Source organism: Arthrobacter sp. yr096 (assembly GCF_900108925.1).
Taxonomy (GTDB): domain Bacteria; phylum Actinomycetota; class Actinomycetes; order Actinomycetales; family Micrococcaceae; genus Arthrobacter.
This window is the reverse complement of sequence record NZ_FNYI01000012.1, coordinates 1468-59138: the sequence shown is the minus strand read 5'-3', so window position 1 is coordinate 59138 and position 57671 is coordinate 1468. Positions and strand designations below refer to the sequence as shown.

54 protein-coding genes, 1 tRNA gene and 1 pseudogene (1 of these 56 running past the window's edge) are annotated in these 57671 nt (G+C 62.7%); 18 read left to right on the top strand and 38 right to left on the bottom strand.

All coding sequences use genetic code 11. From position 1 onward, the window contains the following. The 7 genes from BMY91_RS21340 to BMY91_RS23565 form a co-directional block, all read right to left on the bottom strand. Window positions 1–1228 carry the 5' portion of a peptidoglycan D,D-transpeptidase FtsI family protein gene (locus tag BMY91_RS21340; RefSeq protein WP_090825637.1) on the bottom strand. It extends 569 nt beyond the left edge of the window, so 1228 of the gene's 1797 nt are visible here — the first part of the coding sequence; it begins with the start codon at window positions 1226–1228; the stop codon falls past the left edge of the window. Window positions 1229–1270: 42 nt separating this feature from the next. Next, on the bottom strand, window positions 1271–1939 hold the full coding sequence (locus BMY91_RS21335) for a cell division protein FtsL (RefSeq protein WP_090825634.1): 669 nt from the start codon (window positions 1937–1939) through the stop codon (window positions 1271–1273). Next, a complete protein-coding gene (gene rsmH / locus BMY91_RS21330) occupies window positions 1936–2955 on the bottom strand; it encodes a 16S rRNA (cytosine(1402)-N(4))-methyltransferase RsmH (RefSeq protein WP_175538808.1) in 1020 nt (339 codons plus the stop codon). Before rsmH ends, BMY91_RS21335 begins: the two co-directional genes overlap by 4 nt. Window positions 2956–3101: 146 nt before the next feature. Beyond that, window positions 3102–3533: a division/cell wall cluster transcriptional repressor MraZ gene (mraZ, locus tag BMY91_RS21325; RefSeq protein ID WP_018779285.1), complete on the bottom strand. Its 432-nt coding sequence runs from the start codon at window positions 3531–3533 to the stop codon at window positions 3102–3104. 467 nt (window positions 3534–4000) lie between these two features. Next, on the bottom strand, window positions 4001–4369 hold the full coding sequence (locus BMY91_RS21320) for a DUF3040 domain-containing protein (protein ID WP_090825628.1): 369 nt from the start codon (window positions 4367–4369) through the stop codon (window positions 4001–4003). Window positions 4370–4607: 238 nt separating this feature from the next. Beyond that, a complete protein-coding gene (gene dinB, locus BMY91_RS21315) occupies window positions 4608–5870 on the bottom strand; it encodes a DNA polymerase IV (protein WP_090825625.1) in 1263 nt (420 codons plus the stop codon). Between the two features lie 91 nt (window positions 5871–5961). Continuing rightward, entirely contained in the window at window positions 5962–6219 is a 258-nt protein-coding gene (locus tag BMY91_RS23565; RefSeq protein ID WP_256212859.1) for a hypothetical protein, read from the bottom strand. Between BMY91_RS23565 and BMY91_RS23560 the strand changes: the two genes are divergently transcribed. Then, entirely contained in the window at window positions 6218–6508 is a 291-nt protein-coding gene (locus BMY91_RS23560; protein ID WP_256212858.1) for a hypothetical protein, read from the top strand. The genes BMY91_RS23565 and BMY91_RS23560 overlap by 2 nt on opposite strands. Next, the gene (locus BMY91_RS21305; protein WP_090825619.1) at window positions 6505–7599 is read left to right on the top strand and encodes a polyprenyl synthetase family protein; all 1095 of its coding nucleotides are present in this window, start codon (window positions 6505–6507) and stop codon (window positions 7597–7599) included. Before BMY91_RS23560 ends, BMY91_RS21305 begins: the two co-directional genes overlap by 4 nt. 129 nt (window positions 7600–7728) lie before the next feature. On the opposite strand, the gene BMY91_RS21300 is transcribed toward BMY91_RS21305, so the two are convergent. Further along, the gene (locus BMY91_RS21300; RefSeq protein WP_090825614.1) at window positions 7729–8082 is read right to left on the bottom strand and encodes an Rv2175c family DNA-binding protein; all 354 of its coding nucleotides are present in this window, start codon (window positions 8080–8082) and stop codon (window positions 7729–7731) included. Between the two features lie 257 nt (window positions 8083–8339). Between BMY91_RS21300 and BMY91_RS21295 the strand changes: the two genes are divergently transcribed. Both BMY91_RS21295 and pknB read left to right on the top strand, forming a co-directional pair. Then, complete coding sequence (locus tag BMY91_RS21295; RefSeq protein ID WP_090825611.1) at window positions 8340–9680, top strand: LysM peptidoglycan-binding domain-containing protein; 1341 nt, start codon at window positions 8340–8342, stop codon at window positions 9678–9680. A gap of 75 nt (window positions 9681–9755) precedes the next feature. Beyond that, entirely contained in the window at window positions 9756–11828 is a 2073-nt protein-coding gene (pknB, locus tag BMY91_RS21290) for a Stk1 family PASTA domain-containing Ser/Thr kinase (RefSeq protein WP_090825608.1), read from the top strand. 77 nt (window positions 11829–11905) lie between these two features. Here pknB and BMY91_RS21285 read toward each other — a convergent pair whose 3' ends face one another. Both BMY91_RS21285 and BMY91_RS21280 read right to left on the bottom strand, forming a co-directional pair. Beyond that, window positions 11906–13309 carry a class II 3-deoxy-7-phosphoheptulonate synthase gene (locus BMY91_RS21285; protein ID WP_090825605.1) on the bottom strand — a complete coding sequence of 468 codons (1404 nt, stop codon included), beginning with the start codon at window positions 13307–13309 and terminating at the stop codon, window positions 11906–11908. Between the two features lie 66 nt (window positions 13310–13375). Further along, window positions 13376–14167 carry a lysophospholipid acyltransferase family protein gene (locus BMY91_RS21280; protein WP_090825738.1) on the bottom strand — a complete coding sequence of 264 codons (792 nt, stop codon included), beginning with the start codon at window positions 14165–14167 and terminating at the stop codon, window positions 13376–13378. A 109-nt stretch (window positions 14168–14276) separates the two neighbouring features. Here BMY91_RS21280 and BMY91_RS21275 point away from each other — a divergent pair, with 109 nt between their 5' ends. Genes BMY91_RS21275 through BMY91_RS21265 form a run of 3 tightly spaced genes read left to right on the top strand, consistent with a single transcriptional unit; the run spans window position 14277 to window position 16394 of the window. After that, window positions 14277–15065 (top strand): alpha/beta hydrolase, encoded by a 789-nt coding sequence (locus BMY91_RS21275; RefSeq protein WP_090825735.1) that lies wholly within the window; start codon window positions 14277–14279, stop codon window positions 15063–15065. Further along, a complete protein-coding gene (locus BMY91_RS21270; protein WP_090825602.1) occupies window positions 15062–15865 on the top strand; it encodes an alpha/beta hydrolase in 804 nt (267 codons plus the stop codon). The genes BMY91_RS21275 and BMY91_RS21270 overlap by 4 nt, the downstream gene beginning before the upstream one ends. After that, on the top strand, window positions 15852–16394 hold the full coding sequence (locus tag BMY91_RS21265; RefSeq protein WP_090825599.1) for a hypothetical protein: 543 nt from the start codon (window positions 15852–15854) through the stop codon (window positions 16392–16394). Before BMY91_RS21270 ends, BMY91_RS21265 begins: the two co-directional genes overlap by 14 nt. Window positions 16395–16451: 57 nt before the next feature. Here BMY91_RS21265 and BMY91_RS21260 read toward each other — a convergent pair whose 3' ends face one another. Further along, entirely contained in the window at window positions 16452–17510 is a 1059-nt protein-coding gene (locus tag BMY91_RS21260) for an ROK family protein (protein ID WP_090825596.1), read from the bottom strand. Window positions 17511–17697: 187 nt separating this feature from the next. Between BMY91_RS21260 and BMY91_RS21255 the strand changes: the two genes are divergently transcribed. Further along, the gene (locus tag BMY91_RS21255) at window positions 17698–19509 is read left to right on the top strand and encodes an AMP-dependent synthetase/ligase (protein WP_090825593.1); all 1812 of its coding nucleotides are present in this window, start codon (window positions 17698–17700) and stop codon (window positions 19507–19509) included. Window positions 19510–19608: 99 nt separating this feature from the next. Here BMY91_RS21255 and BMY91_RS21250 read toward each other — a convergent pair whose 3' ends face one another. Continuing rightward, on the bottom strand, window positions 19609–23004 hold the full coding sequence (locus BMY91_RS21250) for a pyruvate carboxylase (RefSeq protein WP_090825590.1): 3396 nt from the start codon (window positions 23002–23004) through the stop codon (window positions 19609–19611). A 303-nt stretch (window positions 23005–23307) separates the two neighbouring features. Here BMY91_RS21250 and BMY91_RS21240 point away from each other — a divergent pair, with 303 nt between their 5' ends. Beyond that, window positions 23308–24117 carry a ParA family protein gene (locus tag BMY91_RS21240; protein ID WP_090825584.1) on the top strand — a complete coding sequence of 270 codons (810 nt, stop codon included), beginning with the start codon at window positions 23308–23310 and terminating at the stop codon, window positions 24115–24117. An 81-nt stretch (window positions 24118–24198) separates the two neighbouring features. On the opposite strand, the gene BMY91_RS21235 is transcribed toward BMY91_RS21240, so the two are convergent. The 5 genes from BMY91_RS21235 to gcvH form a co-directional block, all read right to left on the bottom strand. After that, complete coding sequence (locus BMY91_RS21235) at window positions 24199–24792, bottom strand: MerR family transcriptional regulator (RefSeq protein WP_090825581.1); 594 nt, start codon at window positions 24790–24792, stop codon at window positions 24199–24201. Between the two features lie 234 nt (window positions 24793–25026). Next, a complete protein-coding gene (locus tag BMY91_RS21230; protein ID WP_090825576.1) occupies window positions 25027–25530 on the bottom strand; it encodes a bifunctional nuclease family protein in 504 nt (167 codons plus the stop codon). Then, window positions 25530–26246: a transcriptional regulator FtsR gene (locus tag BMY91_RS21225; RefSeq protein ID WP_090825732.1), complete on the bottom strand. Its 717-nt coding sequence runs from the start codon at window positions 26244–26246 to the stop codon at window positions 25530–25532. Before BMY91_RS21225 ends, BMY91_RS21230 begins: the two co-directional genes overlap by 1 nt. Before the next feature lie 20 nt (window positions 26247–26266). Continuing rightward, a complete protein-coding gene (locus tag BMY91_RS21220; RefSeq protein ID WP_090825573.1) occupies window positions 26267–26743 on the bottom strand; it encodes an FHA domain-containing protein in 477 nt (158 codons plus the stop codon). Window positions 26744–26881: 138 nt separating this feature from the next. Further along, window positions 26882–27268 carry a glycine cleavage system protein GcvH gene (gene gcvH, locus BMY91_RS21215; protein ID WP_090825570.1) on the bottom strand — a complete coding sequence of 129 codons (387 nt, stop codon included), beginning with the start codon at window positions 27266–27268 and terminating at the stop codon, window positions 26882–26884. A 116-nt stretch (window positions 27269–27384) separates the two neighbouring features. Between gcvH and BMY91_RS21210 the strand changes: the two genes are divergently transcribed. Further along, window positions 27385–27966 (top strand): hypothetical protein, encoded by a 582-nt coding sequence (locus BMY91_RS21210; RefSeq protein ID WP_090825567.1) that lies wholly within the window; start codon window positions 27385–27387, stop codon window positions 27964–27966. A gap of 92 nt (window positions 27967–28058) precedes the next feature. Here the strand turns inward: BMY91_RS21210 and BMY91_RS21205 are convergent, their stop codons facing one another. After that, entirely contained in the window at window positions 28059–29267 is a 1209-nt protein-coding gene (locus BMY91_RS21205; protein ID WP_090825564.1) for an MFS transporter, read from the bottom strand. A gap of 173 nt (window positions 29268–29440) precedes the next feature. Between BMY91_RS21205 and BMY91_RS21200 the strand changes: the two genes are divergently transcribed. Then, the gene (locus BMY91_RS21200) at window positions 29441–29887 is read left to right on the top strand and encodes a MarR family winged helix-turn-helix transcriptional regulator (protein ID WP_090825561.1); all 447 of its coding nucleotides are present in this window, start codon (window positions 29441–29443) and stop codon (window positions 29885–29887) included. A 125-nt stretch (window positions 29888–30012) separates the two neighbouring features. Here BMY91_RS21200 and BMY91_RS21195 read toward each other — a convergent pair. The 10 genes from BMY91_RS21195 to BMY91_RS21150 form a co-directional block, all read right to left on the bottom strand. Next, window positions 30013–30089 (bottom strand) — tRNA-Pro (locus BMY91_RS21195). A 141-nt stretch (window positions 30090–30230) separates the two neighbouring features. Continuing rightward, on the bottom strand, window positions 30231–31781 hold the full coding sequence (gene der / locus BMY91_RS21190; protein WP_014921348.1) for a ribosome biogenesis GTPase Der: 1551 nt from the start codon (window positions 31779–31781) through the stop codon (window positions 30231–30233). 10 nt (window positions 31782–31791) lie between these two features. Beyond that, window positions 31792–32526 (bottom strand): lysophospholipid acyltransferase family protein, encoded by a 735-nt coding sequence (locus tag BMY91_RS21185; protein ID WP_175538809.1) that lies wholly within the window; start codon window positions 32524–32526, stop codon window positions 31792–31794. Next, on the bottom strand, window positions 32516–33229 hold the full coding sequence (gene cmk / locus BMY91_RS21180; protein WP_090825557.1) for a (d)CMP kinase: 714 nt from the start codon (window positions 33227–33229) through the stop codon (window positions 32516–32518). Before cmk ends, BMY91_RS21185 begins: the two co-directional genes overlap by 11 nt. Then, entirely contained in the window at window positions 33229–34335 is a 1107-nt protein-coding gene (locus tag BMY91_RS21175; RefSeq protein WP_090825554.1) for a prephenate dehydrogenase, read from the bottom strand. Before BMY91_RS21175 ends, cmk begins: the two co-directional genes overlap by 1 nt. Before the next feature lie 3 nt (window positions 34336–34338). Next, complete coding sequence (locus tag BMY91_RS21170; RefSeq protein WP_090825551.1) at window positions 34339–35550, bottom strand: pseudouridine synthase; 1212 nt, start codon at window positions 35548–35550, stop codon at window positions 34339–34341. Between the two features lie 152 nt (window positions 35551–35702). After that, the gene (locus tag BMY91_RS21165) at window positions 35703–36359 is read right to left on the bottom strand and encodes an SMC-Scp complex subunit ScpB (RefSeq protein WP_090825549.1); all 657 of its coding nucleotides are present in this window, start codon (window positions 36357–36359) and stop codon (window positions 35703–35705) included. Next, window positions 36352–37287 (bottom strand): segregation and condensation protein A, encoded by a 936-nt coding sequence (locus BMY91_RS21160; protein WP_090825546.1) that lies wholly within the window; start codon window positions 37285–37287, stop codon window positions 36352–36354. The genes BMY91_RS21165 and BMY91_RS21160 overlap by 8 nt, the downstream gene beginning before the upstream one ends. Window positions 37288–37293: 6 nt before the next feature. Next, entirely contained in the window at window positions 37294–38193 is a 900-nt protein-coding gene (locus BMY91_RS21155; RefSeq protein WP_090825543.1) for a ParA family protein, read from the bottom strand. A 254-nt stretch (window positions 38194–38447) separates the two neighbouring features. Beyond that, window positions 38448–39794: a cation:dicarboxylate symporter family transporter gene (locus BMY91_RS21150; protein ID WP_090825540.1), complete on the bottom strand. Its 1347-nt coding sequence runs from the start codon at window positions 39792–39794 to the stop codon at window positions 38448–38450. Window positions 39795–39931: 137 nt separating this feature from the next. Between BMY91_RS21150 and BMY91_RS21145 the strand changes: the two genes are divergently transcribed. The 6 genes from BMY91_RS21145 (at window position 39932) to BMY91_RS21120 (ending at window position 46672) form a co-directional block, all read left to right on the top strand. Beyond that, on the top strand, window positions 39932–41578 hold the full coding sequence (locus BMY91_RS21145; protein ID WP_090825726.1) for a sensor histidine kinase: 1647 nt from the start codon (window positions 39932–39934) through the stop codon (window positions 41576–41578). Further along, on the top strand, window positions 41575–42288 hold the full coding sequence (locus BMY91_RS21140) for a response regulator (protein WP_090825537.1): 714 nt from the start codon (window positions 41575–41577) through the stop codon (window positions 42286–42288). Before BMY91_RS21145 ends, BMY91_RS21140 begins: the two co-directional genes overlap by 4 nt. Window positions 42289–42363: 75 nt before the next feature. Continuing rightward, window positions 42364–43005: a GntR family transcriptional regulator gene (locus tag BMY91_RS21135; RefSeq protein ID WP_090825534.1), complete on the top strand. Its 642-nt coding sequence runs from the start codon at window positions 42364–42366 to the stop codon at window positions 43003–43005. A gap of 23 nt (window positions 43006–43028) precedes the next feature. Continuing rightward, window positions 43029–44549, top strand: a complete 1521-nt coding sequence (locus BMY91_RS21130; protein ID WP_090825533.1) for an MmgE/PrpD family protein — start codon at window positions 43029–43031, stop codon at window positions 44547–44549. After that, window positions 44550–45455 carry a methylisocitrate lyase gene (gene prpB / locus BMY91_RS21125; protein ID WP_090825530.1) on the top strand — a complete coding sequence of 302 codons (906 nt, stop codon included), beginning with the start codon at window positions 44550–44552 and terminating at the stop codon, window positions 45453–45455. A 77-nt stretch (window positions 45456–45532) separates the two neighbouring features. After that, the gene (locus BMY91_RS21120; RefSeq protein WP_090825528.1) at window positions 45533–46672 is read left to right on the top strand and encodes a bifunctional 2-methylcitrate synthase/citrate synthase; all 1140 of its coding nucleotides are present in this window, start codon (window positions 45533–45535) and stop codon (window positions 46670–46672) included. A 73-nt stretch (window positions 46673–46745) separates the two neighbouring features. On the opposite strand, the gene BMY91_RS21115 is transcribed toward BMY91_RS21120, so the two are convergent. Beyond that, on the bottom strand, window positions 46746–47243 hold the full coding sequence (locus BMY91_RS21115) for an 8-oxo-dGTP diphosphatase (protein ID WP_090825525.1): 498 nt from the start codon (window positions 47241–47243) through the stop codon (window positions 46746–46748). Between the two features lie 57 nt (window positions 47244–47300). Between BMY91_RS21115 and BMY91_RS21110 the strand changes: the two genes are divergently transcribed. Then, the gene (locus BMY91_RS21110; RefSeq protein WP_090825724.1) at window positions 47301–48059 is read left to right on the top strand and encodes a hypothetical protein; all 759 of its coding nucleotides are present in this window, start codon (window positions 47301–47303) and stop codon (window positions 48057–48059) included. A gap of 27 nt (window positions 48060–48086) precedes the next feature. On the opposite strand, the gene xerD is transcribed toward BMY91_RS21110, so the two are convergent. The 9 genes and pseudogenes from xerD to BMY91_RS21065 form a co-directional block, all read right to left on the bottom strand. Next, entirely contained in the window at window positions 48087–49046 is a 960-nt protein-coding gene (xerD, locus tag BMY91_RS21105) for a site-specific tyrosine recombinase XerD (protein WP_090825522.1), read from the bottom strand. 2 nt (window positions 49047–49048) lie between these two features. After that, on the bottom strand, window positions 49049–49711 hold the full coding sequence (locus tag BMY91_RS21100; protein WP_090825519.1) for an NUDIX domain-containing protein: 663 nt from the start codon (window positions 49709–49711) through the stop codon (window positions 49049–49051). A 27-nt stretch (window positions 49712–49738) separates the two neighbouring features. Then, window positions 49739–51484: a CTP synthase gene (locus tag BMY91_RS21095; RefSeq protein WP_090825517.1), complete on the bottom strand. Its 1746-nt coding sequence runs from the start codon at window positions 51482–51484 to the stop codon at window positions 49739–49741. 146 nt (window positions 51485–51630) lie between these two features. Further along, complete coding sequence (recN, locus tag BMY91_RS21090; protein ID WP_090825515.1) at window positions 51631–53370, bottom strand: DNA repair protein RecN; 1740 nt, start codon at window positions 53368–53370, stop codon at window positions 51631–51633. 3 nt (window positions 53371–53373) lie between these two features. Further along, window positions 53374–54423 carry an NAD kinase gene (locus BMY91_RS21085; RefSeq protein WP_090825513.1) on the bottom strand — a complete coding sequence of 350 codons (1050 nt, stop codon included), beginning with the start codon at window positions 54421–54423 and terminating at the stop codon, window positions 53374–53376. 13 nt (window positions 54424–54436) lie between these two features. Further along, window positions 54437–55249, bottom strand: coding sequence for a TlyA family RNA methyltransferase (locus BMY91_RS21080; protein WP_090825511.1), 813 nt, complete (start codon window positions 55247–55249; stop codon window positions 54437–54439). Between the two features lie 3 nt (window positions 55250–55252). After that, window positions 55253–55525, bottom strand: a complete 273-nt coding sequence (locus BMY91_RS21075; protein ID WP_090825509.1) for a hypothetical protein — start codon at window positions 55523–55525, stop codon at window positions 55253–55255. Between the two features lie 9 nt (window positions 55526–55534). Then, a complete protein-coding gene (locus BMY91_RS21070) occupies window positions 55535–56521 on the bottom strand; it encodes an HAD-IIA family hydrolase (RefSeq protein ID WP_090825506.1) in 987 nt (328 codons plus the stop codon). After that, window positions 56514–57671 (bottom strand): annotated as a pseudogene (locus BMY91_RS21065) (hypothetical protein); the annotation flags it as partial. The gene BMY91_RS21070 and the pseudogene BMY91_RS21065, both read right to left, overlap by 8 nt.

Here is a 57671-nt window from a genome sequence, read left to right as displayed (position 1 = left end):
TGGCTTCTGCGGGCAAGCCGATGTCGGTCTGCTCACCAATACCGAATTTCTTCAGCCAGTCGTACCGTTGCTCCTTGCTCAGCCGGCTGCCGACCATGACGGTGCCAGTGTTCATGGACCAGCCCAGGATTCCTGCCAGGGTTCGTTCCTCCGTGCCGTGCTCGAAAGCGTCGGTGAAGGTTTGTCCGTCAATCGTGTAGGACGACGGAATGGTGAAATGATCCAGGGGGAAGGATTTACCTTCTTCGATCGCAGCTGCGGCAGTAATCATCTTCTGCACGGAGCCGGGCTCGTAGGCAGCCGTCACTGAACGCACGCCGCGGTCCTTGGCGTCCACTTTGCCAGGGTCGTTGGGGTCCGGGGCGTTGGTGTCCGCCAAGGCGATCAGGTTGCCGGTTTTGGCATCCATCACAATGATGGAGCCCCACTCGGCATTCATCTTGTTCACTTGGCTTTGAATGGCTTGCTGCGCGAAGTATTGAATGTCGGTGTTAAGGGTCAACTTCACGTCACTGCCATCGACGGCGGGCGTGAGTTCGTCAGTGGCAACGGGGATCCGCAGGCCATCAGCGCCGATCTCAAAGACACGCTTTCCTTCAGCGCCACGGAGAATCTCGTCTTGGGTTTGTTCGATGCCGGCCTGTCCGGTGGTGCCGTCCTTGAGGAAGCCCACCACTCCACCGGCTACGCTGCCGTTGGGATACACGCGCTTGCTGACACCTTCAGGAACTATCCCCGGAATGTTCAGTTTGGAGATCCGGTCTTCCAGTTCCGGCTTCACATCTTTGGCCACCACAAAGTACTTCTTGTCGCCCGTAAGTGCCTCGCGGATCTTGGCCTCATCGGACCCCAGCAGGGCTGCAAGTTCGGAGATCCCCTGCTCCCTCGTGATCTCCTCGACCTCTTCGGTTTTTTCGTTGTACCGCTTAAACGTCGGAGTATTCGAGTTCAGAACTTGGTCAACCACCAGGTTGTAGCGGATCACACTGCTGGCCAGTACGGTGCCGTTTGCATCCACGATCTGTCCACGTTCTGCGGGCAAAACCTGGGGCGTCAGTCGTTTAGCCAAGGCAGCCTCGGCCATCCCGCCCATATCCAGGCCCTGGACCATGAAGAGTTTTCCGCCCACCACCAAGAGCAGCGTCAGCATGATGCCGAGGCCAACCCGCAACCGCTTTCTTGCCGCCGGCGTCTTCGTTTTTTTCGATGTGCCGGGGTTCTGAGCCACGTTGATTCCTTGCTGCTGGCCTTGCTTCAGTGGACTGATGGACTACTGCCCGGGTGCCTTCTGCTGGGGAGCCGGGACTGATCCCCCATTGAGTTCAACCGGCGGTGTCGCTGCCGGGGATGCTGCGGGTGCAGCCGGAGTTGCGGCGGCGGGTGCTGCCGGCGCCACCGGGGTGACGGGCTTAAGGTTTTCCAGCGGATCCTTGGTAGTCACGGATGGAACCACATCAAGCATGCCTGCCACAGCCGGCGGGGCGATCTGGGCCCCGGGATTATCTCCCTTGACTGCAGGTGTTGCCTTGCCGGTGACCGCCAGGGTATTGAGGTCGATCTGGCCTTTAACCGTGGACGGTACCATTCCCAATTCTGCAGCCTTCGCTGCCAGATTCTGCGGAGCCTCGTAGTTCTGCTTCTTCTGTGTCAGGTCCTGGTTTTCCTTGTTCAAGGTGGCAGCTTCGGCCTTGAGCTGCACCAACTGGTATTGGGCAGTGGAGACCGAGATGTTCAAGACGAGGACCGTCAGGAGGGCAGCAGCCATTGCCACAAAGCACAGCACCACAAAGGGCGTCCGCCGCTTCCCAGGTGTGCTGCGCACGAGGGAAAGGGGGGTACGTGCCTTACGGCCGGCGTCGGGTTTTCCTGCTGGCGCAGGGAGCGCCCGGGCGGTATTGCCCACCACGGAGGGCAGTGTCTTCGCTGCGGCGTTGCTCATGCGTCTCTCCTTGGTTTGATGCGCTCCACAGCCCTCAATCGGGCGGACGCCGCGCGGGGGTTTTCGGCGATTTCTGCTGCCGTAGGCACTTCGGTGCCCTTGGTTATGGTCTTTAGTTCGGGCTTATGTTCTTCAAGTTCCACAGGGAAGCCGAGTGGGGCCGAGGATTTGGATCCGGATTGGAAAACCGACTTGACGATTTTGTCCTCAAGGGAGTGATACGACATGACCACGATCCGCCCGCCCATCGCGGTGGCTGCCACCGCCGCGGGAACCGCACGCTCCAGGACGTCAAGTTCCTCGTTGACTTCAATACGCAATGCCTGGAAGGTCCGCTTGGCGGGGTGGCCGCCACTCTTGGCTGCCGCCGCCGGAACCACACTGCGGATCTGTTCGACGAGTTCCCCGGTAGTAGCGAAGGGCTTTTCCGCCCGTGCGTTGACGATCCGGTTGGCAATCCGCCCCGCGAACTTCTCCTCGCCCCATTTGCGGATAATCCTGACCAATTCGTCTTCGCTGTACCGGTTAACGACGTCGGCCGCAGTCTGCCCGCGGCTGGTGTCCATGCGCATGTCCAGCGGAGCGTCGTAAGAGTAGGCAAAGCCTCGCTCCCGCTCATCCAGCTGCAGGGAGGACACTCCCAGATCCATGAGGATGCCGTGGACTTCCGGGATGCCAAGGTCCGCCAGGACGTCCTCGATCTCGTCGTATACGGCGTGAACCAGGTCCGTTCGGGCGGAGAAAGGCTCCAACCGTGCACCAGCCAAGGCAAGTGCTTCCTCATCGCGGTCAATGCCCACCAAGTGAAGGTCGGGGAAGCGCTGCAGCATGGCCTCGGAGTGGCCGCCCATGCCCAGCGTCGCATCGATAGCCACGGGTGTTGCACCGTTCTTACGGGCGGCCTCGAAACCAGGAGCCAGGAGATTGATGCAGCGATCTTTGAGGACGGGTACGTGGCGCTCTGATGTGGGCTTTGCCGCGTCCTGCTCTTCCACGCTGCCTCCTCTTTCTTCCATCGCTGGCATGCTGTTTCTTGAATCGGATCCCCATCCGCGCCTATCGTTCCGCCGGCCTGGCTCAGGGGAAGGTGAGCCAGGAAGACTGTTCGATGGGCGGCTGGAGATCCCATTCAAGAAGCGGTACCGCTGTTCCCTCCGACCGGTTAGATGAACCCGGGCAGATTGTCGTCATCCGTTTCCGAGAAGGCGGCTTCCTTCTCGTTGAGGTACTCATTCCAAGCATCGGCATCCCAGATCTCTGCGCGGGTACCGGCACCGATTACTGCCAGTTCCCGACCAAGGCCTGCATATGCCCGGAGCGCCGGCGGAATCGTCACGCGCCCCTGCTTGTCAGGTACTTCGTCAGAGGCTCCGGACAGAAAAACGCGAATGTAATCGCGAGCCTGCTTGGAAGACAGTGGTGCCTCCCGCATCGATTCGTGAATACGCTCGAATTCCTTCTGGCTGAAGACGTAGATGCAGCGTTCCTGGCCCCTGGTGAGGACCAGTCCCTCGGCAAGCTCCTCACGAAACTTCGCGGGAAGTATGATCCGGCCCTTTTCATCGAGACGCGGCGAGTGAGTACCCAGAAACACTGGCCCCACCGCCCCTCAGTCAAGGTGCCCGTTCATGCCCCAACACTGCCACTACCCTCTTATGCGCTCCACTTTACTCCACAACGCCCCACAGTCAACGCAGGAAGGGGTGTTTCTCCACCACTTTGAGATTCAGGAGGCCTGAAATGGCGCGGGATTCCGCGCTGCGGCGGAAAGTGGAGGACGTGCACCGGCAGCTATGGGCAGGACGGGATTCGGTAGGTGAGATTGACTTCACAGGGCCGAATCCACCATTTTTAGCCCCTTGGCCGGAGGAAAGTGCCCCCTGGTGGTGGAAAGTGGAGTCAGGGGCGCGCAGTGGAGGATGTGGCCCCTGTTGACGGTCAGGCTCTTTAAACGCGAAAAGACCCGCAGTGCGGGTCTTTCGTTGATCCCCTCGGGAACATCAGGGGCATGCTTCAAACACGTTGGTCACCGGCCGCCACATGCGGGACCGGAGCGGCTGCTCAAGAGTCGTCGCGACGCCGTTCGTCCCATCGCTCTTCCAAGCTGCTCATGAAAGAACTCTTGGGCTTGGCCTTGCCTGGCTTTCCTTTGTTGGCCTTACCGAAGGCCGCACCACGCAAGGTGGCGAAGTAGACACCAGCACCCATGACAACGAAGCCGAGGACACCCACCGGTATCGCCTGCAATGAAACCCCGACAAGCAAGAGGAGGATGCCGGCAATGGCGCCTAGTACGCCAATGATTACATGCCGGGTAGACCAACTGCGGATGGGATCCGAACCCATGGTGTTGGCAAACTTCGGATCGTCCTCGTGAAGTTGCTTTTCGAGTTGCTCAAGCAGCTTCTGTTCATGCTCCGAGAGGGGCATCGCGACCTCCTTTAGTCAGCCAGCGTCTGGACACAACGCGTCTTGTGCGTCTGTTACCCAAAACGATCGGACCAAGAAAATCGTTCCCAAAATTCCCTCTTGGTTCAGCGGGCATCTTAGGGCCGACTGTTCAGGAAACAGTTTGTCCAGACGATCTAAATCTCTGTAATAAATAGGATAGTTTGTCCGACGCCGTTCTGAAAGACGCGTGGAGCCCGGCGGCGCAAGCAGACAAGTTCTAATGACCGGTTGGAGGCTTCCCCGGTTCCAAAAGACGGGCCGGCAGCAGGGTTTTGGAACCGAAGCGTTCCGATACCCGGTCCAATGCCTGCTCGGCAGCGCGCCAGTTGTCATCACGGCGGTCCAGACTCAGCTGAAGTGATGTCTGGCCAGCTGGTTCCAGTTGCTCTGCCCGTACTCCCACCAATCGGACGCTCATGGATCGTGAGCCCAACGATTCCAGAAGCTGCACGGCAACCTGGTAGATCATCTGCGCGCTGTCCACCGGAGAGTGCACGGTGCGGCTGCGCGTCACGGTGGAGAAGTCCGAATAGCGCAGCTTAAGTGCCACGGTCCTGGCGAGCATCCCCGAACTCCGCAGACGGGCTGCCGTCCGGTGCGACAACCTCAACAATTCCCGGTGGAGCAAGGCGTCGTCGCCGGTGTCGACGGAGAACGTCTCTTCGGCCCCAATGCTCTTCTCAAGCCGGGTGGGGGTGACAGGGCGAGGATCAACACCCATGGATAAACGGTGGACATGTTCGCCGCTGGCCCCCAGGACCTTCTTCAGCGATGCCAGTGGCGTGGCGGCAACATCAGCCACGGTGCGGATTCCCAGGCGCGCCAGGACCTCCGCGGTCTTTCCACCGACACCCCAGAGCGCATTCACCGGGAGGCTGTGGAGATAGGGAATAGAGTCCTCGGCATCGATCTGAAGGATGCCGTCAGGCTTGCATCGCGTGGAGGCGATTTTCGCCACAAACTTGGTACTTGCGATTCCCACGGACGCAGTGATGCCAAGTTCGGTCTGGACTCTCTGGCGAATGAGGTGGCCGATATCCAAAGGCGACCCGAGCCTTCGAATGGCCCCTCCCACGTCCAGGAAGGCTTCGTCAACGCTGAGCGGCTCCACCAAGTCAGTGATTGATGCGAAGATCTCCATGAGCTGCGCGGAAACTTCGTAATACACAGTGTGCCGGGGATTGATGATTACTGCGGCAGGGCACCGCCTCATGGCGATTGACATCGGCATGGCGGACTTCACGCCCGTGGCGCGGGCCTCGTAGGAAGCCGAAAGCACCACTGAGCGCTCCGCAGGAAATCCGACTATGACTGGCTTGCCGTGGAGTTCGGGGCGGCTGCGTAGTTCCACCGAGACGAAGAAGGCGTCCATGTCCACATGAAGGATGCTGGTTCGCCGCATTTCCCGCAGTGCATCTCCAGCGCTGCGGGCGGCCTCATGGCCGGCACCTGGGGCGCCGCCGAATGCTTCCTGCCTCACAACGGCAATACTATGCCCGGCCACTGACTAAACTGGAGGCACAGTCAGGCTCAGCCCCAGGAAGGAACACTGTGAAGCTCTTTGGAACTCCTCAATCGCGAGGGTTTGCCCTGCTCGCAGTAGGTGTCGCCGTGGCGGCCTCGGCATGCACACCGTCATCCGATGGTTCGGCCGCTCCATCCCCTACGGGAACGTCCACGCCGTCGTCCGCGTCGTCGCCTGCAGGCTCCGCGTCGTCGCCCGTCCCGGAAACCACAGGTTTCACCGAGTCAGCCACCCCTGCGCCCGGGACAACGGCGACCGTGAACGCACTGGTTCCCGGCTTCCCTGAGCAGCTCATTCCGGTCATGCCCAAAACATCGGTTCGCTCCAGCAGCTTCGATAAGAGCGCTTCGCTGGCCACAGTGGCCTTGGTGGGGACCATCAAAGCCCCGCCGCAGGGTGTCGTGGACTATTACAAGGCTTCATTGGAGGCCCAGGGCTTCAAACTTGTTCCCGGGCCGGAGGCCGTGGGCAACGTCACCTCCCTTGACTTCATCCGCGGCGACGGCGAAACGGTTAACGTATCGGTGCGGCAGAAGGAAGGCGTCTCCACCTTCACCATCGGCGCCAACGTGGCGTCCGGGTCCGTCAAGTGACGGCCGTCTCCCACATCACGTCAGAACAGACGCAGTTCATCAATGGCGTCTCCGGAAGATTGAAGGGCTTCCTGTCGGATCAGCAGGAGGTCATGGCAACCGTCTCCGCCGACGTCGCACCGCTCATCGGGTCCATTTCGCATCTGGTCACGGGCGGCAAACGCCTCCGCGCGCTGATGTGCTACTGGGGTTGGAGGGGTGCCGGCGGCCGTGCGGAGGACCCCAACATTGTTACCGCGGGATGTGCCCTGGAACTCTTTCAGGCGGCAGCTCTCATCCATGACGACATCATTGACCGTTCGGATACGCGCCGTGGTGGTCCCAGTGTTCACAAGCGCTTCGGCCAACTTCACGAGATCAATGGCTGGGCCCTCGACAGTGGGCGCTTTGGCGACGCCGCTGCCATCCTGACAGGCGACCTGTGCCTATCCTTCAGCGAGGAAGCGTTCACCGAGATCGGCCCCCGGGCTGCGGCGGGAACTGCCGCGCGCCGGATCTTCAATGTGATGCGTGCAGAAGTAATGGCCGGGCAATACCTTGACATCCTGGAAGAGGTAGCGGGCCCGGTCCGCGATCGGGCAGGTTCTGTGGACCGCGCGCAATCGATCATCCGGTACAAATCCGCCAAGTATTCCACTGAACATCCCCTGGCCTTGGGCGGTGCACTGGCTGGAGCGCCCGCTGAGCTCTTGAAAAGCTACTCGGAATTCTCCTTGCCACTTGGCGAGGCCTTCCAGATGCGGGACGACGTCCTGGGAGTCTTCGGCGATCCTGAAACCACCGGCAAGCCCGCCGGCGATGATCTGCGTGAGGGAAAGCGCACCGTTCTGGTTGGCTTTGCCCTTAATCAAGCGCCTGCAGCGGAAGCGGACTACCTTGACCGCGTGCTCGGAAGCCCGGGTCTCGGTGAAACAGACGTAGCCGAGATTCGACGCATCATGGTTGATTGCGGCGCTTTGGACGCAACGGAGACCCTCATCGCAGAGCTCAGTAACCGCGCCTTCGGAGCTTTGGAGCGCCTGCCGCTTGACGAGGTCCCGTTGCGGGCCCTTGGCCAATTGGCGGAGGCAGCTGTCAGCCGCGCCGCTTAGCAGGAGTCAGTAGCGTCGGCGCAAGCCAACGGCAGCAGGACATGACGCAGACGACGACGGTGGGAACCGTCGTCGTCTGCTTTTATTTGTCTTTACTGCCGGGAAGGCGACAGCGCAGGGAAGGCGACGCTACCAAGCCAAAGACTGGGCGCGGCGCCTGATCTCTGTCTTGCGCCCCTCGCGCAGTGCGTCGATGGGGCGGCCCCGCAGTGATTCGTCCGGGGTGAACAGCCAAACGATCAGCTCTTCGTCGTTATAGCCGGCATCGCTGAGAACCGCAATGGTTCCCTTCAAGCTGTCCACAACATGCCCATCCTGGATAAACAAGGCCGGGATCGAACGGATATTCCGTTCTCCACGCCTGGTGGCCACCAGTGCACGTTCGTCCAAAAGTCCATGGACTTTGGTGATGGATACTTCCAACAGTTCGGCAACATCCGGCAGCGGGAGCCAGTCGGAAACAAGGCTTTCTACATTACTCACGGATCAAGGTTGCCACGCCGCCCCGCCCGGCGCCTAGCCGGAGTCCGACGCCGGCATCCAGGGATCGCCGTTATGTCGCCATTTCATTCCGAATAAATAGCTGCGGATAATCCGTGACGCCGGGAATTCTTGTGCCGATTGAATAAGTGTGAGAGATTCACACTGATCACACTTGCACCATTGATAACATCGGTAACATTGGTAACACTGACAACAGCGCTAACAATCGCCCCCGCTGTTGAGATGAGGACACTTTCATGACGACGCCCCGCTCGCCGAAACGAACCATGAGCATGCCGGTCATCGCGGCAACCACGGCTGCGCTTCCCGCCGTGGTTTTGTCTTCGCTTGCCCTGGCTCAACCGTCCATGGCTGCCCCCGCCCCGCAGCCCCGCAAAATCCCTGCGACCCTTGCTGCCGCCATGAAGGCCCAGGCGGTCAGCACCGCCACCGTGATCCCTGCCCAAGCGGTTGCGGCAACCCTCCCGGCTGCACTGCGCCCCATGGCCCCGTCAGTTCCGGACACCTACACGATCGTCCGCGGAGATACCATCAGCGCCATTGCGCGTCGGTTCAACCTGGACACCAATGCTGTGCTCCAGCTGAACAAACTCACGGCCACGACGCTGATCTACCCGGGCCAGACCATCAAACTCACGGGCACGGCGACCTCCGCACCCGCGCAGCCTTCGGCGCCGACGACTCCCAGCGCCCCCAGCAACGCAACGGTTTACACCGTGGTGTCCGGGGATACTTTGGGCGCAATCGCCGCCAAGCATGGTGTGCCGCTGTCCAGCATTTTCAGCTGGAACAACCTCAACGGGAGCTCCATCATCTACCCCGGGCAGAAGATCAAAGTCAGCGGCGGAACCGCGCCCGCGACGCCGTCAACTCCTGCTCCAGCGCCCGCACCTGCGCCCACTCCCCTGGCCACCACGGGCTCGTACACCATCAAGGCCGGCGACACCCTGAGCTCCATCGCATCACGCCACGGAGTTTCCTTGAGCGCCTTGATGACGGCCAACAACGTGACAGCAACCACCGTCATTTACCCAGGCCAGAAGCTCACTATCCCCGGTGCCAGCCTCCAGCCGGCCGGCGACACCAAACCGCTGGTACCCAGCACGTTCCTGGGCTTCACCTACCCGCCGGCTGTTGTCAGCTCCGCCAACGAAAACAAGGCATTGCTTAATGCCTCCCCCGTTCCCAGCCGCGCTGAGATGAAGGGCATCGTGGCCGATACGGCACGGCGGATGGGCGTCAGCCCCTCGTTGGCTTTGGCCTTCGCCGAACAGGAATCCGGTTTTGACCAGCGGGCTGTATCGCCCGCCAACGCCATCGGCACCATGCAGGTCATCCCGTCGTCCGGTCAGTGGGCCTCTGACCTTGTGGGCAGGAAGCTCAACCTTCTGGATCCGTACGACAATGCAACGGCAGGTGTCGCCATCATCCGGGCGCTGATCGCCACGAGCAAGGACCTGGACACGGCGATCGCCGGCTACTACCAGGGCCAATACTCGGTCAGCAAGTACGGCATGTACGACGACACCAAGCGTTACGTCGAGTCGATCAAGGCCCGCCAGCGCACCTTCGGCTAGGCACTTTCAAGCACCTCGGGAGGGGTCCGGATCCTTTGTGGATTCGGGCCCCTTCCCTGTCTCGTTTAGGATCGTATGGTGCAAGAACCAACGCAGGACCACCTCATCGGGACCACTGTGGATGGGCGATACCACGTCCGTTCACGCCTGGCGCGGGGTGGAATGTCCACTGTTTACCTGGCCACGGACCAGCGCCTTGAGCGCGACGTGGCCCTCAAAGTCCTGCACCCGCACCTGGCCAACGATCCCACCTTCCTGGAGCGGCTCAGCCGGGAGGCCAAAGCTGCCGCAAGCCTCTCCCACCCCCATATTGTGGGCGTACTGGACCAAGGGGAAGACGGTCCTATCGCCTACCTCGTCATGGAGTACGTCCGGGGACATACCCTTCGAGACACCCTGAATGATCAAGGTGCGTTGCCCCCGCGGCTGGCCCTGGCCCTGATAGATCCTGTTATTGAGGGTCTGGCAGCGGCACACAATTCGGGATTGATCCACCGCGACATCAAACCTGAAAACGTCCTCATCGCGGACGATGGACGTATAAAGGTGGGCGACTTTGGTCTGGCCAGGGCAGTCTCGGCCAACACCAGCACCGGTGCCTTGATTGGCACAGTGGCCTATTTGGCTCCCGAGCTGGTACTCGGACAGCCGGCGGATGCGCGCAGCGACATCTACTCAGCGGGCATCATGCTGTACGAAATGTTGACGGGCAAGCAGCCCTACGCAGGGGACTCCCCCATCCAAGTTGCGTACCAGCACGTCAATGCTGTGGTGGGCCGTCCTTCGGACGCCGCTCCGGGCCTCGCCGAGGATCTGGATGAGCTGGTCCAATGGTGCACAGCGGCCGACGCCGAGAACAGACCGGTGGACGGAACCGCCCTGCTGGCCGAGCTCCGCCACATCCGCACCACCCTCTCTGACGAACAGCTCGATCACCGGCAGGGCCCGGAACCAGCAGCTCCCTCCCCCGCGCCCACGTCAGTCATCGTCCCTCCGGGCAGCCCCGCCGGGAATCCAACCGAAGCGCTTGCCACCACGGCCTCGCCCACTGAATTCATCTCACAGCAGCGCAATCCCACCACGATCATGGCAGCGGGGAGTCCTGCGTTTCGGCAGTCCGGGGCGTCCATGGCCGGGCTGGACCGCGATGAAGACCAGCGCCAGCCCGGCAAGCGGGAATTGAAAAGGATCGAGCGGCAACAGAGCAAGGACCGCGCGCGGGCAGCCGCTACCCCGGTTCGCCCGCTACGGGAAGGCAATCCACGTCGTCGTGGGGTGATTTGGACAATCGTCATTGTCATCCTGGCGCTCCTGGCAGCATCGGCCGGATGGTTCTTCGGCATGGGGCCGGGGTCGCCAGGGACCGTACCCGACGTCAAGAACAAGACAGTCGCCGAGGCCCAGCAGCTTCTCCGCACGGCTGGCTTCCAATCTGAGCCGCGGGATGTCTTCGACGACGACATCGGCGCCGGCCTGGCCGTCGGCACGGAACCCGAGTCGGGCGCCGAAGTACGAAAGTTTCAATCCATCACCCTGTTCGTCTCCAAAGGCGCCCAGCTGTTCGCGTTGCCCTCCTTGGCCGGAGGAAGCCTGGCCGAGGCGAAGACAGCTTTGAACACCGCTGAGATGGCCCTTGGCAACGTCACTGAAGCTTTCGACGAAAAGGTACCGGCCGGCGTCGTTATTTCCCAGGACCCCGCACAGGGCACGGAGGTGCGGCACGGAACCCCAGTGGCTATGGTGGTCTCCAAGGGGCCGCAGCCTATCCCTGTCCCGGATGTGAGGGGTCAGGCCCAGGATGCTGCCGTCAAGGCGATCCAGGACGCTGGACTGAAGGCTGTGATCGCTCCGGAGACCGTCAACGACAAGACCGTCCCCAAGGGAGCGGTGGTTTCCCAGACGCCCGCCAACGGCACTCTCATCAAAGGCGAGTCCGTGACGTTGACCGTCTCCAAGGGACCAAAGATGGTCAAGGTCCCAAGCTTCATCGGCAAGCAAGCCAAAGAAGCCCGGCAACAATTGGAAGCGCTGGGCTTTGATGTGAAAGTGAACGAAATCCTGGGCGGATTCTTCGGTACAGTGCGCGACCAGAATCCGGTGGACAAAGAAGTACCCGAGGGCTCCACTGTCACGCTGACGGTGGTCTAGGACTCCAGCAAACGTAAAAGGCGCAGTTCGGATGATTCCGAACCGCGCCTTTTGCTTTAAGCGTTAGCGCTGGATATTCAGCGCTTGGAGAGGGCCCCAGCCACCAGGAACGCCATCTCCAGGGACTGCATGTGGTTCAGGCGGGGATCGCAGACTGACTCGTAGCGGTCCAGGAAGGCTTCCTGATCGATCGGGTCGGCCCCACCCAGGCACTCCGCGACGTCGTCGCCCGTCATCTCGACGTGCAGGCCACCCGGAACAGTACCCAGCGCCTGGTGGACCTCGAAGAAGCCGCGGACCTCGTCAATGACGTCATCAAAGTTGCGGGTCTTGTAGCCGTTCGGCGAGGTAACCGTGTTTCCGTGCATCGGATCAGTCACCCACAGCACCTGGGCGCCGGAGGCGGTCACACGTTCGACGACGGCCGGCAGCTTTTCGCGGATATTCCTGGCACCCATCCGGGTGATGAAGGTGAGACGTCCTGGTTCCCGGTTGGGGTCCAGCTTGTCGATCAACCGCAAGGCATCATCGCCGCTGGTACCGGGGCCGAGCTTAACGCCGATGGGGTTGCGCACGCGGGACAGGAAGTCCACGTGTGCGTGGTCGAGTTCACGGGTACGCTCACCAATCCACAGGAAGTGCGAGGAAGTGTCGTAGGGCAGGCCGGTCCGCGAGTCGATGCGGGTCAGCGCACGCTCATAGTCCAGCAGCAGCGCTTCGTGGCTGGCAAAGAATTCCACCCGCTTGAGAGCCTCAAAGTCGGCACCGCAGGAATCCATGAAGCTGATGGCGCGGTCGATGTCGCGTGCCAGTGATTCGTAGCGTGCGTGTGCCGGGTTCTCCGTGAACCCCTTGTTCCACTGGTGAACCAGGCGAAGGTCCGCAAAACCACCCTGGGTGAAGGCGCGGATGAGGTTCAAGGTGGAAGCGGACGTGTGGTAGGCCTTCAGCATCCGGCCGGCGTCGTGCGCGCGGGACTCGGGAGTGAAGTCGTAGCCGTTAACGATGTCGCCGCGGTACGCGGGCAGTGTCACGCCATCGCGGGTCTCGTCATTGGACGAGCGCGGCTTGGCGAACTGGCCTGCCATGCGACCCATCTTGATGACAGGCATCGCTGCGCCGTAGGTCAGGACCACTGCCATCTGCAGGATGGTCTTTACTCGGGCGCTGATCTTGTCCGCCGTGGCGGCCTCAAAGGTTTCAGCGCAGTCACCTCCCTGCAGGAGAAAGGCTTTGCCCTGTGCGGCAGCCGCGAGTCGCTCCCTCAGAACGTCCACTTCTCCAGCGAAAACCAGGGGCGGAACCACTGAAAGTTCCTTGACGGAGGCCTTGAAGACTTCAGCGTCCGACCATGTGGGCTGCTGGGAAATCGGCAGGTCCCGCCAGGCGTCAAGCCCGGGATAGTTCGCCGCGCCGCTTTGGGCGGTGCTGGCAAGGGGATCTGCTACGGAGGATGCGGTGTTCGCGGTTAGCTCAGTCACCCTTCAAGAGTAGTAGCCTCCGGCCGGGTTGCGGGACTGGAGCCGTAACTGATGGTGCCGCCTGCGTCACAGTTTCCCCGGGGATTCGTCCCCATCTGCCCGTGGTTCATCTTTGTCGTCGGCAACATCCTCAGCGGTGTCTTCGGCTGCTTTCACCTGATGGACCGGTTCGGGACCCTTGCCTGCCAACCGGGCCTTAACCACCGCCGCGTATTCATCCACGTATTCCTGGCCGGAGAGCCGCATCAACTCGTACATAATCTCATCCGTCACAGCCCTTTGAATCAGGCGGTCGTCCTCCATGCCGTAGTAACGGCTGAAGTCCAGCGGCTGCCCGAAAATCAGGCCAATCCGACGGATATTCGGCAGCCGCTTGCCGATGGGTTGGACTTTCTCCGTACCAATCATGGCGACGGGCACCACCGGTACCCGCGTTTCCAGTGCTAGACGGGCGACGCCGACCTTGCCGCGGTAGAGCCTGGCATCCGGGCTGCGCGTGCCTTCCGGATAAATACCCAGCAGGCCGCCGCCGTTCAGGACGTCCTTGCCGGCTTGCAGTGACATCTCCGAGGCCGCGCCGCCGGACCGGTCCATGGGCAGTTGGTTGCTCAGCCTGAAGAAGAGGGCCGTGAGCCGCCCCTTAATCCCCTTACCCGTGAAGTACTCGGACTTGGCCAGGAAGATCACCGGGCGGTGCACCATCAAGGGCAGGAAGATGGAATCTGAAAACGAAAGGTGGTTGGACGCCAGGATCGCGGCGCCGTTCTCAGGAACGTTGTCCAAGCCTTTAACCCAAGGACGGAACAGGAGCTTGAGGATGGGACCCAGAAAGATCCTCTTCATGACCCAATAGAACACGTTTGTCCTCTCACGGCCGACGGTTGGCATGCTTCCGGCAACCCGGCGGGCACTCAACAGCAACCCTACTCCAGTGAGAAATCTCCGGAAGAGTGACACGATGGGACTCATGACGGAACGCCCCTCACCCTCTGCGCCGCTTGCCTTCCACCATCCCGGCCATGGGCCCAATGCCTCCATTGGCGTCGCCATCTGCCATGGATTCACTGGCAGCCCGCTGAGCATGCTGCCCTGGGCAGAGTACTTGGCCGCGCAGGGATTTGCTGTTTCGGTGCCTCTCCTCCCCGGCCACGGCACCAGTTGGCAGGATCTGGCAACCACTCGGTGGCAAGACTGGTACCGGGCCTTCGAGCAGAGCTATCTGGACCTCGCCGGACAGACCAGCACCTGTTTTGTCGCGGGGCTGTCCATGGGAGGCGCTGTGGCTCTTCGCGTCGCCGCCCTCCACGACGTTCCAGGGCTGGTCCTGGTCAATCCTGGCCTGAGCTTTTACGACCGCAGGGTCCGGTATGTAGGCGCCCTGAAGTATGTCATGAGGACCACCACCCCCATCGTGGAAGACTCACCGGCTCCGGCCACCGCTGAGACTGGCGACTATTCCAAGACGCCCCTGAAATCGGTGCATGAACTCAAGAAGCTGTTCCGCGCGGCGACTCTCGGTTTGCCCCGGGTGGAAGCACCGGCCTTGGTGTTCAAGTCATCCGTGGACGGTGTCATACCGCCCAGCTCCGTGGCCACTATCAGCAAGCACATCGCAGCGTCCCGCCTGAAGATTGTCACGCTTCCCCACAGCGGCCACGTTGCCACGCTTGATGTTGACGCCCCCACCATTTTTGAAGAATCAGCAGAGTTTTTCCGTCAGCACGCCAGCGACAGAGTAGCCTCAGAGTCATCATGAACAAGCTTCCGGATTTCTTGCCGTTCCTCAGTAGTTGGAACGGGATTGGGCCGCGCGTTGGTGTAGTAATGTCCCACGGGTTCACCGGCAGCCCGCACAGTGTCAGGCCGTGGGCGGAGCACCTGGCAGCGGCCGGCTTCGCCGTCAGGCTGCCCCTGCTGCCCGGCCACGGCACCATATGGCAGGACATGGCCAAGCGCTCGTGGCGGGAGTGGCACCGCGCGGTGGATGAGGCCTACCTTGAGCTCGCCGCCGAGTGCGACTACGTTTTCACGGCGGGTCTGTCCATGGGCGGCACGCTGGCACTGCGGATCGCTGCCACGCGTCCCGTTGCAGGCACTGTTGTGGTCAACCCGGGGCTGGTCCTCGACGATCCCCGCGCCGTGATTGTGGCCGCGCTGAAGTACGTGGTGAAGACAACTCCGGCCATTGCCAACGACATCCTTAAACCGGACCAGGACGAGGGCGCCTATGCCCGTACGCCAGTTGCCGCTGCCCACCAACTGAAGAAGATGTACAAAGACACAGCAGCCATCCTTCCCCGCATCAGCTCGCCCGTACTCGTCTACAAATCCACAGTGGACAACGTCATCTCCACTGCCAGCCTGGAGTTCCTGCGTGACCGGGTGACTGCACCGGTGGATGTCCGCTACCTGGGCAACAGCTACCACGTAGCCACTCTCGACAACGACGCCCCGGAGATCTTCGAGGGTACCGTGGAATTTATCCAAAGAACCGTTGCAACCCTGGCCGGACGCGGGCCCTCCCCCGAAAAGGACACAGCCCATGAACAGGCCTGATCCCAACTCTGCAGATCAGAGCGCCAACAAAGACGACGACGCCGTATGGCTGGACCTCGTGGCACGGCTGGAAGCCACGGAGTCCGGAGCGGGTGAACCGGCAGCTGCCGACAACGCTGAGCAGGCCTCGGAGGCCGGAACTTCACAGGCTGAGTCGAACAAGACCTTCAAGGACTTCGACCCCTTGGGCCTGTCCACGCCAGTGACGGAGCCCGCACCTGAAGCCACAGCAATTCCGGCGGCCACCGGCCGCTCCCTGGGACCTCGCGACTTCGAGGTCGATGAAGAGGACGACTCGTTCGTTCCTGAGGAGCCCGCGAGCCTTGCCGGCACGGAGCCACTGACCATGCTGGCATGGGTTGGTGCGGTGGGAGGCCCCATTGCCTTGCTTCTCACGGCAATGTTCTGGCGTTCCGCGCCCCTGACCGCCATTTTAGGAATTGTTGCCGCTTTTGTGGCGTCGGTGGTTTTCCTCATCATGCGGCTCCCGCAGGAAAAAAATGACAACGACGACGGCGCCCGCATCTAGGTGCCTATCCCCGCTGCCGCATGGTCGCTACGGAGGGATCGCGGGAGATATCGGAGTCTAGTGGTGCGCGCGGCCACTGACGCGTGAGAGGTCCGCCGCGCCGATCATGCCGGCACGCGGACCCAATGCCGCCAATTCAATCCTTGCCATGGGTCGGAAGCCCCGGCCGGTAAGGTTCTTCGCGAACGATTCACGAGCCGGTCCAGCCAGCAGGTCACCTGCGTCGCACAAGCCTCCTCCGATCACGAACATTCCAGGGTCCAGGGCTGCGGCGAGGTTGGCCAGGCCGAGCCCCAGCCACTCTCCTTGGTCTGCCAGGAGTTCCCGGGACGTAGCATCGCCTCCGAGGGCCAGCGCTGTGACGGCTGCTCCCGTGATGTTCCCGGCGGTACCGCCTGCCCGCTCCAAAAGCGCCCGGCCCTCCGGTGAGTTGGTCCGGACGAGCTGCCGGGCTTCGCGTCCCAGCGCATTGCCGGAGGCGTACTGCTCCCAGCACCCCCGGTTGCCGCACTCGCACCGGTGTCCGCCAGGAAAGATTATCTGGTGCCCAAACTCGCCGGCCACGCCGTAACGTCCCCGCTCCACGCGGCCGTCCATTACCATTGCCCCGCCAATGCCGGTACCCAAAGTGATGCACACCAGCCGGCTCTCGCCCTGGCCCGCTCCGAAGCGCCATTCCGCCCAGGCAGCGGCATCTGCGTCGTTGGTCAGGAGGACAGGACGCCTCAGCAGCTTCTGCAAGCTCGCCCGAAGGGGCTCGTTTCGCCAGGCGAGATGCGGGCTGAACAGCACTGTGCCGCCGTCGAGGTCCATCCAGCCGGCCGCGCCGATGCCCACGGAAGCTACGCGATGCCCTGCGCTGAGCTCGTCCACCAGTTCCACTATGGTCTGCTCGACTGCACGGGGGTCTGCTCCAGGAGTGGATCTGCGGGCCTCATCAAGAACCCGGCCTTCGGCGTCCACCACACCGGCGGCCACCTTGGTGCCACCGATATCGATTCCGATCGCCAGGCCCCGCCGGCCCAAGTGGCTGCGGCGGGCGGCCCATGGCACGTCCTTCCAAGCTGCGGCCGGAGGCCTGAATCGTGCGCGGGAACTGGACCGTAGTGCGGGCATCCCATCATCTTATTCCGCTGGGCAACGCACCCGTGCATCACATGCGCCTGATGGCCCCGAGTTGCTTGAAATGACGGCTCATCCGTAAAGTTACCCGCCAGTAGGTGAAATAGGACACACCTCCGCGAGCGGGCATACTAGAGTGAAAGCAGCCCCCTCGTGGCCCGTGGATATCAAAGGAGCTACCGTGCGTGAAATCAGTGTTCCTCCCCTCGTGAACATCGCCCCGGAAACCAACATCACGGACCTCGTGATCCGGGAAGCAGGCAAGGAATCCAACCCCGCCCTGTTTTCCAAGCTGGACAAGAGCGGGCAGTGGCAGGACATCCGCGCCACGGACTTCCTGGCAGACGTCAGGGCCTTGGCCAAGGGCCTCATTGCCAGCGGAGTAGGCCAGGGCGACAGGGTGGGCATCATGTCCAGAACCCGTTACGAATGGTCCCTGGTGGACTTCGCCATCTGGTTTGCCGGCGCCGTCTCCGTCCCGATCTATGAAACGTCTTCACCGTCTCAGGTGGCGTGGAACCTGGGTGACTCCGGCGCAGTGGCCGCCTTTGGCGAGGCAGCGCACCATGAGGATGTCATCCGCCAGGCAGTGGCAGCCGAGGACATCAGTTCGGTGGCCAACGTATGGCAACTCGAGGGCGCTGGCCTGGATGCCCTGCGCGCGGCGGGTGCAGGGGTACCTGACGACGAGCTTGAGTCCCGACGATCCGCGGCCGGCCTCACGGACGTCGCCACGATTATCTACACCTCCGGCACCACTGGCCGGCCGAAGGGCTGCGAACTGACCCACGGCAACTTTGTGGAATTGTCGGAAAACGCCCGGGCATCGTTGCCCGAGATCATCAACGAGTCCGCCAAGACCATCATGTTCCTCCCACTGGCGCACGTCTTCGCACGCTTCATCTCGGTGCTGGCGGTGGCTGGTGGCGTCAAAGTGGCGCACACCCCTGATATCAAGAATCTGCTGGCTGATCTCCAGAGCTTCCAGCCGACCTTCATCCTGGCGGTACCGCGGGTCTTTGAGAAGGTTTACAACTCGGCTCTGACCAAGGCCGAAGACGGCGGCAAGGGCGCCATCTTCCACCGGGCAGTGGATACCGCGATTGCCTACTCCAAAGCGCGCCAGTCAGGTTCCCTGGGCATCGGCCTGAAAATCAAGCACGCTGTGTTCGACAAACTGGTCTACGGGAAACTCCGGGCTGCCATGGGCGGTCACGTGGCCCACGCTGTCTCTGGCGGCGGACCCCTGGGCGAACGCCTGGGGCACTTCTTCCAGGGCATCGGCCTCCAAATTCTGGAGGGCTATGGCTTGACGGAAACCACGGCCCCCATTTCCGTCAACACGCCCTCCATGATCAGGATCGGTACCGTAGGTGCCCCGCTGCCTGGCAACTCCGTGAAGATCGCCGAGGACGGCGAAATCCTGGCCAAGGGTGTGTGCGTCATGCGCGGCTACTACAAGCGCGAAGACCTGACGGAAGAAACCTTTGCCGATGGCTGGTTCCGCACCGGCGATATTGGCGAACTGGACAGCAATGGCTTCCTCAAGATCACAGGCCGCAAGAAGGAAATCATCGTCACAGCTGGTGGCAAGAATGTGGTGCCTGCTTTGCTGGAGGACCAGATCCGCGCAGACGCCCTGGTCTCCCAGGTCCTTGTAGTTGGAGACAACCGCCCCTTCATTGGCGCTTTGGTCACTCTCGACGAGGAAGCACTCCCGGGCTGGCTGGAACGCCACGGACTACCGTCAAGCACTACGCTGGCCGAAGCCACCGATCACGCCGTGGTGAAGGCCGCCGTGCAGGAGCTCATCACCAAAGCCAACCAATCCGTGTCCCAGGCAGAGGCCATCAAGTCGTTCAGGATCGTTCCGGCGGATTTCACGGAAGCTTCCGGGCACCTCACCCCGTCCCTCAAGGTCAAGCGCGCACAGGTCATGAAGGACTTCGACACTGTGATCGAGGAAATGTACTCGGCACCCCGCGCCTCCTGACTCCATCCGGCCAGGACCACGGTGGCCGGCATAAAGAACAGCCAGACAAAAAAGTACCCCGTCCGGGAATGCCCGGACGGGGTACTTTTTTGGCCGTTGCTAGCCGATTACCAGCAGCAAGTCGCCGCCTTGTACCTGTTCCACCGCGGAGATGGCCAGGCGGGACACCGTGCCGGCTACCGGCGTCGTAATGGACGCTTCCATTTTCATCGCCTCAATGGTGGCCACAGTGTCGCCTGCGCTGACGACGTCGCCGGCCTTGACAGTGACGGTCACGGCACCTGCGAACGGTGCGGCAACCTGTCCGGGCTGTGCGGGATCGGCTTTTTCGGCAGCCTTGACGTTGCTGACCACTGACCGGTCACGGACCACCACGGGGCGGGACTGGCCGTTGAGCGTACACATGACCGTGCGCATGCCCTTTTCGTCAGCCTCGGATACGGCCTCAAGCTGGGCAATGAGGCGGACGCCCTTCTCCAACTCGATGACGTGCTCTTCGCCATGCTGGAAACCGTAGAGGTAGTCGCGCGTGTCCAGGACGGAGATGTTGCCGTAGGTGTCGACGCTCTTCAGGTAGTCCTTGGTGGGTCCTGCGAAGAGGAGACGGTTCAGCGTGTGCTGGCGGGTCTTGGAATCACCCTTGAGCGCAGCGCTGTCTTCTGCGCTGATCTCCACGTCCCGCACCTTGACGCTGCGGCCCTGGAGGGCTTTGGTGCGGAACGGCTCGGGCCAGCCTCCGGGAGGATCTCCCAGCTCGCCGGAGAGGAAGCCGATAACGGAGTCCGGAATGTCGTAATTCTGCGGGTTCTCATTGAAGTCCGCAGGATCGGCGTTCAGGCCTACCAGGTGCAAGGCGAGGTCACCCACCACCTTGGAGGACGGCGTTACCTTTACCAGGCGGCCGAGGATGCGGTCTGCCGCCGTGTACATGTCCTCAATGGCTTCGAACCGCTCGCCCAGGCCCAAGGCGATGGCTTGCTGGCGAAGGTTGGACAGCTGGCCACCGGGGATTTCGTGCTGGTAGACGCGCCCTGTAGGACCCGGCAGGCCGGACTCGAACGGCGCGTAGACGCGGCGCACGGCTTCCCAGTAGGGTTCCATGGCGCCCACGTTGGTCAAGCTGAGCCCGGTGTCGCGTGGCGTGTTGGCCAATGCTGCCACCAGCGCCGACGCGGCCGGCTGGCTGGTGGTTCCGGCAAGGGACGCGGCAGCGACGTCAACGGCGTCAACTCCGGCATCGACGGCAGCCAGGAGCGTGGCAAGCTGCCCACCGGCGGTGTCGTGCGTGTGCAGGTGCACGGGAAGATCAAAACGCTCGCGCAGGGCCGTGACCAGCTTTGCCGCTGCCGCAGGGCGGAGCAACCCAGCCATGTCCTTGATGGCGAGGATGTGGGCACCGGCGTCGACGATCTTCTGGGCGAGGTTCAAGTAGTAGTCGAGGGTGTACAGGTCCTCGTTGGGGTCAAGGAGGTTGCCGGTGTAACACAGTGCCACTTCAGCGACTGCGGTTCCGGTTGCGCGCACTGCCCGGATGGCCGGGGCCATCTGGTTGACGTCATTGAGTGCGTCAAAGATGCGGAAGATGTCGATGCCCGTGGCCGCTGCTTCGCTCACGAACGCCTCAGTCACTTCTTCCGGGTACGGCGTGTAGCCAACAGTGTTGCGGCCGCGGAGGAGCATCTGGATGCAGGTGTTCGGGAGTGCCTGGCGCAAGGCCGCCAAACGGTCCCAGGGGTCCTCACCGAGGAATCGGAGCGCTACGTCGTAGGTGGCACCGCCCCAGGCTTCCACCGAAAGAAGTTCCGGGAGGAGCGCGGTAACTGCCGGCCCTGCCGCCACGAGGTCGCGGGTGCGCACTCGCGTGGCAAGCAGCGACTGGTGTGCGTCGCGGAAGGTGGTATCCGTCACGGCCAAAGCCTGCTGTTCGCGAAGTGCCTTGGCAAAGCCCTCGGGTCCAAGCTCGATCAGCTTCTGGCGCGAACCTGAGGTGGGAACCGGAGCATCAATGACCGGCAGCTTGCTGGCGGGATCGGAGTGGACCTTCAGCTCACCGTTCGGCTTGTTCACGGTGACCTCGGCCAGCCACGTGAGGAGCTTGGTGCCGCGGTCAGCCGAAATGTGCGACTTGAGGAGTTCCGGGCGCTTGTCGATGAAGTCCGTGGCCACGTTGCCGGCGTTGAAATCAGGGTCCGCGAGGACGGCCTGCAGGAACGGGATGTTGGTGGATACGCCACGGATGCGGAACTCGGCCAAACCACGGCGGGCACGCGCAACGGCTGCGGGGTAGTCACGGCCGCGGCACGTCAGCTTCACCAGCATGGAGTCAAAGTGCGGGCTGATCTCAGCACCCGAGTAAACCGTACCGCCGTCGAGCCTTACACCGGCGCCGCCGGCTGACCGGTAACCGGTGATCTTTCCGACGTCCGGCCGGAAGCCGTTGGCGGGGTCTTCGGTGGTGATGCGGCACTGCAGTGCTGCACCCTTGATGGATACCGACTCCTGGCTGAGGCCAAGATCCGCAAGGGTCTCCCCTGAGGCAATGCGCATCTGTGCCTGGACCAGGTCTACGTCCGTGATCTCTTCGGTCACGGTGTGCTCAACCTGGATGCGCGGGTTCATTTCGATGAAGACGTGCTGGCCGGCACGCTCACCTTCGGTGTCAACCAGGAACTCAACGGTTCCTGCGTTGACGTAGTTCAAGGCCTTCGCGAAGGCAACGGCGTCGCGGTACAACGCCTGGCGGATGTTCTCATCCAGATTCGGCGCCGGCGCGATTTCCACCACCTTCTGGTGACGGCGCTGCAGTGAACAGTCACGCTCAAAGAGATGCATGACGTTGCCCTCTGCATCAGCCAGAATCTGCACTTCGATGTGCCGGGGACGCAACACTGCCTGCTCGAGGAACATCGTGGGATCACCAAAGGCCGCATCGGCCTCGCGCATGGCCGACCGGAGCGCTTCAGGAAGGGCTTCGCGAGTCTCCACGCGGCGCATGCCACGGCCGCCACCGCCGGCGACTGCCTTGGCGAAGATCGGGAACCCGATCTGGTCAGCGGCCGCAATGAGCTCGTCAAGGTCCTTGGACGGCTTACTGGACTTCAGGACGGGCACGCCTGCCTTGCGGGCAGCTTCCAGGGCAGCCACTTTGTTGCCTGCCAACTCCAGTACCTCTGCCGGCGGGCCCACGAAAGTGATTCCGGCGGCCTTGGCTGCGCGTGCGAGGTCCGGATTCTCCGAGAGGAAGCCGTAACCGGGGTAGATGGCGTCAGCGCCGGCTTCTTTGGCGACGCGGACAACCTCCTCTACGTCCAAGTAGGCGCGGACGGGGTGGCCCACCTCGCCGATCAGGTAAGCTTCGTCGGCCTTCTGCCGGTGGATCGAGTTACGGTCCTCATGCGGAAAGACGGCTACGGTCTTGGCGCCCAGTTCATAACCAGCGCGAAACGCCCTGATCGCGATTTCGCCGCGATTGGCCACCAGAATTTTCGAAAACATACTTCTCCTGCATCATTGCGGGTGGATCGGTCGGTGGTCACAGTGTGTAGTGCCGCCAGCATCAAACACAAATCTTTGTGGCAACCATCACAAAGGATTCGTCATGTGGGCTGTATATGCGTGCGCGCGATCCAACGGCATGCTAATGCTCACCCCTCTCCCCCTCGGCCGGGCGCGTAGAAAGCGGGATTCGGCCGCTGTGCACCATATGATGTTGAGGGGGCTTCGGCAAGCCCCGGCTCCGGCGCTTCCGGAGCCGAATCAGCGCGATACGGCAACCGGCGTTAGGTTTTGGGTTTTCAAGTGCAAGTAGTCAGCATCAGCAGCCTTAAAGGTGGAGTGGGAAAGACGTCCGTGACCACTGGTCTGGCGTCCGCGGCCCTCGCAGCCGGAATTCCTACTCTGGTAGTGGATCTCGATCCCCACGCGGACGCCACCACGGCACTCGGTGTTCAGCCGGGCAGCCAGTTGGACATTGGCCGGATGCTGAAAAGCCCGCGTAAGGCCAGGCTCCAGGACAACGTGGCGGGCAGCAGCTGGGTCTCCAACGGTTCCAGCGACGGCACGCTGGACGTTGCAGTGGGTTCCGCCTTCACCGGGATCTATGACCGCCCGGACCTGGGCCGCCGCGATCTCCGCCGGCTTTCTGCCGTGTTGGCCGGAACCACCAACTACGAGCTTGTCCTGGTGGACTGCCCTCCCTCATTGAATGGTCTGACCCGCATGGCCTGGAGTGCCAGCGACCGCGTGGTCCTCGTGGCCGAGCCTGGATTGTTCTCCGTGGCCGGCACTGAACGGACCATGCGCGCCATTCAGTTGTTCCGGCAGGAATTTGCTCCCCATCTGGCGCCTGCAGGAATCGTTGCCAACCGTGTGCGGACCGGCTCAGCAGAGCACACTTTCCGCTTGGCAGAGATGGAGTCCATGTTCGGTGAGTTGCTGTTGACACCCCATATTCCTGAACAGGCCAACTGGCAGCAGATCCAGGGTGCAGCCCATTCCGTGCACCACTGGCCCGGAGATTCAGCCAAAAACTCCGCCAAGCTCTTCGATGCCCTGCTGCAGAGCCTTCTGGCCGGGCAGCCTTCGCTGCGGGACCGCCGCCAGCGCTGAGGTACAAACCTTAAGAACGGAAGCCCCGTCCCAGCAGGGACGGGGCTTCCGTTCTCTCAGTGAAATTCTGTAGCTGGCGTTCTAGCCAATACGGCGCGCCACGCGACGTTTGCTCAGTTCGTCGTCCGGAAAGGACTGCTCGGCGGCGTGCTCGCTCGGAAGCGCGGCAAGGCTTCCCTCAACTTCCCGCCATACGCGTCCAACGGCGATGCCGAAGACGCCCTGTCCGCCCTGCACGAGGTCGATGACTTCGTCCGCAGAGGTACATTCGTAGACGCTGGCGCCATCGCTCATGAGCGTGATCTGCGCAAGGTCCTCGACGCCCCTCTCACGGAGGTGCTCGACGGCGGTGCGTATCTGCTGCAGCGAAACACCGGTATCAAGGAGTCGTTTGACCACCTTGAGGACCAGGATGTCCCGGAAACCATAGAGTCGCTGTGACCCGGAACCGGCGGCGCCGCGCACTGCGGGTTCAACCAGACCCGTGCGTGCCCAGTAGTCGAGCTGGCGGTACGTGATTCCCGCGGCCTTGCATGCAGTGGGACCGCGGTAACCCGCGTCCTCGTCCAGCACGGGAAGGTCCTCTGTGAAGAGCAAACCCTGGGCGCCGGATGCGGGCGCAGCAATACCGGAAGAGGACTGCTTCAGCTCGCCTGCTTCGCCTTTCGGACTCACGTGACCTCCTTGTTCTCAGTTCCCTTGGGGACGGTGCATACCCTGACGCAACATGAAATGCAGCAGTGTAATTCCCGCAAGTCCGCACCTTCCAGTGTGACTTGCGCAGGCAGTGTATGCAACGGGAACTTGATACCTTCGACGTTAGGCCCGACGAGGGCCGAGGTCAAAGACCTTGGCCCCAAATTCGGGTCGTGTCGAAAGTTTCACCCTCAACTTTAGGCTTAGGGTGGCTCAGCCTTCGAAATCCTCTGGTTCCACGTCGTCCAGGAACTCGCGGAACCGGCGCATTTCGCGTTCTTCGTCCACTGTGGGATCCGGCTCCGAATCCTCGCCTTCATCATGCTCGGTGATGCGGACACCAGCTTCGTCCATCACCGCATCGGCACACCAGATGCGGCACTTGGCCCGGAGCGCCAAGGCAAGCGCGTCCGAAGCGCGCGAACTGACCACTGTTCCGTCGTCGAACTGCAGTTGTCCGTAAAAGATGTTGTCCTCCACCGCCACAATGTTGACGCTGATGATGGAGTGCCCCAGGGACTCGACGACGTCCACCAAGAGGTCGTGCGTCATGGGACGGGGCGGGACGACACCTTGCTGGGCCAAGGCAATGGCACTGGCTTCCGGGGTACCGATCCAGATGGGGACATGCCGCTCACCGTTGAGTTCACGAAGAAGTACCAACGGTTGGTTGGACGGCAATTCAATCCGGACGCCGACGATTTCGACCTCAATCATCAGCTGTCCATCCGGGAAATACGGTCGTGAACGAGTGCGCGGTGCAGCGTGAGGCAGAGGTCGCTGATCTCACGGGCTGCTTCCGCAGCGCGCGCCTGTGAAGCGGCATCGCGGCGGGAGGTCAGCGGCGCAACAGCTCGTTCCACCAGGCCGAACTCGCGCTCAGCCGCAGCTTGGAAGGGGCGGAGATGGCGGGGCTCAAGGCCGTGCCCCTCCAATTGAACGCAGGCCCGCGCCACTTGGAGCGCGTGTTCATCGAACCGCCCACCCACGTGACTGATCAGGCCAAAACTCAAGAGTGCTTCCAACAGCGGCACACTCGCGCCTGACTCTGCCCGCAACTGGTCCTCTGTCAACGCCCGCGCGCGACCCTGCACGTCCGCAGCCATTTCGGCCGAGACCACCCTGGGCGAAACCGTGACGCCGGGAGGAAGATTCTCCGGCCGCTCACCGCGGTCAATCGCATCCAGGTAATCCTTGATGACCTTCAGCGGCAGGTACTGGTCGCGCTGCAGCGCGAGGACAAAGCGGAGGCGCTCAACATCGTGGTCCGCATACTGCCTGTAGCCGGCCGGGGTCCTCTTGGGATTGATGAGCCCCTTTTCCTCCAGGAAACGGATCTTGGACGCGGTCATCCCCGGGAAGTCGTCGCTCAATTGCGCGAGGACTTCCCCAATGTTCAGGACCTGCGGTCCGCGGCGGTCCGGCTGGGCAATAGCCACAGGCAGATACCCCGTCAGACTTGGCCTGCTGCGCGGACAGGGCTCAGGTAGTAAGTCAACCGGAACTTGCCGATCTGGACCTCATTGCCGCTCTTGAGCTGCACACGGTCTACGCGGTCGTGGTTAACGTACGTTCCATTAAGGCTACCCATATCCACCAACTCGAAGCCGGACGCTGAGCGTATGAACTGGACGTGCTTGCGGGACACAGTGACGTCATCGAGGAAGATGTCAGCGTCCGGGTGCCGGCCTGCCGTGGTGGTATCCGCATCAAGCAGGAAACGGGCTCCTGCGTTGGGACCGCTGTGGGCAATGAGCAAAGCCGAGTTCGGCGGAAGTGCATCTACGGACGCGCGCTCCTCAGGGGCCAACTTGGGGGCAGTGCTCGGCTCGTCCCACGTTGGCGTGATGCTGATCGAGGTGGTCTCCGACGTCGGCTGTTCCTCCGCGCCGTTCCCGACATTGGCTTGATTCTGTTCGCCGCCAACCATGGAATTTCCTCCTCATCTGCCGGCAAATCCAAACCTTGCCGGCCACTTCCACCTCCCGGTACCGCCGGGCAAATCGGTTGCTGGCCCGCCCTACCGCATTTCCATGGAAGGAAAAACAGCTTGGCGGGCCAGATAACTTTAGCCTACCTGTTGTTCGTACTCCGATGCACTGAGCAGGGAATCCACTGCATCAGCTTCGGCAAGCTTTACCTCAATGAGCCAACCTTCACCGTACGGGTCCGAGTTAATCAGCGCGGGATCGGTGTCCAAAGCGTCATTGCGATTAATGACTTCGCCACTGACCGGGGCGTAGATATCACTGACGCTCTTGGTGGATTCAACTTCGCCAACAACCTCATTGCCTTTGACCTTGGTCCCCGGCTCAGGCATCTGGGCATAGACGACATCTCCCAGGGCGTCCTGCGCGAAGTCGGTAATGCCAATCCGCACCACCCCGTCGGCATCGGGGGCGGTCACCCATTCGTGTTCCGCAGTGTACGAAAGTTCTTCTGGAATATTGCTCACTGGTGGCCTTTCATCGGGACAATTACGAACCTCGACGGCGGCCGCGCTGCTGGCCACCGCTGAAAGTATAGGCACATTTCCCCTGCGCCTGATGGGGTCTCTGCCATGATTGACCCATGACTGAACAAGCACAAGTACCAGCTCAGAAAAAGCGCAATTGGGGCGTCAAAATTATCCTGATCCTGGTGGCATTGCTTGTCGCTGTGGCCGCCTACTTCATCCTGGGTGCCATCCTCCCCCGCTGGTGGTCCGATGTCATCGCCGGTCAAATCCGACGAGACCTTGGGGCCAGTGTCCTGGTGGGAATGTTTTACGGCTTCGTCTTCACCTTCATTCCCCTGCTGGTGGCCTGGCAGGCCACACGCAAGGCCGTGACATGGCCATGGAAGATCGTTATCCTCCTGGTGGCCGTAGCCATCGCCACACCCAACCTGCTTACGGCCGGCATCGCGTTCGGAACGACAGAGTCCGCCCATGCCGGCCAGCGCACCTTGAGCGTGGATGCAGGGTTCTTCACAACCTGGACCGCCGTTTCTGCCATTGCCGCTGTGGTGGTCTTCATAGGGGTCACGGTCCTTTGGGCCTTGTGGCGGCGGCGCGGCAAGCAAATGAAAGTGCTGAAGCAGGCAGAAAGCGAGCGCGTCAGGGCAGCGAAGCAGGCGGAGGCGGAAAGGCCCGACCCCACACTCAACGTTTAGGACGCGAAAGCCCGCCACGGTGGTCCGCGGCGGGCTTCCTTCTTTAATCAGTGGTCAGCTTGGTCAGCGTTCCGTTGGACCATTGCCCAGCGTCAGGCGACAGGCGCCTCGCGCGGTTCGCGTTCGACGTCGGGCGTTGCAGCAGGTGCCGCAACTTCCCCACGCTTGGCTGCTGCAGCAGCCACCACCATGACGATCAACGCGGCGACCGTAATACCGGCACCGGCCCAAATCGGCGAGGTGTAGCCGAGACCGGCGGTGATGGTCACGCCGCCGAGCCAGGCTCCTAGGGCGTTCCCCAGGTTGAAGGCCCCAATGTTCGCGCCGGAGGCCAGGGTGGGGGCCGTGGAAGCGAAGTGCATGACCCGCATCTGCAACCCCGGAACGGTGGCGAAGCCAAAGCCGCCCATGAGCGCCAGTGAGATCAGCGTGGCAATGCTGCTGCCTGCGGTCAGGGCGAAGAAGACCAGCACCACCACCAGCCCGGCAAGGATGACGATGAGGGTCTTATCCAAAGCCTTGTCGGCAGCCTTCCCACCGAGGAAGTTTCCAACGAACAGGCCGCCACCGAAGAGAACCAGGAGCCAGGGCACCGCACTGGACTCGAACCCGGAAACCTCAGTCAGCGTGAAGGCGATGTAGGTGAAGGCCCCGAACATACCGCCAAATCCGAGGATGGTCACGAGAATTGAGAGCCATACCTGGCCGGACTTGAATGCTCCCAGTTCGCTGCGAAGACCCTTGGTGGGCTCTGTACTGGCTTTAGGGACCATGAGTGCGATGCCGAGCAGCGCAACGACGCCGATCGCAGTGATGGCCCAGAACGTGGAGCGCCAGCCGAAGTTCTGGCCGAGCAAGGTTCCGAACGGCACACCCAGCACATTGGCGGCGGTGAGTCCGGTGAACATGATGGCGATGGCCCCGGCTTTCTTGTGGGCCGGCACCAGACTGGCCGCCACAACCGAGCCAATGCCGAAGAAGGCACCGTGGCACAGTGCTGCGACAATGCGGCCGATCAGCATTGCCGTGTAGCTATCGGCGATCGCGGACAGGAAGTTGCCGGCGATAAAGAGAACGAGCAAGCCGATCAGAACTGGCTTGCGCGGCAACCGGGTCACTGCGGCCGTAACCAAGAGGGCGCCGACGGTGACACTGAGGGCATAGCCGGAAATAAACCAGCCGGCCGATGCCTCGCTGACCTGGAAGTCGGCAGCAACCTCGGGCAAGAGGCCCATGATCACGAATTCGGTCAGTCCAATGCCGAATCCGCCGAGGGCTAGGGCAATCAACCCTGCGGGCATATGAAGCTCCTTAATGGGTGGTTCCCTCGGAAAAGTGGAAGTGCGCCGCCGGGAACCGTAGAATAATAGTTGCAGACGCTTTATATATAGTTGCACACGCTAGGTACTTGCGCAAGCAACTACTTTTGGATGCGTCATGAACCACTCGACGGCAAGGCAGGAGCACAGCAGACATGGGCATCAAGGATGACGCCGTAGAAGTACGGGCACAGGGTTGGCGAACCCTGGCCGCCCTGCACGGAAGCATCGAAGCAGAACTGGAGAAGGCGCTCCAGGCTTCCAGTGCCCTGTCTGTGGTCGAATACACAGTGCTGGATGCATTGAGCCGGCAGGACGGCTGGCACATGCGGATGCAGCAACTCGCCCGCGCCACCGCATTGTCCAGCAGTGCAACGACCCGCCTGGTCAACCGCCTAGAAGACCGGGGCCTGCTCACCCGCATTCTGTGCGCCGACGACCGCCGCGGCATCTACACCGAACTCACCGTTCCCGGACAAAAGCTGCTAGAGGCAGCCAAGCCGGTCCACGATGACACCTTGGCGGCGGCCCTGGATGCTGCCGAGTCGGTGCCGGAACTTGAGCCGCTCGTCAGGGCGCTTGGCGCACTGCAAGTGGTCTAAGTCATCCTCGACGCGTTCGTTGTGCCCGGCGATGAAAGACGGGCATAACGGACAGGTGGGATCCACTCGGATCTTTAACGACCAAAGGCCGGAATCACCGCGTTTCCACGTGATTCCGGCCTTTATGGTCGGGCTGACAGGATTTGAACCTGCGACCCCTTGACCCCCAGTCAAGTGCGCTACCAAGCTGCGCTACAGCCCGCTGGTTCTACCGTTCTCCGCCCAGGTTTCTCTCCGTAGAGTCCCACCTAAGCAGTCCGGCCGAACCACCTCCAAAAGCTTACACGAAGTTGGAGGCCGCCAACGCCATCTCAGCCAAACTCGACTGTGATGCCCGTCTCAATTAGCGCTTCTTGCCACGCTTCTCGCGTACACGCATGTTGACCTCGATGGGAGTGCCCTCGAAGCCGAACGTTTCGCGGAGGCGACGCGTGATGAAGCGACGGTATCCGGGATCCAGGAAGCCGGTGGTGAACAAAACGAACTTCGGCGGGCGGCTGGATGCCTGGGTGCCGAAGAGGATGCGCGGCTGCTTTCCGCCACGGACCGGGTGCGGGTGGGCTGCCACGAGCTCGCCCAGGAACGCATTGAGGCGGCCGGTGGGGATGCGGCGGTCCCAGCTCTCCAAGGCGATGTCCAGCGCGGGGACCAGCCGGTCCTTGTGCCAGCCGGTCTTGGCTGAGATGTTCACGCGGGGAGCCCACTCCACGTGGGCAAGATCCTGCTCGATTTCGCGCTCCAGGTAACGGCGGCGTTCGTCGTCCAGCAGGTCCCACTTGTTGAACGCGAGCACCAGGGCACGGCCGGATTCGATGGCCAACTGGAGGATGCGGACATCCTGCTCGCTGAGGACCTCGTCAACGGCAAGAAGCACGACGGCGACCTCCGCCTTTTCGAGCGCGGCCTGAGTGCGCAAGGACGCGTAGAAGTCGGCACCCTGTGCCATGTGCTGGCGGCGGCGGATACCTGCGGTATCCACGAAGCGCCATGTGCGGTCGCCGAGTTCGATGAACTCGTCAACAGGGTCACGCGTGGTGCCGGCCAGCGGATCCACCACAACACGCTCGGAGCCTGCGAGCTTGTTCAGCAAAGAAGACTTGCCCACGTTCGGGCGGCCAATCAGTGCGATACGGCGCGGTCCGCCTGAGCGCTCCACACCGTCCACCAAAGAGTACTCGGGGAGGGTATCCATGACGTGGTCCAGGAGATCGGCGACGCCACGGCCGTGCAGGGCCGAAACCGGGTACGGCTCACCGAAGCCCAAGCCCCAGAGGGTCGCGGAGTCGGCTTCCTGCGCAAAGTCGTCCACCTTGTTGGCCACCATGATGACCGGCTTCTTGCTCTTGCGGAGCATCTTCATGACACCCTCGTCTGTGGCGGTCGCGCCGACGGCGGAATCCACCACAAAGAGAACTGCGTCAGCAAGCTCCACGGCCATTTCGGCCTGCTCAGCCACGCGGGCGTGGATGCCCTTGGCATCATGTTCCCATCCCCCGGTATCCACCAGGGTGAAGTTGCGGCCATTCCAACGGGCCGAGTACATGACACGGTCGCGGGTAACCCCAGGGGTATCCTCTACGACAGCTTCACGGCGGCCCAGGATGCGGTTTACCAACGTTGACTTGCCCACGTTGGGCCGTCCAATGATGGCAAGGACTGGATCCAGCTTGAGGGGACCTTCGTCGCCCTCATCGCCGTACTCGCCACTGAGCAGCGCGGCATCTTCTTCATCGAGATCGTAATCGTCCAGGCCGGCCCGGAGGGTGGCCGCACGGAGCTCGGCCTCGTCATCGTCCAAGGCAGCCAGGTTTTCAGCCACCTGGTCGGTGCCGGTGGGCGTGTATTCGTCGTCGCCGGCTCCGTGGAGGCCGGATTTTTGAGTCGTATCGCTCATTGCACTTTCCTTAGTGGTGGTCTGCCGGCGTCCCGGCTACTGCTGTTTGGCGGTGCTGCGAAGTTGGTTTTCCGGGCGCAGGCTCTGTGGGAAGGCCCTGGCCTGTGGCCCGGATGGCGCCCTGGACGTGTTCTGCCAGGGCTTCACGGATCTCCGCAGCCGCCCTGTCCATTGAAACACGCCCCGGTTCGCCCTTCCGGCGCTTCACCGTGATGGGTTCGCCGAAGCTGACATACAGCTTGCGGCGTGGTGTGGGGATATGGTCGCGATGCTCATTGCCCTGTCGGGTTCCGAGGATGGCGACCGGTATAACCGTTGCTCCCGAGTTGAGGGCCAGCCAGGCAACTCCGTTGCTGATGCTTTCTGCCGAGCCGCTCCCCCGGGTTCCTTCCGGAAGAATCCCTACGCAACGTCCGGCGTCGAGCAGTTTCCTGCCGAGGTGCAGGGCGGTGCGGTCGCCGGTCCGGTCCACGGGGATCTGTCCGGATCCACGGAGAACCTTGCCCAGGAAGCCTTTGAACATCTCTTTCTTGACCAGAATGTGCATGGGGCGCGGCGAAGCGCCGAACATCACTGGCCCGTCAAGGAAGCTGATGTGGTTCGCGGCGAAAACCACGGGCCCTGCAGCGGGCACGTTGCTTTTGCCTGCCACGAACGTCCGATAGATGACGTGGTCCACGATCCACCCGATGGGCCGGCTCCACAGGCGGGTCCATGGCGCCGGGAGCTCATTCTCAGTCACCATAAATAACCTTGCTGACAATCGCCAGTGCGGTTTCCACCGTTTCCTCGAAGTTAAGGTCCGAGGAATCGAGCGTGACCACGCCGTCGGCCGCTTGCGTGAAGTTCACTACCGTGGAGTCCTTGGCATCCCGTTGGATAACCTGGGCGGCGAGCTCTTCCTTGCTTTGCGTGCCACCCAACTGGATTCCACGCCGCCGGAGCCTTGCTTCCTCGCTGGCGGTCAGGAGCATGCGGACCTCGGCATTCGGAGCGACGACAGTGGTGATGTCGCGTCCTTCCACCACCATCCGGTGGTGGTGCTGGTCGATCAACTCGCGCTGGCGGCGGATGAGCTCGGTGCGGGCACCCAAGGTAGTGGCGACGGCGCTCACGGACGACGAGATCAAAGGATCACGGATTTCATCCGTAATGTCCGTACCGTCCACAGCCACATACTCCGTGACCGTGGTGGTGCTGATCTCCAGGGGCATCAGCTTGGAAGCCTGTTCCACGGCAGCGCCATCCTGGAGGTCAACGCCGGTCTTGAGGCAGTACCACGTCAGGGCGCGATACATCGCGCCGGTATCGAGGTACGCCAGCTTCAAACGCCGGGCAACTTCCTTGCTGACGCTGGACTTGCCCGACCCCGAGGGGCCGTCGATGGCAATTACCAGCGGCTTGCCGGGGCGGGCAACCGTTTCCGGGCCAAAGAATTCACGCGTCATTACTGGAGTACCCGCCATCCACGGTCAGTCAAAGCTTCAACAAGGAGGTCATGCTTGCTGGGAAGCACGGAAAGCTCCACCATGCCTACGTTCTGTCCCGACGAATGGTCCAGCCGAAGGTCTTCGAGGTTCACGCCGATCTCGCCGATCTCCGTCAGGAGGTGCGCGATCTGGCCAGGCTTGTCGTCCACCAGGATGGTGAGCCACGAGTACGCCTGCGGAGGTCCGCCATGCTTGCCGGGAATCCGTGCTTGCCCCGCGTTACCCTCACTGATGAGCTGCGCCAGGTCCAGCCGGGCACCGGGCGCCAAGGGTTCTTCCAGTGTCCCAATCAATCGGTTCAGGTCCTCGCGGACGCCGTGCAGGATGGAAACCACCTTTTCAGCGTTGCCCCCAAGAATCTGCACCCACAGAGTGGGATCACTGGCTGCGATCCGGGTAGTGTCCCGGAGTCCGTTGCCGGCCAAGGACAGTGCGTGAAGAGGCGTGCCCTGCAGTCGGCTCGCCAGGAGGGACGACATGATCTGCGGCAAGTGGGACACCAAGGCCACGGCTTCATCGTGCTCGTCCGCCGTGAACTGGGAAACGATCGCGCCAAGATCCCCGGCCAACGTACGCGCCGTTTGCAGGGCGTCGCTTCCGGTTTCCTCCGATGGGCAAACAACCCACGGCATGGAGGTGAAAAGCTCGCCCCTCGCCGCAACCGGACCTGACTTCTCACGACCAGCCATGGGATGGGTGCCAACGTACCGGGAGAGATCCACGCCACGTTGCCGCAGTTGCGCCTGGATACTGGCCTTGACGCTTGCGATGTCAACCACGACGGCGGACGGGTAGTCCGCCAGCGCTTTCTCCACGACGTCGGCCGTGACGTCCGGCGGCGCAGCAACAACTACCAGCTGGGGTTCTTCGTCCAGCTCCGCCAGTGGCCGGCCTGCGCCAATATCCACCGCGACCGCCTGGTTGGTGGGCGAAGGATCGAAAAGGAACACGGGAACCCCGCGGCCGCGCAGCCCGAGTCCAATGCTGGCCCCGAGCAAGCCTGTGCCGAGAACGACGACCGGACCATCAAGATGGCCCCGGCCGTGCGTACCGAATGCCGACATGCCCTAGAGCCCTACAGATGCCAGGAGGTGTCCGACTTCCTGCCTGCCGAGGTTGCGGATGCTGCCCTGTCGCTGGTCGCCCAAGCCGATGGGGCCTACCTTGACACGGACCAGCCGCTCCACCGGGAAGCCGACGGCGTCGAACATGCGGCGCACAATACGGTTCTTGCCGGAGTGAAGGACAACCTCGATCAGGACGTGGCCGGGGGTCGAGTCAACCAAGCGGAAGGAGTCCACTGCAGCAACACCGTCTTCAAGCTCGACGCCGTTCTTCAGCTTCGCGCCGACGCCTTGCGGGAAGGGGCCACGGACCTGGACCAAGTACGTCTTTGGCACCTCATAAGAAGGGTGCGTCAGGCGGTTGGCGAGTTCGCCGTCGTTCGTCAGCAGCAGCAGTCCCTCGGTGGCGACATCCAAGCGGCCAACGTGGAACAGGCGTTCGCCCTTGTTCTTGTTGTTCTTGAGGAAGTCGCTGATGCAGGGACGTCCTTCAGGGTCTTCCATGGTGGAAACGACGCCCTTGGGCTTGTTGAAGACCATGTAGACGAGTGTTTCGTCGAGCTGGATCCGGATTCCGTCCACGTGGATTACGGCAGACGTGGGGTCCACGCGCATTCCGAGCTCGGTGGTGACAACGCCATCGACCTCTACGCGGCCCTCGAGGATCATTTCCTCACACACGCGGCGGGAAGCCACGCCTGCCTGGGCCATGACCTTCTGCAGGCGCACGCCGTCAGCGTCGTGGAGGTCCGACTGCGGCACTTCCTGGCGCGGACCGCGGTTGCGGGTCGGCTTGCGAATGGGGCCAAGGTTTTGGCCGAAGCGTTCGCTGCCGAACGCCTTGGAACCGTACTGTCTGGCGGGCTTCGCCTTTGGCTTCAAAGCTCCGGGAGTACCGGGAGCCTTCCCAAAGCCGGGCTTGTTGGAGCCTGGCTTACGGAACGGCTTGGCCGGCTTTGCCGCCTGGCCGCGATCGTAGTCGCCAGCTGTTGTGGGGTTGTCGGGATCGAAGGGGGCCGCTTCCCGAGGCTTGGATGCCTTGAACGGGCGGCCCTCGCCCTGGTTAAAGTTGCGCTTTCCTGCGCCGGCACTGCCGCCGCGGCCCGAGAAGCCGCCGGCGTTGGAGCGGCCTGTGCCGCCCTTGGCCTCATTGCGTCCAGAACTGTTGCGTCCCGAACTGTTACGTGGTGAACTCTGGCGTCCCGCCTGTGTCATGACCCGTCCTTGTGTAGTAATGGCCGGCATTTGGTGTTGGAATCAACACTAGCCAGCCGGGCAGACATCGTCTGCCCCTTGTTGCCGTGGCACCTCGTTGCGGTGCCGCATATCCGTATTAAGTTCTGGTGCTGTGCCGGTGAAGCCTGGGGCTACATCCGGCTGGCGTCGTAGTACTCGTCAATCCCTTCCAGACCTGGAAGGTGCGGCGAGAGCTGGGGCAGTTCCGCCACCGAGCCGATGCCCATCCGTTCCAGGAAATAGGAGGTTGTCCGGTACAGGACCGCCCCCGATTCAGGATCGTTTCCGGAGTCCTCAATCAAACCCCTTTGGGTCAGAGTCCGGACCACGGAATCAACGTTTACGCCGCGAATGGCGGAAACCCGGGCCCTGGAGACCGGCTGCCGGTAAGCAATGACTGCCAGTGTTTCAAGCGCCGCCTGAGTAAGCCTGGTGGTCTGCCCTTCGAGAACGAACCTGCCCACGATGTCGGCAAAGTCCGACCGTGAATAAATCCGCCACCCGCCGGCAACGTTCCGCAATTCAAAACCCCGGGGTTCGGTGCTGGCAACGGCAAAGCCGACAGCATCCACGTCCGGGGCTTTAACAGTATAGCCGCTATACTCCCGCTGCAGGTCATCCAACAAATCCTCGACGACGGCGACCGTCACGTTGAGACCCGCGGCCAGCTCTTCTGAGGTAGCGGGCTGGTCAATGACCATGAGTACCGCCTCAAGCGCTGCGCGTGCGCCTCCGGGCAGCGCTTCGAGTTCCGCCAGGCCATCCGCTGCCGTTTCCTGTTCACTCACTGACGTTTTCCCCGCTTCCGGTTCCGTGCGATTCGGCGCCTGCTTCATATTCCTCGCTCAGGCTGGAACTATCCCACCCAGCGTCCTCGCCCGTCCAACGAACCGTGAGTAGCGCCAGTGGTTCGGGCTGCTCGAAAGCAACAACACGGTCGCGGAACATCTCCAGCAACGCCAGGAAGCGTGCCACTACCACCAGGGTGGTCTCGGCATCTGCGATCAAGGTTTGGAACGACAGCGGCGCACCGAGCTTCAAGCGGTAGCCCATGATCTCGGCCTGTTCCTTGACGCTGACCGGCGGCGCGTGGAGATGGTCCAAGCCGACTTCCGCGGGTGCCGTGTCCTTGGGTTTGAGTGCTTTGGCCGCAAGCTCCGCAAATTGCCCGGGAGTGTGCCGCCAGACGAGTTCGGGAAGCAGCGCCGCGAAATGCTCCTCCAGCGCAACCTGCCGGGGGTACCGGCGCGCTTCCTGCTCCAGGGTTTCGCCCATGATGCCGGCCACCTGCTTGAAAGCCTTGTATTGCAGGAGCCGCGCGAAGAGCAGGTCCCTGGCCTCCAGGAGGGCAATGTCCTCGGCGTCCTCCACCTCACCTGCAGGAAGGAGGCGGGCAGCCTTAAGATCCAGCAGGGTCGCAGCGATCACCAGGAATTCGCTGGCTTCATCCAACGCCCAGTCCTCCCCCAATTTCTGGAGGCGCCGGATGTACTTGATGAACTCGTCGGTGACCGTGGCAAGGGCTACCTCGGTGATGTCCAGCTTGTGCTTGGAAATGAGGCCGAGCAGGAGATCGAAAGGGCCTGTGAAGTTTGCCAACCGAACTTCGAAGCCGGCCTTACGGCTTTCGGAGGTACCGGCGTCGGGTGTTACCGCTGGTCCGGCCGCGTCCGCCGGTGCGGGCGTCTCCGCCGTCGGGGCAAGTGACGGTGCCACCGTCCGCTACGGCGCGCCGCCGCGCGAGATCAGTTCCTTGGCAAGGCGGCGGTAGGCGTCAGCACCAATGTGGTTGCCGGCGTAGCTGGTAATCGGCTCGGCGGCGACTGTGGCGTCAGCGAACTTGATGGAACGCTTGATAACGGTCTCGAACACTTTGTCGCCGAAGGCCTCAACCAGGCGCGAAATGACTTCGCGGCTGTGCAGGGTGCGGGCATCGTACATAGTGGCCAGGACACCGTCCACCTGCAGGCGCGGATTGAGGCGGTCCTGCACTTTCTCGATGGTTTCCACCAGGAGTGCGACGGCACGCAGTGCAAAAAACTCGCAAATCAACGGGATGATGACGCCATGGGCCGCGGTGAGGGCATTGACTGTCAGGAGGCCCAAGGACGGCTGGCAGTCGATGAGGACGACGTCGTAGTCGTCTTCGACGTTCTTCAGCGCTCGGTCCAGGACCTGTTCACGTGCTACCTCGTTGACGAGCTGCACTTCGGCAGCAGAGAGGTCAATGTTGGCAGGAAGGAGGTCCACGCCATCCACGCCGGTCTGCTGAATGGCATCGCGGATGTCCACCTTGCGATCCATCAGGACGTTGTAAACCGTGAGGTCGAGCTCGTGCGGGTTGGCGCCCAGGCCAGCGGACAGCGCACCCTGGGGATCAAAGTCCACCAACAGGACACGCCGGCCGTATTCAGCCAGCGCAGCCGCGAGGTTAATGGTGGACGTTGTCTTACCCACCCCGCCCTTTTGATTGACCATGGCAATGACCCTGGCCGGTCCATGGGAGGCAAGAGGAGCGGGTTCCGGGAATTCGCGGTGAGGACGGCCCGTGGGCCCCATGATGGCGTCTTCCAGATCGAGCTCGGCGCCTTCCAGCGTTGCTGAACCCCGTTCGATGCTCACGTATCTAACCACTCTTTCGACGACGATCTTCCCTGCCACTGAGCCCCTGGCTACAGCGCTGCTACCCACCTAGGCTACAGCGCCCGACACGGTTATTCGGGGAACTTGACATTGCTCCGCAGTTGAGCCTTGACCCTCTAGTTGAGGTCGAAGGTTGATCACTTGTTCCTGTTCCGGTGCGCGAAATGTCGATGGACGGCACCCCGGCGGGGTGCCGTCCATCGACTCATCCGTTCTGCGAGCGCCCGTCCTTGCTAGACAGCTGCCTTCTCGCGGGTGTCGGCCTCAGGAGCAGCCTCTTCTTCGCCACCGTGGGCGATCATGGTCTGCTCATCGAAGGGCTCGCTGCCTGAGAGGACTCGCTCCACCTGGCCATTGTCGATTTCCTTGACCCAAGTACCGATCAGCACAGTTGCCACGGCGTTGCCGGTGAAGTTCGTCAGAGCACGGGCCTCGGACATGAAGCGATCGATTCCGACGATCATGCCCACGCCGCCCAGGAGCTCCGGCTTGTGTGCCTGGAGACCCGCGGCCAGGGTTGCGAGCCCGGCACCGGTGACGCCTGCAGCGCCCTTGGAAGCGATGATCATGAAGACCAGGAGGGAAATCTGGGCGCCGAGGTCCAGCGGGGTGCCCATGGCGTTGGCGACGAACAAGGAGGCCATGGTCAGGTAGATTGCCGTGCCATCAAGGTTGAAGGAGTAACCCGTGGGGACCGTTACACCGACCACCGGCTTGGAGACACCCAGGTGCTCCATCTTGGCGATCAGGCGGGGCAATGCAGCCTCGGAGGACGAGGTGGAGAAGATCAGAAGGTACTCGCGGGCCAGATACTTCATGAGCTTGAAGATGTTGACGCCGGCCACTGCGCGGAGCAGCGTTCCGAGGATGACCACAATGAACAGTGCGCAGGTGATGTAGAAGGCAACCATGAGGGTGAACATGCTGAGGATCGCCTGGGCGCCGGTTGCACCAACGACGGCGGCGATGGCGCCGAACGCGCCCACCGGGGCCAGCCACATGATCATGATGAGGATGCGGAAAACGAGTCGCTGCCCGTGTCCGATGGCTCCGAGGATCGGAGCTCCCTGCTTACCCATCTTCTGCAGGGCGAAACCGACCAGAATCGCGGCAAGAAGAGTGGGAAGGACTGGAATGTCACCGGGAATGATGCCCAGGAGGAAGTCCACCGTGCTGTTCGTGTCAGCCTTCTTGGTGGGATCGTACGGGGTCAGCTTGAGGCCTTCACCCGGGTGGATGAGGTTGCCCACTACGAGGCCGATCGCCAGCGCGAAAGTTGACATGGCCACGAAGTAGCCCAGGGCGAGCCCGCCCACTTTGCCAACAGTGGCAGCCTTCGCGATGGACCCGATACCCAGGACGATGGTGCAGAAGATAACCGGAGCAATCATCATCTTGATGAGCTTGATGAAGCCGTCACCGAGAGGCTTGAGGGACTTTCCAACTTCCGGGAACACCAGGCCGACGACCGCGCCGAGCACGACGGCCAGGATGACCGCGATGTACAGGTAGTGCGACTTGTCGAGCCCCTTGCGTCCAGCTTTGGCAGCAACTGCCGACTCTCCTCGTTGAGAGGTCATGGGATTCTCCTTTGGATACTGTGTAAGGCGCTGCGGTCCTGCACTGATGTCCAATCCGCTGCCCTTGTGTGATATCCATCATTGAGCCGCTGGTGACACACATCACCATTGCGGTCATATTGGTCATGGAGGCCCACGTGTTTCACAGCTGGAGCATCGCCCGCCGTTTGTTTGTGGCGAATCTGTTGTTCGTCCTGGTGCTGACCGCCGTCTTCGGGACGTTTTCCGTGGTGGAAGCCAGGGACCGGGCCTACGACGAGGCGGGCGGCCGGATGCTCGCGATTGCCACCTCGTTGGCAGACAGCCCCTTGGTCCTGGAAGCGGCTGCAGCAGCGGACCCTTCGGCGGTCCTTCAGCCCTATGCGCTGGAGGTGATGGACGACGCCGACGCCGACTTCATCACCATCATGGCCCCCGACCGCACCCGCTGGACGCACCCCCGGGCCGAAGAGCTGGGCAAGCCCTACATCGGAACCATCGAGCCGGCCTTGCGGGGTGAAACCTTCACCGAGGTCACGGCAGGCACTCTGGGCCCCTCGGTGCGCACCATTGCACCCGTGATGGATGCCGGCGGAGGCGTCAAGGCCCTGGTAGCTGCCGGCGTGACGGTGCGCACTGTGGACACGGACGTCGCCGAGAGGCTGGGGGTGATTGGCGTCATCGCCTTGGTGGTGTTGTTCTTTGGCTCCGTTGCCTCATGGCTTCTGGGCCGATACCTTCGATCGGTCACGCGCGGATGGGGTCCTGAGCAGCTGGCGCAGTTGTTCGCGTACTACGAGTCCGTCCTTCACTCGGTCCGCGAAGGCGTGATCCTGATCGACACCCATGGCAAGGCTGTGATGTACAACGACCAAGCCGCAGAGCTGTTGGGGCTGGCTCCCTCCGACGCCGACCGGTCACCTGACGCAGCACCGAAACTGGCCGAGCTCCCCTTTGATGGAAGCCTGCGAGCGCTGTTCGAGTCCGGTCGTCCCGCCCACGATGAAATCCACCTGACGGGTTCAAGGATTTTGGTGGTCAACCAGGCCCCCGCCGTGGGTCCGGTGCCTGAACGCAGCCGGCAGAAACCTGCCATCTACGGCACGGTGGCCACCCTCAGGGACCGCACGGAAATTGAATCGCTGGGCACGGAACTCCAAACAATGAAGACCCTTTCTGACGCCCTGCGCGCACAGACCCATGAACACGCCAACCGGCTGCATATGATCGTCTCCTTGCTGGAGCTGGGTCGAACTCCGCAAGCCCTGGATTTTGCTACCAAGGACCTTGAGTTGAGCCAGCAACTGACCGATGACATGGTGGCTTCGGTGGACGAACCGGTGATGAGTGCCTTGGTGATGGGCAAGGCCGCGGAGGCCCACGAGCGTGGAGTGGAACTGGAGGTCCGGACGTCGGGCAGTGCCGGAGTCCGCGGCCTGGAGATCCAGGACCTGGTGACCATTCTGGGGAACCTGCTGGACAACGCGATAGATGCCGCCGCTGCCGGCGACTTCCCGCGGAAGGTGGAGTTGGACGTGGATGCCGGGGCCGCCGCCGTCGAATTCACCGTGCGTGACTCTGGCATGGGCATAAATCCGGATTCCATCGACGATGTCCTGCAGTACGGATTCAGTACCAAATCCTCCGAGGGAGATCCGCGTGGCAGCCATGGCAGGGGTGTCGGGCTCGCATTGGTGCGCCAGGCCGTGGACCGGCTCAACGGTACGATGACCATCAGCAATCCCGGCGGAGCACAGTTCAATGTTGTGCTGCCTGCGCCGGCTCCCGAGGAAGAGAAGGCATGACAGAGATCCGCGTCCTGGTAGTGGAGGACGAACCGATAGCCTCTGACGCCCACTCCATCTACATTGGCCGTTTGGACGGCTTCACTTTGGTTGGGACCGCGCCGGACGGGCAGTCTGCCCTGCGCATACTCGGCGAATTTGCAGCATCGGGTTCGCCCGTGGACCTGGTCCTGCTGGACATGAACCTGCCGGATCTGCACGGCCTGGACGTCGCCCGCCGGATGCGTTCGGCCGGCGTTTTTGCCGACATCATCGCCATTACCGCCGTGCGGGAGTTAAACATTGTCCGCAGTGCCGTGTCCATCGGCGTGGTGCAGTACCTCATCAAGCCGTTTACCTACGCAACTTTCGCGGACAAACTCAGCAGCTACCGGACCTTCCGTGAGCAATTGGCGGGCTCGATGTCCGGGATTTCCAAAGCGGGGGCATCGCAAAGCGACGTGGACCAGGCGTTTGCGAGCCTTCGCGCTCCTACGGAATTACCGCTGCCCAAGGGCTTGTCCGGATCCACTCTTGAATCTGTGAAGGACCTGGTGCGGGCTGGGCACCAACCGGTGTCCGCCAGTGAAGTGATGGATGCACTGGGCATGTCCCGTGTCACGGCCCGCCGCTATCTGGAGTACTTGGCCGACGCCGGCACGGTCACCCGGGCACCTCGGTACGGTACCCCCGGGCGCCCCGAGAATGAGTACGGCTGGAATCACGCCTGAGCGATCATGTATACACAGAGGGGACATTTAGTGGCCCTGATGACTATTTGAGAGTCCTGTGTATACACTGAGGGCATGCGCGCCAGTGACAGGGCTTATGCCTCCCTTCGTGAAGACATCATTGAATGGCGCCTTCGCCCGGGCACAGTCCTCGCCGAAGTGGAACAGTCCGAACGCCTTGGCGTGTCCCGCACGCCCGTCCGGGAGGCGCTGGGCCGGCTCACTGCAGAAGGATTGACGACGGCGGCAGGCGGCCGCGGCGTCGTCGTCACCGATATCTCGCTGGACAGCATCGACGAACTGTTCGAACTGCGCGAAACCCTGGAGGTTCGGGCTGCCGCCTTGGCCGCTGAGCGCGGTGAGCCCGGCGTCTTCGGCAAGTTGCACGCCCAACTGCTGCGGGCCCCTGAACTGCTTAGCGACAGCGATCCCGCGCGGCACGAGTACTACGCCTTGGTGGGCCGCCTGGATGAGGCAATCGATGCCGCGATTTCCAATTCGTACCTGGCCAACGCCATGCGGAGCCTGCGCGTCCATTTGGTCCGCGTCCGGCGTCTCGCAGCCGACGACGCTGCCCGCCTCCACGCGGCCGCTGCCGAGCACGCGGCCATCGCCGAAGCCATCGCCGCCGGCAACCCGCGCCTGGCGGAAGCCGCCACCACTGTCCACCTGCATCGCAGCCTCACCCACGTCAAAGCCACCCACACGGCACGGTAGAACGTCCCACCAGAAGGAGCACCATGGTCAAGAACAACCACGTCCGCGTCTACAAGAGCGAAGAGAACCTGCCCCGTGAGGAGCAGTTGGCGCACAAGATCGCCGTGGTCGCCGCGGACCCCGTCGAGGTGACACCGGAGGTCACTGACATGGTGATTAACCGGATTATCGACAACGCTTCGGTGGCTATCGCCTCGTTGAACCGGGCACCGATCGTCGCGGCCCGCGCGCAGGCCCTGACCCATTCCCCGTCTGCCAACGGCAAGGGCGCCCACGTTTTCGGCATCAGCGAGCAGGTCTCCCCCGAGTGGGCCGCTTGGGCCAACGGTGTGGCCGTGCGGGAACTCGATTACCACGACACGTTCCTGGCCGCTGACTACTCCCACCCTGGAGATAACATTCCGCCGATCCTGGCCGTCGCCCAGCACGTGGGCTCCAACGGTGCCGACCTGGTCCGGGCTATCGCCACCGGATACGAAATCCAAGTGAACCTGGTCAAGGCCATCTGCCTGCACAAACACAAGATCGACCACGTCGCCCACCTCGGCCCCTCCGCCGCTGCCGGCATCGGTACCTTGCTGGGCCTCGATGTTGAGACGATCTTCCAGTCCGTGGGCCAGGCCCTGCACACCACTACCGCCACGCGGCAGTCCCGCAAGGGCGAGATCTCCACCTGGAAGGCCCACGCCCCGGCGTTCGCGGGCAAGATGGCCGTCGAAGCGGTGGACCGCTCCATGCGCGGCCAGACCTCCCCCGTGCCGATCTATGAAGGCGAAGACGGCGTCATCGCCTGGATGCTCGACGGCCCGGACGCCTCCTACGAAGTCCCACTGCCGCTGCCCGGTGAAGCCAAGCGCGCCATCCTGGACACCTACACCAAGGAACACTCCGCCGAATACCAGGCCCAGGCGTGGATCGACCTCGCCCGCAAGCTCAACCGCGAACATCCCGAAACCACCGATCCGGCCAACGTGGAATCCGTGCTGATCAAAACCAGCCACCACACCCACTATGTGATCGGTTCCGGCGCGAACGATCCCCAGAAGTACTCTCCCACCGCGTCCCGCGAGACCCTGGACCACTCCATCCCGTACATCTTCACCGTTGCCCTGCAGGACGGCGCCTGGCACCACGTGGACTCCTACGCCCCCGAACGCGCCGCCCGCCCGGACACCGTGGAACTCTGGCACAAGGTCACCACAGTGGAAGACCCGGAATGGACCCGCCGCTACCACTCCCTGGACATCGCCGAGAAGGCCTTCGGCGGCACTGTTGTCATCACACTCACGGATGGGTCTGTTGTCACGGACGAGATCGCAGTGGCCGACGCCCACCCGCTCGGCGCCCGGCCCTTCGCCCGCGAGCAGTACATCAACAAGTTCCGCACCCTCGCTGCCGGTCTCGTAGAGGAAGCCGAAATCGAAAGGTTCCTCGCCGCCGTCGAACGCGTCACCGAACTGGGCGCCGGTGAACTGGACCAACTGAACATCACCGCAGCACCCGGCGTGATCGACCTCAACAACGCACCCAAGGGACTGTTCTAAATGCTGTACTCCAAAGTCACCCCCGAACAGAAACGCCTCAAGCTGCGGGAGTTGCTGGCTTCCGGGACCGTGCAGCAGTTCCCGGGGGCGTTCAACCCGCTCTCGGCACGGCTGATCGAGGAAAAAGGCTTCGCCGGCGTCTACATCTCCGGGGCCGTCCTGGCCAATGACCTCGGCCTGCCGGATATCGGCCTCACCACGCTCACCGAAGTGGCCACCCGCGCCGGGCAGATCGCCCGCATGACGGACCTGCCCTCCCTGGTGGACGCGGACACCGGCTTCGGTGAGCCCATGAACGTGGCCCGGTCCGTCCAGGAACTTGAGAACGCAGGCCTGGCCGGCTGCCACATCGAGGACCAGTTCAACCCGAAGCGCTGCGGCCACCTGGACGGCAAAAACGTGGTGGACATCGACACCGCCACCAAACGCATCCGCGCCGCAGCAGATGCCCGCCGGGACCCGAACTTCCTCATCATGGCCCGCACCGACATCCGCGCCGTCGAAGGAATCCAGGCCGCGCAGGACCGCGCGAAAGCCCTGGTGGACGCGGGCGCTGATGCGATCTTCCCGGAAGCCATGGCAACGTTGGAAGAATTCCAGGCCATCCGTGACGCCGTGGACGTGCCCATCCTGGCCAACATGACCGAGTTCGGAAAGAGCGACCTCTTCACCGTGGACCAGCTTCAGAGTGTTGGCGTGAACATGGTCATTTACCCGGTCACCTTGCTCCGCATTGCCATGGGCGCTGCAGAGCGTACGCTGGAATCGATCAAGGCTGCGGGGACCCAAGAGGCGCACGTTGGAGACATGCTCACCCGTGCGCGCCTCTATGAACTCGTGGACTACGAGGCATACAACCAGTTCGATACCGGCGTTTTCAACTTCCAGGTTCCTGGCACTCGCTAGGTTCCGGGACTCATACAGGGGAAAGCAGGCAGTCCGGGGCTTCCGGGCCGCGTGCATCATGAACGAAGGAGGGCAGCATGGCAGCTGTTGATATCAAAAAAGGCCTTGCCGGCGTCGTAGTGGATTACACCGCCGTCTCGAAGGTCAACCCGGACACCAACTCGCTGCTGTATCGCGGGTACCCGGTCCAGGAACTGGCTGCTAAATGCAGCTTCGAAGAGGTCGCTTACCTCTTGTGGAACGGTGAACTGCCCGACGAAGCCCAGCTGGCAGAATTCACTGCCCGTGAACGCGCAGGCCGCGCACTGGACCCCGTGGTCAAGACAGTCGTGGATACCTTGCCCACCACAGCACATCCCATGGATGTCTGCCGTACGGCGGCATCCGTGCTCGGCGCCCGGCACGAGTTGGCTGAGGATTCCAGCCCCGAAGCGAACATGAAAAAGGCAATCGACCTCTGGGCTGCCATGCCCGCCGTGGTGGCCTACGACCAGCGCCGCCGCCGCGGCCAGGAACCCGTGGAACCCCGCCAGGACCTGGACTACTCTGCCAACTTCCTGTGGATGACCTTCGGAGAAGACCCCGTGGATGAGGTGGTGGAAGCGTTCAACGTCTCCATGATTCTCTACGCGGAGCACTCCTTCAATGCCTCCACCTTTACCGCCCGCGTGGTCACGTCCACCCTTTCGGACCTCCACTCAGCGGTCACTGCAGCGATCGGCGCTCTTAAGGGTCCCCTGCACGGTGGAGCCAATGAGGCCGTCATGCACACCTTTGACGAGATTGGCATTCGCAGCGAAGAATCCCTCGAGGAAGCCGCCACCCGCGCCCGCGCATGGATGGAAGACGCCCTCGCCCAAAAGAAGAAAGTCATGGGCTTCGGACACCGCGTCTACAAGCACGGCGACTCCCGCGTGCCCACCATGAAAGCCGCGCTGGACAAGATGATCGCCCACTACGGACGCCCCGAACTGCTGGGGCTCTACAACGGCTTGGAACAGGCCATGGATGAGGCCAAAGCCATCAAGCCCAACCTCGACTACCCGGCCGGCCCGACGTACCACCTCATGGGCTTCGACACCCAGACGTTCACCCCGCTGTTCGTCGCCAGCCGCATCACCGGTTGGACCGCCCACATCATGGAACAGGTGGCCTCCAACTCGCTGATCCGTCCGTTGAGCGAATACAACGGTCCGGAAGAGCGCCACGTGCCTTAGGCCTCTGGAATTAAAGCAGCAGGAACGACGGCGGGACGGTCACCGAAAGGCGACCGTCCCGCCGTCGTTTGTCCTACTCCCCGGGGTCCGCCCACTCCACCGTCTGCACGTTGGCCACATTCTCGTTGTCCGGGGCCAAGGCAACCCGGACTTTGATCCTCTGACCGGCGATCATGGCGGGCAGCCAATGTTCGGCATCGGCCCACATGCGCTCCACCGGTAGCTGCTTGACCGGGAACCACGCGGGAGCGATTTCCTCGCTTTCCGACGGTTCCCCCACCCATGAACGCGTCAGGTAGACGGTAGTGGCCATGTCCCAGTCCGGTCGTGCCGGAAAGACGAAATCGACGGTCCCTGCGGGAATCAGGTCATCCGCCCTGACCACCACGTTGATCTCCTCCTTGACCTCCCGGCACGCTGCCTCGGAGGCGGTCTCCCCCGGCTCGACGTGCCCTCCGACGCCCACCACCTTGCCCCGGCCGAAGCCGGTCTTCTTGGTTCCGAGCAGAACGTCTTCGCCGTGCGCGCCTTCGCGGAGGAGGAAGCACAAAGTCACATGGGCTGCAGTCATGCTGCCTACCTTAACCTGATCTCCCCCACTGCTGCGGCCCGTTGCTACAGTGAGCGCATGACTGAAGGTGGGGGTGACGCGCGAGCCGGGGTGGCCGCCGTTAACGACGTAGCAGATGCTGTGACAAACACCGGTGGCACGGACGACGACAAGCCTGCCACCGCCAAGCCGGACCGGGACGCCTGGCTTCCGCGCTGGCTTGTGGCTCATCCGCTCTACGCCGGCTGGGTCTGGACCGTTGTGTGGGCCAGTCTCATCGTCCTGGACGAAGTGGTGGACCTGGCCGGATGGACCTGGTACTTGCTGGTCCTGGTGGCGGCCCTCCCGACGCTCATTTCCACCTTGGTGGTGCTGCATGCCACGCCGCGGAGCCACCTGAGAGCCGTCGATGCCACCGTGCTGGGACACTTCTTTGTGCGGTTCCTGGCCTTGGTGGCTGCGTTCATGGTGTGGGCCGCGTCCGTGGTGATGAGTGCGTCAATCTCCACCACGGTCCAGTCGGTGATCGGTGATTCCGAGAAAGAAGTCACGGCGCTGGGCTTCAACCTCATGCTGGCCGCGGTACCCCTGGTGCTTTCCATTCTGTGGATGGCATTCATCGTCCGCTGTGCATGGTTCCTGCGGCGACTGCGAGGCTGGCGGCAGGTCCCCGTGAAGACGCGCGTTCCCAAGAAGTTCCTCAAAGGGCGCCCTCGCCTCAAACGCGTGGTGGTAGGCCTGGCCCACCCAGGTCTGTTGCTGGTGGCCGGTCTGGGGACATCCCTGTTGGCCCTGTTTGTGGACGCCGTGGAGCTGACGCTGAATGTGATCGGCTAGCCGGCCATGGGCCCGGCTTTGGCAGATTTAGCCGAGCGCCCTGGGGTGCGCTGCCGCGTAAACCTCGCGCAACGTATCCGCGGTGACCAAGGTGTAAACCTGCGTGGTGGTCACTGAGGCGTGACCCAAGAGCTCCTGCACCACCCTGACATCAGCCCCGCCTTCAAGAAGATGAGTGGCAAAGGAATGGCGCAGTGTGTGCGGCGAAACGTCCTTGGTGATGTTGGCTTTCTCCGCCGCAACTTTGAGGATGGTCCATGCGCTTTGCCTGCTGATCCGTCCGCCGCGCGCATTGAGGAACAGGGCAGGCGTGCCTTTACCCTTGGACGCCAACAGCGGCCTGCCGCGGACAACATATGCGCCGACGGCGCGGGCGCCGTAGGAGCCGAGGGGTACCAAACGCTCCTTGGAACCCTTGCCGAACAGCCTCACGATGGCCGGATCGCCGCCGGTGTCCTCCAGGGAAACATCATCCACGTCGAGGCCCACGGCCTCGCTGATGCGGGCGCCGGTGGAGTACAGAAATTCAAGAAGCGCGCGGTCCCGGAGGCCCGTCGCGCTGTCTGAGCCGGCAGCTTCAAGAATGCGCGTCACTTCGCCCACGCTGATGGCTTTGGGAAGCCGCTTGCCCGGCATGGGCGGGTGAACATCGCTGGCGGGGTCCGCCGTCGTGGTTCCTTCCAGAGCCCAAAACTTGTGCAGACCCCGGACGGCAACCACCGTGCGGGCCGCTGAGCGGACACCCAGCGTTGCCGCGCCGTCGGATCCGTCGGACAGCGCCTGAACAAAGGCCGTTACATGATGCCGGGTGATGTTGCCGGGCTGCTCTACCCCTTGGGCGGCGAGGAAGTTTGAGTATCGGGCCAGATCGCGGCGGTACGCGGCCAAGGTGTTGGCGGCCAAGCCTCGCTCCACGCCCACATGCTGCAGGTAGTCAGTGATGGCCCGGTCGATGCCGTTGATCGTGCGCGTGGTGGCTTCGGGCATGCTTAGCGCTGGCTCGGGTGAGCCGGCCAGGGCGCGTTGGCAGGCCGCAGGCTGGTGAATCCGTCAGCTTTGGCAGCTGCGGCCGCCAGGATCCCCACCACGGCAGAGGGATTGTGCAAACGGCCTTCGAGCACGGCCCGCACGGCTTCTTCAAGGGGGACCCAGTGCAGCTCGATCTCTGCCTCTTCGTCGGTGCGCGTGTGGCGGTCTGCCTCCGGCACGTCGCTGAGGCCACGCGCAAGATAGATCCGGATAGCCTCGCTGGACGAACCCGGCGAGTTGAAGAAGTCCGCCAGGACGTTCCACGTGGCTGCGTTGAGGTCCGCTTCTTCGGCAAGCTCCCGGGCCGCGCCCACCACGAATTCTTCGCCTTCCACATCCAACAGGCCCGCCGGAATCTCCCAGAGATCCATCCCCACAGGGTGACGGTACTGCTTGAGCAGCAAAATCTCGCCGTCCACGTTCATGGGAAGCACCGCCACGGCGCCCGGGTGGTCGATATAGTCACGGACCAGGGTGTCAGTGTCCTCACTGAGCTGGAACGAGTCACTGACGACGTCCCAAATTCGGCCTTCGTAAACCTTGCTGGTAGACAAAAGACGGCGCGGGCTCGGCATGTCCGAAACCTGCCTCGAAGTGCTGGGGGTTTCAGAGATACCGGGCATCGCGCCGTCCTTCGTTAGTACTTGCGTTTACTTGGCAGCTACCGCGCGTGCACCGGTCTTGGTGGCCACGGGGCCGCCTTCACGACGCTCCAGGGCAGCCTTGACCAAACCTGCGAACAGCGGGTGCGGACGCGTCGGGCGGGAGCTGAGCTCCGGGTGCGCCTGCGTAGCCACGTAGAACGGGTGGACTTCACGGGGAAGCTCCACGTACTCCACCAGCTTGCCATCGGGAGAAGTACCGGAGAACACCAGTCCCTCAGCCGCGATCTGGTCGCGGTACTTGTTGTTGACCTCGTAGCGGTGACGGTGGCGTTCGCTGACCGTGGTGGTGCCATAGGTCTCGGCGATGACCGAGCCCTCGTCCAGCTTGGCTTCGTAGAGGCCCAGGCGCATAGTGCCGCCAAGGTCACCCTTGCCGTCCACGATGTCCAGCTGCTCTTCCATGGTGGCGATGACCGGGTACTTGGAATCGGGCTCGAACTCGCTCGAGGAAGCACCTTCAAGGCCAACCACGTTGCGGGCGTACTCGATCACCATGCACTGCAGGCCGAGGCACAGGCCCAGGACGGGGAGCTTGGATTCACGGGCGAACTTCAGGGCGCCAAGCTTGCCCTCAAGGCCACGGATGCCGAAGCCGCCGGGTACGCAGATGGCGTCCACGCCGGCAAGGGACTTGGTGGCGCCGGCAAGCGTTTCACATTCGTCCGAAGGAACCCAGCGGATCTTAACCTTGGCCTCATTGGCAAAACCGCCGGCACGGAGTGCTTCGGTCACCGAGAGGTACGCATCCGGGAGGTCGATGTACTTGCCCACGAGGGCGATCTCGACCTCGTGCTTGGGGTTGTGGACAGCTTCGAGGAGCTTGTCCCACTTGCTCCAGTCCACGTCCTTGAACGGCAGATCCAGTGCGCGGACGATGTACGAGTCCAGCCCTTGGGAGTGCAGCGTCTTGGGAATGTCGTAGATGCTGGGCGCGTCAGCGGCGTTGACCACGGCGTCGATATCGACATCGCACATGCGGCCGATCTTCTCGCGCATGGCCTCGGGCACTTCGCGGTCCGAACGGATCACGATTGCTTCCGGCTGGATGCCGATGGAGCGAAGGGCTGCCACCGAGTGCTGCGTGGGCTTGGTCTTCAGTTCCTGGGAAGGTCCGATGTACGGGACCAGCGAGACGTGAAGGAAGAAGACGTTGTTGCGACCCACATCCTGGCGGACCTGGCGGGCCGACTCAAGGAACGGCTGCGACTCGATGTCGCCCACGGTTCCACCGATTTCGGTGATGATGACGTCTGGAGCGTTCTTGCCCTCGGCGGGCAAGCGCATACGGCGCTTGATCTCATCGGTGATGTGCGGGATGACCTGCACAGTGTCTCCGAGGTACTCGCCGCGGCGTTCCTTGGCGATAACGGTGGAGTAGATCTGGCCGGTTGTGACGTTGGCCGAACCTTCGAGGTTTTCGTCGAGGAAGCGCTCGTAGTGTCCGATGTCGAGGTCGGTTTCGGCGCCGTCATCCGTCACGAATACTTCACCGTGCTGGAAGGGGTTCATCGTGCCCGGATCCACGTTCAAATAGGGATCGAGCTTCTGCATAGTTACAGACAAACCGCGTGCCCGCAGCAGGTGGCCGAGGCTGGAAGCCGTCAGACCCTTACCGAGCGAGGACGCCACACCACCGGTGACGAAGATGTGTTTGGTCGTCTTGGACGAGCCCGGGAACCGGGAATTTACACGGGAATTTGATCGCTGCACCACGGAATTCGAGCTTATCATCAATTACGCCTTCCAAGCGTCTGTTCGGATTCCCCAAATGGTCAATGGTTGCTCACCACTGCATTCCAGGCAAGAGGCAAGCGGACTGGAGAGCGCGGATGTGACAGTCCTCGCACTTCTTCGGTGCACCGCAGCGGTTCCCGGCCTCAGGCTCGCTGGGGCAGGAGCTTCGCATCATCCAGCAACTCCTGGGCATGGGCCTGCGCAGACTCCGAGTCCTCCTGGCCGGCCAGCATGCGCGCAAGCTCCTTGACCCGCTCGTCGTCGCTGAGGAGTTGAACGTCACTGGAGGTGAATCCTGTGGTCGTCTTCCCGTCTGAGCCCCGGACGGACGTCTTGGTCACCCGGATATGCTGATCGGCGAATGCTGCCACCTGGGGCAGGTGGGTCACCACCAGCACCTGGACGTGGCGGGCCAACATGGCCAGGCGTCGTCCAATTTCGACGGCGGCACGACCGCCCACACCGGCGTCCACCTCGTCAAAGACAAAAGTTGGCACAGGGTCCACCGCAGCAAGTACCACTTCGATGGCCAGCATCACCCTGGAGAGTTCACCGCCCGAAGCCCCCTTGCCCAGCGGCCTGGCCGGAGCTCCGGAGTGGGGCCGAAGGAGGAACGCGATCTCATCGGTCCCCCAAGGGCCCAACGCACCACTGCCGTCCACCTCGATGACCAACGTCGCATCGGCCATCGCCAGGGCCTTCAGTTCGGCGCTGACACGCGCTGACAAGTCCTTGGCCGCTTTGAGGCGTGCCTTGCTGATGCCGGCCGCCTGCTTGCGGAGCGTGGCTTCCGCAGTAGCCACTTCCGCGTCCAAAGACTCGATCCGGCTGGAGTCATCCTGCAGTTCGTCCAACCGGGTTCTGGCAGTGGCGGCCCATTCGAGGACCTCGTCAATGCTCGGCGCATATTTGCGGATCAGTTTGGCAAGGGCCGCGCGGCGTTCCTCGATTTCCGAGAGCCGTTCGGGCCCTTCGGTATCAAGGGCAGCCTGGTAACTGGACAATTCGGCCGCGATATCGTTGAGCAGGAATCCCACCTCGGCCAGCCGGCCAGCCGCGGATCGCAGTTCTTCGTCATGGTCGGCTACGTGTTCCAGTGTCCGTTTAGCCGCATCCACCATGGACGTTGCGTCTCCGGCATCCCCGAATTCCTCGGCGATGAGCGACTCATGGGCGGCCGCTGCTGCCAGCCTCAATTCCTCGACATTCGCCAGCTTCACAGCCTCGGCTTTGAGACTCTCGTCTTCGCCAGGCTGGGGATCCACCTCGTCAATTTCCTTGAGGGCAGCATCCAAAGACTCAGCTTCACGCAGGCGTTCGCGGGCCTCGCTGCGGAGCGTTTCGAGCTCGTTCTGGATGGCCTTCCAGTGGTTGTACAGCTCCTGATACTCCCCCAGCGCCTTCGCGAGGGGTGCCCCGGCAAACCTGTCCAGAGCATGCCGTTGCGCAGTCGCACTCTTGAGCCTGATCTGGTCCGACTGGCCATGGACCACCACCAGGCTCTCCCCCAGCTCGGCCAGCACCCCCACAGGTGCCGCGCGGCCGCCAACGTAAGCCCGGCTGCGTCCATCGGCACCCACGGTGCGTGCCAGCAGAAGTTCAGCCACGCCGTCGAACTCTTCTGCCTCACCGCCGGCCTCCTTGGCGCGCTCAACCGCACTGTGCGCCGGATCAAGCTTCAGCACGGCCTCAGCGGAAGCGGACTTGGCGCCACTCCTGACAGCGCCGGCATCCGACCGGGCGCCGAGAAGAAGCCCGACGGCGGTCACCACCATGGTCTTGCCCGCACCGGTTTCGCCGGTGACGACGCTAAGCCCGGGCCCTAGGGGTAGTGCGGCGTCAGTAATGACGCCAAGGTCACGGATTCGGAGTTCTTCAAGCATGGTTCACTTCGCATTCGTGGGGTGGTTAGGGTCACCGTCCCGGGGACTTTCCACATCCCGCGGACTGTCTACATCCCGCGGACTGGGCAACGGAGCCGGTGACAGGGTCCGGATTACAGGAATGGGACCCGTATGGACTTCGCCCCTCCGCGGAGCTGGACCCCGCCAGCCGTGGATGGGCAGCTCGAACTTTCGGACAAGTCGTGCGGAGAACGGCGTCTTATGGGTGCGCGCCAGCCGCACGGGGGTGGCTGAGCGCGTGACTTCCACACGTGCGCCCGGTGGCAGATCCACGGAACGCCGTCCGTCGCACCAGAGGACGCCCAGCGCGTCAGTCCGGTTCATGATTTCAACAGCCAGTTTGGACCGCGGCGACACCACCAAGGGCTTGGCAAAGAGCGCGTGGGCACTGATGGGAACAATGACCAGGGCTTCCACTTCCGGCCACACCACAGGCCCGCCCGAGGAGAAGGCGTAGGCAGTAGAGCCGGTGGGAGTCGCCATCACCACGCCATCGCAGCCGAAGGACGTCAGGGGACGCTCGTCCACTTCGGTGACCACTTCCAACATGCGTTCGCGGTTGGCTTTCTCAATGGCGGCCTCGTTCAGAGCCCACGTGTGCCAAATCTTCTGGCCCTTGATCCACACCTGCACATCGATGGTCATGCGCTCTTCCACCGTGTACTGGCGGCTGGCGATCCACTCCACTGTCTGCGCGAGGTCGGCCCGTTCGCTCTCGGCCAGGAAGCCCACATGTCCCAGGTTCACTCCCAGCAGCGGGACGTCAACCTCACGCACAAGCTCCGCCGCGCGAAGAATTGTTCCGTCGCCGCCCAGGACCATGACCAACTCCACGTCCTCCAGGCTGACGTGGTCATGGAGAATTTCAATGGGCGTATCCAACGCACCGAAGAACCGCTCTATATCCGCGAGTTCTGACTTCTGCAGCACGGGAACCAAACCTGACGAGTGCAGTTGCTCACAGGCATCCCACGCAGCGCGAAGCGATTCCTCCCGCCCAGTGTGGGCAAGGACAAGTACACGCCTGCTCATCGGGTTCTGCTTTCTAGTGGTTCGGCCAAAGTTTCTTGATCAACGCAGCAACGTGCCCGTCCCGCTCTTCGATCTTAGGCAACACCGCGGACATCCTGCGCTTCATCCACAGGAAGTATTCAACATTTCCGTCCTGACCCGGCAGCGGACTGGCTGCAAGGTCCTGGAGATCCAGGCCGGCGTCCACCGCAGCACGGGCAACCTGGGCCACCGCCCGGCGTCGTTCATTCTCCGACGACACCACGCCCGTCCGGCTCAGCCGCTCCTTGCCAACCTCGAACTGCGGCTTAACCATGAGGACCATGTCTCCGCCGGGTTCCGTGCAGTGAGCCAAGGGCGACAACACCAAAGTCAAGGAAATAAAGGACAGATCCGCTACCGTCAGTTGCGCAGGTCCGCCAACCTGCTCCGGCGTCATGTACCGGACGTTGAGGCCTTCATGGACGTCCACGCGGGGGTCATCCCGGAGGTGCGGGACCAACTGGCCGTGTCCGACGTCGACGGCTACCACCCTCGCGGCATCGCGCCGAAGCAGCACGTCAGTGAAACCACCCGTGGAGGCACCGGCGTCGAGACACCGCTTACCGGCAACCACGACGGCGGGAAACGCCTCCAGCGCGCCAGCCAACTTATGACCGGCGCGGCTGACGTAGATGTCCTCCAAGTGCGCCTCCACCGTCAAGTCCGTGTCCGCGTCCACCTGCAGCGCAGCTTTGGAAAGGACGGCACCACCGGAGCTGACCTTGCGGTCGCTGATGAGCTTGGCCGCATGGGTACGGGACCTCGCCAGCCCACGGGTGACGAGTTCCTGATCGAGTCGTGCCATGCGTTAGCTGTCGCCTTCCGGGCGGGGATCGCTGGAGGAGGTTTGAGGAGCGGAAGGGAGACCGGGCTCAGCGTCCAAGGCTTCCAGCAAGGAATCATGGATGCTGGCGTACAGCTCCCCATGATCCGCCACGGGAGCTGCCGCGACGTCCTCCAAAGAGGCAAGTGCCCTGTCCACCAAGGGATCCCCGGTGGGGTTCGCGGCGTCAGGCCATTGGACCTCAGGTGGTCCGGGACTCTCGTCCTGGGGCACCAGTGAATTGTTGGGCTCGGTCATCGCACCAGTCTAGTGAGTTCGCCATTCCAGCTGCGGCGCCTGCGCCACGGCTGTGGAGGGAACAGCCGCCCACCACGCGGCACAGGCCGCGCGCCACGCATCGAGGTCGCCCTCATCGCCGGTGATGGTGACCATGCCGTCCGTTGCAAATGCCGAGGCCGCACCGCAACGGTAGGTGCCGCCGTCGCTGACAATCGCAGGATAAGGAACGTAAAGGTCCTCGAGGTCCGCCAGCAGGTAATCGGGCCTTTCGTCAGTCCGCGCCGCAAGGATGGTAAAGGTGGTGTCCACCCCAGTGAGGACAGCCGCCGTCGCGAATCCTGCGCGGTTTCCACCCAGGATGTCCGTGTCCAGGCGGTCGCCAACTACCAGCGGCCGCTCGGCATCGAGCCGTTTCGCAGCGGCTTGAAAGAGGGGTGCCTCAGGCTTGCCGGCAACCAAAGGTGTCTTGCCCGTGGCGGCTGCCACGGCAGCAACCAAGGTTCCGTTGCCTGGTGCCATACCGCGGGCCTGTGGGATGGACATGTCCGTGTTGGTGGCGAACCACATGGCGCCGCCGGCCACGACGTACGATGCTTCCGCTAAGTCCTTCCAGCCGATCTCCGGGTTGAACCCCTGAACCACGGCCACCGGGGACTCCGCAGCGCTGTGCACTGGCGTGAGTCCCACCAATTCGATCTCATGGGCCAGTGCTGCGCTGCCAGTGATCAGGACATGCGCCCCCGCAGGCAGCATGGAAGCAAGGAGCTCCCCTGCTGCCTGGGAGGAACTGACCACCTGATGGTCCTCTGCCGGGGCACCAAGCTCACGCAAGTGCGCGGCGACCTGGGCCGGCGTCCTGGAAGCGTTGTTGGTGACGTAACCCAGCCCAACGCCAACGCTTTCGAGGCGCTGCAACGATTCCACGGCGCCAGGAATGGCGTGTGGTCCTGCGTACACCACGCCATCAAGATCGGAGAGGACAGCATCAAATGATGAGATCAGTGAATCAGCCATGCTGGGAGTCGTTGCCCTCGTTGTCAGCTTCTGCGGTTTCGTTGCGCTCTTCATCTTCCTCGGCAGAGTCGATATCCGACTCCGCATCATCGGACTCGAAGTAGTCCGACTCGGCGTCATCAAGTTCAACGTCATCGTGCTCAACGTCAGCGGCCGCGGCCTCAACGATCACAGTTTCAGTTTCGGCCGTTACGACGTCGGTCTCCGGGGCAGGCTTCTGGAACCGCGGCTTGCGAGCGGCTTCTTCTTCCTGCTCATCCCAGCCAAGATCAAGAATCTCAGGTTCCGCGAAGTCTCCAACGCCCAGGGCGTTCTCGGCCACAAGGGCCTGGCGGGCCCACTTGTCTGCTTCCTCGGTACGACCGACAGCGCTCAAAGCCTCCGCATACGCGCGGAAAAGACGCGGGCTGTAGGAGAAGGCCCGGTTGATGTCCAGCTGTGCGATTTCGAGCTCACTGACAGCTGCGTCCAGTTGATTGAGGTCGGCACGGGCGCCCGAGGCCACGATAGCCAGCTCAACCTTGCCCGGAGCATCAAGGTCCTGGGCTTCAGGCGAACGAACCATGTCCAGCGCACGATCCGGACGGCCAAGGCCACGCTCACAGTCGGCCATGACAGGCAGGTGCACGTTGGAACCGCTGATACGACGGTAGGTACGGAACTCGCGCAGGGCTTCGCCATAGTGACCAGCAGCGTAGGCGGTCAAACCCACAGCTTCACGGACTGCCGACAAGCGCCCGCCACGTCGGCTGGCGGCAAGCGCGTGCTGGAAAGCCAGCTCGGGCTCAATGTCGATCAAGCGGCCGGCCATGACCAGGTGCTTGGCAACCCAGCCTGCACTCTGCTCCTCGAGGGTCTTGATCTGGTGGCCCGTTGCGCGGTCGAGCTCCCTGCCGGTGACATCCTCATCGATCTCGGGTGAACGTTCGCGGTCCGGACGGTTGGCGCTCCGGATGTCCTTGGCGTTGGGAACTCGCGCCGGACGCTCTTCCCAGGAGCCGCCCCGCTCGCCACGGTCATTACCGAACGAGCGGCGGTCGCCGTCACGAGCGGGACGGTCACCGAAAGGCTTGCGATCGCCACGGTCACTACCGAAGGAACGACGTTCGCCGTCACGAGCCGGACGGTCACCACGGTCATTATTGAACGG

Bases quoted from the DNA above. Each gene is read 5' to 3' on its own strand.
- BMY91_RS21335 (WP_090825634.1), bottom strand. From the start codon at position 1,939: ATGAGCAACGCCGCAGCGAAGACACTGCCCTCCGTGGTGGGCAATACC.
- rsmH (WP_175538808.1), bottom strand. From the start codon at position 2,955: ATGGAAGAAAGAGGAGGCAGCGTGGAAGAGCAGGACGCGGCAAAGCCC.
- BMY91_RS21320 (WP_090825628.1), bottom strand. From the start codon at position 4,369: ATGCCCCTCTCGGAGCATGAACAGAAGCTGCTTGAGCAACTCGAAAAG.
- BMY91_RS23560 (WP_256212858.1), top strand. From the start codon at position 6,218: ATGCCCAAAACATCGGTTCGCTCCAGCAGCTTCGATAAGAGCGCTTCG.
- BMY91_RS23565 (WP_256212859.1), bottom strand. From the start codon at position 6,219: ATGACCGGAATGAGCTGCTCAGGGAAGCCGGGAACCAGTGCGTTCACG.
- BMY91_RS21295 (WP_090825611.1), top strand. From the start codon at position 8,340: ATGACGACGCCCCGCTCGCCGAAACGAACCATGAGCATGCCGGTCATC.
- pknB (WP_090825608.1), top strand. From the start codon at position 9,756: ATGGTGCAAGAACCAACGCAGGACCACCTCATCGGGACCACTGTGGAT.
- BMY91_RS21275 (WP_090825735.1), top strand. From the start codon at position 14,277: ATGACGGAACGCCCCTCACCCTCTGCGCCGCTTGCCTTCCACCATCCC.
- BMY91_RS21270 (WP_090825602.1), top strand. From the start codon at position 15,062: ATGAACAAGCTTCCGGATTTCTTGCCGTTCCTCAGTAGTTGGAACGGG.
- BMY91_RS21265 (WP_090825599.1), top strand. From the start codon at position 15,852: ATGAACAGGCCTGATCCCAACTCTGCAGATCAGAGCGCCAACAAAGAC.
- BMY91_RS21260 (WP_090825596.1), bottom strand. From the start codon at position 17,510: ATGCCCGCACTACGGTCCAGTTCCCGCGCACGATTCAGGCCTCCGGCC.
- BMY91_RS21250 (WP_090825590.1), bottom strand. From the start codon at position 23,004: ATGTTTTCGAAAATTCTGGTGGCCAATCGCGGCGAAATCGCGATCAGG.
- BMY91_RS21230 (WP_090825576.1), bottom strand. From the start codon at position 25,530: ATGATTGAGGTCGAAATCGTCGGCGTCCGGATTGAATTGCCGTCCAAC.
- BMY91_RS21220 (WP_090825573.1), bottom strand. From the start codon at position 26,743: ATGGTTGGCGGCGAACAGAATCAAGCCAATGTCGGGAACGGCGCGGAG.
- BMY91_RS21210 (WP_090825567.1), top strand. From the start codon at position 27,385: ATGACTGAACAAGCACAAGTACCAGCTCAGAAAAAGCGCAATTGGGGC.
- BMY91_RS21205 (WP_090825564.1), bottom strand. From the start codon at position 29,267: ATGCCCGCAGGGTTGATTGCCCTAGCCCTCGGCGGATTCGGCATTGGA.
- BMY91_RS21200 (WP_090825561.1), top strand. From the start codon at position 29,441: ATGGGCATCAAGGATGACGCCGTAGAAGTACGGGCACAGGGTTGGCGA.
- der (WP_014921348.1), bottom strand. From the start codon at position 31,781: ATGAGCGATACGACTCAAAAATCCGGCCTCCACGGAGCCGGCGACGAC.
- BMY91_RS21185 (WP_175538809.1), bottom strand. From the start codon at position 32,526: ATGGTGACTGAGAATGAGCTCCCGGCGCCATGGACCCGCCTGTGGAGC.
- cmk (WP_090825557.1), bottom strand. From the start codon at position 33,229: ATGACGCGTGAATTCTTTGGCCCGGAAACGGTTGCCCGCCCCGGCAAG.
- BMY91_RS21175 (WP_090825554.1), bottom strand. From the start codon at position 34,335: ATGTCGGCATTCGGTACGCACGGCCGGGGCCATCTTGATGGTCCGGTC.
- BMY91_RS21170 (WP_090825551.1), bottom strand. From the start codon at position 35,550: ATGACACAGGCGGGACGCCAGAGTTCACCACGTAACAGTTCGGGACGC.
- BMY91_RS21150 (WP_090825540.1), bottom strand. From the start codon at position 39,794: ATGACCTCTCAACGAGGAGAGTCGGCAGTTGCTGCCAAAGCTGGACGC.
- BMY91_RS21140 (WP_090825537.1), top strand. From the start codon at position 41,575: ATGACAGAGATCCGCGTCCTGGTAGTGGAGGACGAACCGATAGCCTCT.
- BMY91_RS21135 (WP_090825534.1), top strand. From the start codon at position 42,364: ATGCGCGCCAGTGACAGGGCTTATGCCTCCCTTCGTGAAGACATCATT.
- BMY91_RS21130 (WP_090825533.1), top strand. From the start codon at position 43,029: ATGGTCAAGAACAACCACGTCCGCGTCTACAAGAGCGAAGAGAACCTG.
- prpB (WP_090825530.1), top strand. From the start codon at position 44,550: ATGCTGTACTCCAAAGTCACCCCCGAACAGAAACGCCTCAAGCTGCGG.
- BMY91_RS21120 (WP_090825528.1), top strand. From the start codon at position 45,533: ATGGCAGCTGTTGATATCAAAAAAGGCCTTGCCGGCGTCGTAGTGGAT.
- BMY91_RS21115 (WP_090825525.1), bottom strand. From the start codon at position 47,243: ATGACTGCAGCCCATGTGACTTTGTGCTTCCTCCTCCGCGAAGGCGCG.
- BMY91_RS21110 (WP_090825724.1), top strand. From the start codon at position 47,301: ATGACTGAAGGTGGGGGTGACGCGCGAGCCGGGGTGGCCGCCGTTAAC.
- xerD (WP_090825522.1), bottom strand. From the start codon at position 49,046: ATGCCCGAAGCCACCACGCGCACGATCAACGGCATCGACCGGGCCATC.
- BMY91_RS21100 (WP_090825519.1), bottom strand. From the start codon at position 49,711: ATGCCCGGTATCTCTGAAACCCCCAGCACTTCGAGGCAGGTTTCGGAC.
- BMY91_RS21095 (WP_090825517.1), bottom strand. From the start codon at position 51,484: ATGATAAGCTCGAATTCCGTGGTGCAGCGATCAAATTCCCGTGTAAAT.
- recN (WP_090825515.1), bottom strand. From the start codon at position 53,370: ATGCTTGAAGAACTCCGAATCCGTGACCTTGGCGTCATTACTGACGCC.
- BMY91_RS21085 (WP_090825513.1), bottom strand. From the start codon at position 54,423: ATGAGCAGGCGTGTACTTGTCCTTGCCCACACTGGGCGGGAGGAATCG.
- BMY91_RS21080 (WP_090825511.1), bottom strand. From the start codon at position 55,249: ATGGCACGACTCGATCAGGAACTCGTCACCCGTGGGCTGGCGAGGTCC.
- BMY91_RS21075 (WP_090825509.1), bottom strand. From the start codon at position 55,525: ATGACCGAGCCCAACAATTCACTGGTGCCCCAGGACGAGAGTCCCGGA.
- BMY91_RS21070 (WP_090825506.1), bottom strand. From the start codon at position 56,521: ATGGCTGATTCACTGATCTCATCATTTGATGCTGTCCTCTCCGATCTT.